General features: G+C 57.9%; 53 protein-coding genes and 1 pseudogene (1 of these 54 cut by a window edge). 26 read left to right on the forward strand and 28 right to left on the reverse strand.

Going from position 1 to position 56,562, the window contains the following annotated elements:
* From H6G07_RS16835 to H6G07_RS16845, 3 genes are all read right to left on the reverse strand, one after another.
* Window positions 1-1,095 carry the beginning of a PAS domain-containing hybrid sensor histidine kinase/response regulator gene (locus H6G07_RS16835; RefSeq protein ID WP_073609420.1) on the reverse strand. The gene continues 4,017 nt to the left of window position 1, outside the view, so only the first 1,095 of its 5,112 coding nucleotides appear in the window; it begins with the start codon at window positions 1,093-1,095; its stop codon lies beyond the left edge, outside the window.
* Between the two features lie 34 nt (window positions 1,096-1,129).
* Window positions 1,130-2,257 carry an ATP-binding protein gene (locus H6G07_RS16840; protein ID WP_073609419.1) on the reverse strand — a complete coding sequence of 376 codons (1,128 nt, stop codon included), beginning with the start codon at window positions 2,255-2,257 and terminating at the stop codon, window positions 1,130-1,132.
* A 144-nt stretch (window positions 2,258-2,401) separates the two neighbouring features.
* Window positions 2,402-6,643: a response regulator gene (locus H6G07_RS16845; RefSeq protein ID WP_190740732.1), complete on the reverse strand. Its 4,242-nt coding sequence runs from the start codon at window positions 6,641-6,643 to the stop codon at window positions 2,402-2,404.
* Window positions 6,644-7,099: 456 nt separating this feature from the next.
* On the opposite strand from H6G07_RS16845, the gene H6G07_RS16850 reads away from it, so the two are divergent.
* Window positions 7,100-9,028, forward strand: coding sequence for a response regulator (locus H6G07_RS16850; RefSeq protein WP_073609417.1), 1,929 nt, complete (start codon window positions 7,100-7,102; stop codon window positions 9,026-9,028).
* A gap of 181 nt (window positions 9,029-9,209) precedes the next feature.
* Here the strand turns inward: H6G07_RS16850 and H6G07_RS16855 are convergent, their stop codons facing one another.
* Window positions 9,210-10,031, reverse strand: coding sequence for an acyl-CoA desaturase (locus tag H6G07_RS16855; protein WP_073609416.1), 822 nt, complete (start codon window positions 10,029-10,031; stop codon window positions 9,210-9,212).
* Window positions 10,032-10,173: 142 nt separating this feature from the next.
* On the opposite strand from H6G07_RS16855, the gene H6G07_RS16860 reads away from it, so the two are divergent.
* Window positions 10,174-11,382 carry a methionine gamma-lyase family protein gene (locus H6G07_RS16860; RefSeq protein WP_073609415.1) on the forward strand — a complete coding sequence of 403 codons (1,209 nt, stop codon included), beginning with the start codon at window positions 10,174-10,176 and terminating at the stop codon, window positions 11,380-11,382.
* Between the two features lie 198 nt (window positions 11,383-11,580).
* Here H6G07_RS16860 and H6G07_RS16865 read toward each other — a convergent pair whose 3' ends face one another.
* From H6G07_RS16865 to H6G07_RS16875, 3 genes are all read right to left on the reverse strand, one after another.
* On the reverse strand, window positions 11,581-12,063 hold the full coding sequence (locus H6G07_RS16865) for a photosystem I reaction center subunit XI (protein ID WP_073609414.1): 483 nt from the start codon (window positions 12,061-12,063) through the stop codon (window positions 11,581-11,583).
* 124 nt (window positions 12,064-12,187) lie between these two features.
* Window positions 12,188-12,313: a photosystem I reaction center subunit IX gene (gene psaJ / locus H6G07_RS16870; RefSeq protein ID WP_073609413.1), complete on the reverse strand. Its 126-nt coding sequence runs from the start codon at window positions 12,311-12,313 to the stop codon at window positions 12,188-12,190.
* A gap of 47 nt (window positions 12,314-12,360) precedes the next feature.
* Complete coding sequence (locus H6G07_RS16875; RefSeq protein WP_073609412.1) at window positions 12,361-12,861, reverse strand: Photosystem I reaction center subunit III; 501 nt, start codon at window positions 12,859-12,861, stop codon at window positions 12,361-12,363.
* A 219-nt stretch (window positions 12,862-13,080) separates the two neighbouring features.
* Between H6G07_RS16875 and tsaD the strand changes: the two genes are divergently transcribed.
* The 3 genes from tsaD (at window position 13,081) to H6G07_RS16890 (ending at window position 15,054) form a co-directional block, all read left to right on the forward strand.
* Window positions 13,081-14,139: a tRNA (adenosine(37)-N6)-threonylcarbamoyltransferase complex transferase subunit TsaD gene (gene tsaD / locus H6G07_RS16880; protein ID WP_073609411.1), complete on the forward strand. Its 1,059-nt coding sequence runs from the start codon at window positions 13,081-13,083 to the stop codon at window positions 14,137-14,139.
* Between the two features lie 77 nt (window positions 14,140-14,216).
* Window positions 14,217-14,636, forward strand: a complete 420-nt coding sequence (locus tag H6G07_RS16885) for a thioredoxin domain-containing protein (protein ID WP_073609410.1) — start codon at window positions 14,217-14,219, stop codon at window positions 14,634-14,636.
* Between the two features lie 103 nt (window positions 14,637-14,739).
* The gene (locus tag H6G07_RS16890; RefSeq protein WP_073609514.1) at window positions 14,740-15,054 is read left to right on the forward strand and encodes a metal-sensing transcriptional repressor; all 315 of its coding nucleotides are present in this window, start codon (window positions 14,740-14,742) and stop codon (window positions 15,052-15,054) included.
* 73 nt (window positions 15,055-15,127) lie between these two features.
* Here the strand turns inward: H6G07_RS16890 and H6G07_RS16895 are convergent, their stop codons facing one another.
* Both H6G07_RS16895 and H6G07_RS16900 read right to left on the reverse strand, forming a co-directional pair.
* Window positions 15,128-15,541: a hypothetical protein gene (locus H6G07_RS16895; protein WP_199312173.1), complete on the reverse strand. Its 414-nt coding sequence runs from the start codon at window positions 15,539-15,541 to the stop codon at window positions 15,128-15,130.
* Between the two features lie 141 nt (window positions 15,542-15,682).
* Window positions 15,683-16,090: pseudogene (locus tag H6G07_RS16900) on the reverse strand (adenylate/guanylate cyclase domain-containing protein).
* 167 nt (window positions 16,091-16,257) lie between these two features.
* On the opposite strand from H6G07_RS16900, the gene H6G07_RS16905 reads away from it, so the two are divergent.
* The 4 genes from H6G07_RS16905 to H6G07_RS16920 all read left to right on the forward strand — a co-directional run bounded on the left by H6G07_RS16905 (window position 16,258) and on the right by H6G07_RS16920 (window position 21,181).
* Complete coding sequence (locus H6G07_RS16905) at window positions 16,258-16,413, forward strand: hypothetical protein (protein WP_171973044.1); 156 nt, start codon at window positions 16,258-16,260, stop codon at window positions 16,411-16,413.
* Window positions 16,414-16,679: 266 nt separating this feature from the next.
* Window positions 16,680-18,647, forward strand: a complete 1,968-nt coding sequence (gene acs, locus H6G07_RS16910; protein WP_073609408.1) for an acetate--CoA ligase — start codon at window positions 16,680-16,682, stop codon at window positions 18,645-18,647.
* 1,255 nt (window positions 18,648-19,902) lie between these two features.
* Entirely contained in the window at window positions 19,903-20,283 is a 381-nt protein-coding gene (locus H6G07_RS16915; protein ID WP_073609407.1) for an AbrB/MazE/SpoVT family DNA-binding domain-containing protein, read from the forward strand.
* A gap of 112 nt (window positions 20,284-20,395) precedes the next feature.
* Window positions 20,396-21,181: a CPBP family intramembrane glutamic endopeptidase gene (locus H6G07_RS16920; protein WP_171973043.1), complete on the forward strand. Its 786-nt coding sequence runs from the start codon at window positions 20,396-20,398 to the stop codon at window positions 21,179-21,181.
* Between the two features lie 29 nt (window positions 21,182-21,210).
* Here H6G07_RS16920 and cbiE read toward each other — a convergent pair whose 3' ends face one another.
* Together cbiE and H6G07_RS16930 are read right to left on the reverse strand one after the other, a co-directional pair.
* Entirely contained in the window at window positions 21,211-22,467 is a 1,257-nt protein-coding gene (cbiE, locus tag H6G07_RS16925) for a precorrin-6y C5,15-methyltransferase (decarboxylating) subunit CbiE (protein ID WP_073609405.1), read from the reverse strand.
* A complete protein-coding gene (locus H6G07_RS16930) occupies window positions 22,464-23,081 on the reverse strand; it encodes a precorrin-8X methylmutase (protein WP_073609404.1) in 618 nt (205 codons plus the stop codon). Before H6G07_RS16930 ends, cbiE begins: the two co-directional genes overlap by 4 nt.
* A gap of 98 nt (window positions 23,082-23,179) precedes the next feature.
* Here H6G07_RS16930 and holA point away from each other — a divergent pair, with 98 nt between their 5' ends.
* From holA to H6G07_RS16960, 6 genes are all read left to right on the forward strand, one after another.
* Entirely contained in the window at window positions 23,180-24,166 is a 987-nt protein-coding gene (gene holA, locus H6G07_RS16935; RefSeq protein ID WP_073609403.1) for a DNA polymerase III subunit delta, read from the forward strand.
* 178 nt (window positions 24,167-24,344) lie between these two features.
* Window positions 24,345-24,857 carry a DUF4168 domain-containing protein gene (locus H6G07_RS16940; RefSeq protein ID WP_190740734.1) on the forward strand — a complete coding sequence of 171 codons (513 nt, stop codon included), beginning with the start codon at window positions 24,345-24,347 and terminating at the stop codon, window positions 24,855-24,857.
* Window positions 24,857-25,903, forward strand: a complete 1,047-nt coding sequence (obgE, locus tag H6G07_RS16945) for a GTPase ObgE (RefSeq protein WP_073609401.1) — start codon at window positions 24,857-24,859, stop codon at window positions 25,901-25,903. The genes H6G07_RS16940 and obgE overlap by 1 nt, the downstream gene beginning before the upstream one ends.
* A gap of 145 nt (window positions 25,904-26,048) precedes the next feature.
* Complete coding sequence (locus tag H6G07_RS16950; protein WP_073609400.1) at window positions 26,049-27,434, forward strand: GAF domain-containing sensor histidine kinase; 1,386 nt, start codon at window positions 26,049-26,051, stop codon at window positions 27,432-27,434.
* Between the two features lie 223 nt (window positions 27,435-27,657).
* Window positions 27,658-28,407, forward strand: coding sequence for a response regulator transcription factor (locus H6G07_RS16955; RefSeq protein WP_073609399.1), 750 nt, complete (start codon window positions 27,658-27,660; stop codon window positions 28,405-28,407).
* A gap of 104 nt (window positions 28,408-28,511) precedes the next feature.
* Window positions 28,512-29,072, forward strand: coding sequence for an FKBP-type peptidyl-prolyl cis-trans isomerase (locus H6G07_RS16960; protein ID WP_073609398.1), 561 nt, complete (start codon window positions 28,512-28,514; stop codon window positions 29,070-29,072).
* A gap of 28 nt (window positions 29,073-29,100) precedes the next feature.
* Here H6G07_RS16960 and H6G07_RS16965 read toward each other — a convergent pair whose 3' ends face one another.
* The 7 genes from H6G07_RS16965 to hemF all read right to left on the reverse strand — a co-directional run bounded on the left by H6G07_RS16965 (window position 29,101) and on the right by hemF (window position 35,125).
* Entirely contained in the window at window positions 29,101-29,970 is an 870-nt protein-coding gene (locus H6G07_RS16965) for an arylamine N-acetyltransferase family protein (RefSeq protein ID WP_073609397.1), read from the reverse strand.
* On the reverse strand, window positions 29,922-30,122 hold the full coding sequence (locus H6G07_RS16970; protein WP_139297092.1) for a hypothetical protein: 201 nt from the start codon (window positions 30,120-30,122) through the stop codon (window positions 29,922-29,924). The genes H6G07_RS16965 and H6G07_RS16970 overlap by 49 nt, the downstream gene beginning before the upstream one ends.
* Before the next feature lie 24 nt (window positions 30,123-30,146).
* Window positions 30,147-30,635, reverse strand: a complete 489-nt coding sequence (locus H6G07_RS16975) for a peptidoglycan-binding domain-containing protein (protein ID WP_073609396.1) — start codon at window positions 30,633-30,635, stop codon at window positions 30,147-30,149.
* A 110-nt stretch (window positions 30,636-30,745) separates the two neighbouring features.
* Window positions 30,746-32,290, reverse strand: coding sequence for an ABC transporter ATP-binding protein (locus tag H6G07_RS16980; RefSeq protein ID WP_073609395.1), 1,545 nt, complete (start codon window positions 32,288-32,290; stop codon window positions 30,746-30,748).
* An 87-nt stretch (window positions 32,291-32,377) separates the two neighbouring features.
* Entirely contained in the window at window positions 32,378-33,487 is a 1,110-nt protein-coding gene (gene cobD / locus H6G07_RS16985) for a threonine-phosphate decarboxylase CobD (RefSeq protein ID WP_199312175.1), read from the reverse strand.
* A gap of 8 nt (window positions 33,488-33,495) precedes the next feature.
* Window positions 33,496-33,786, reverse strand: a complete 291-nt coding sequence (locus tag H6G07_RS16990; RefSeq protein ID WP_073609394.1) for an HU family DNA-binding protein — start codon at window positions 33,784-33,786, stop codon at window positions 33,496-33,498.
* A gap of 298 nt (window positions 33,787-34,084) precedes the next feature.
* Complete coding sequence (gene hemF / locus H6G07_RS16995; protein WP_139297091.1) at window positions 34,085-35,125, reverse strand: oxygen-dependent coproporphyrinogen oxidase; 1,041 nt, start codon at window positions 35,123-35,125, stop codon at window positions 34,085-34,087.
* 377 nt (window positions 35,126-35,502) lie between these two features.
* Between hemF and H6G07_RS17000 the strand changes: the two genes are divergently transcribed.
* The 3 genes from H6G07_RS17000 (at window position 35,503) to rodA (ending at window position 38,554) form a co-directional block, all read left to right on the forward strand.
* Window positions 35,503-36,033: an SRPBCC family protein gene (locus H6G07_RS17000; RefSeq protein WP_139297090.1), complete on the forward strand. Its 531-nt coding sequence runs from the start codon at window positions 35,503-35,505 to the stop codon at window positions 36,031-36,033.
* Between the two features lie 99 nt (window positions 36,034-36,132).
* The gene (locus H6G07_RS17005) at window positions 36,133-37,197 is read left to right on the forward strand and encodes an Mrp/NBP35 family ATP-binding protein (RefSeq protein WP_073609510.1); all 1,065 of its coding nucleotides are present in this window, start codon (window positions 36,133-36,135) and stop codon (window positions 37,195-37,197) included.
* A 97-nt stretch (window positions 37,198-37,294) separates the two neighbouring features.
* A complete protein-coding gene (rodA, locus tag H6G07_RS17010) occupies window positions 37,295-38,554 on the forward strand; it encodes a rod shape-determining protein RodA (RefSeq protein WP_073609392.1) in 1,260 nt (419 codons plus the stop codon).
* Between the two features lie 55 nt (window positions 38,555-38,609).
* Here rodA and H6G07_RS17015 read toward each other — a convergent pair whose 3' ends face one another.
* The 5 genes from H6G07_RS17015 to H6G07_RS17035 all read right to left on the reverse strand — a co-directional run bounded on the left by H6G07_RS17015 (window position 38,610) and on the right by H6G07_RS17035 (window position 44,585).
* Window positions 38,610-40,643 carry a DNA translocase FtsK gene (locus tag H6G07_RS17015; RefSeq protein WP_073609391.1) on the reverse strand — a complete coding sequence of 678 codons (2,034 nt, stop codon included), beginning with the start codon at window positions 40,641-40,643 and terminating at the stop codon, window positions 38,610-38,612.
* Window positions 40,640-42,649 (reverse strand): AAA family ATPase, encoded by a 2,010-nt coding sequence (locus tag H6G07_RS17020; RefSeq protein ID WP_073609390.1) that lies wholly within the window; start codon window positions 42,647-42,649, stop codon window positions 40,640-40,642. The genes H6G07_RS17015 and H6G07_RS17020 overlap by 4 nt, the downstream gene beginning before the upstream one ends.
* 24 nt (window positions 42,650-42,673) lie before the next feature.
* Window positions 42,674-43,537 (reverse strand): hypothetical protein, encoded by an 864-nt coding sequence (locus tag H6G07_RS17025; protein ID WP_084173294.1) that lies wholly within the window; start codon window positions 43,535-43,537, stop codon window positions 42,674-42,676.
* A gap of 381 nt (window positions 43,538-43,918) precedes the next feature.
* A complete protein-coding gene (locus H6G07_RS17030) occupies window positions 43,919-44,302 on the reverse strand; it encodes a type II toxin-antitoxin system VapC family toxin (RefSeq protein ID WP_073609388.1) in 384 nt (127 codons plus the stop codon).
* Window positions 44,295-44,585 (reverse strand): hypothetical protein, encoded by a 291-nt coding sequence (locus tag H6G07_RS17035; protein WP_073609387.1) that lies wholly within the window; start codon window positions 44,583-44,585, stop codon window positions 44,295-44,297. Before H6G07_RS17035 ends, H6G07_RS17030 begins: the two co-directional genes overlap by 8 nt.
* Window positions 44,586-45,365: 780 nt before the next feature.
* On the opposite strand from H6G07_RS17035, the gene H6G07_RS17040 reads away from it, so the two are divergent.
* The gene (locus tag H6G07_RS17040) at window positions 45,366-45,725 is read left to right on the forward strand and encodes a hypothetical protein (protein WP_073609386.1); all 360 of its coding nucleotides are present in this window, start codon (window positions 45,366-45,368) and stop codon (window positions 45,723-45,725) included.
* A gap of 308 nt (window positions 45,726-46,033) precedes the next feature.
* Here the strand turns inward: H6G07_RS17040 and H6G07_RS17045 are convergent, their stop codons facing one another.
* Window positions 46,034-46,306, reverse strand: a complete 273-nt coding sequence (locus tag H6G07_RS17045) for an acylphosphatase (RefSeq protein ID WP_073609385.1) — start codon at window positions 46,304-46,306, stop codon at window positions 46,034-46,036.
* Window positions 46,307-46,354: 48 nt separating this feature from the next.
* Here H6G07_RS17045 and H6G07_RS26725 point away from each other — a divergent pair, with 48 nt between their 5' ends.
* The 3 genes from H6G07_RS26725 to ppk2 all read left to right on the forward strand — a co-directional run bounded on the left by H6G07_RS26725 (window position 46,355) and on the right by ppk2 (window position 50,278).
* Window positions 46,355-46,483 (forward strand): hypothetical protein, encoded by a 129-nt coding sequence (locus H6G07_RS26725; protein ID WP_277882080.1) that lies wholly within the window; start codon window positions 46,355-46,357, stop codon window positions 46,481-46,483.
* A 160-nt stretch (window positions 46,484-46,643) separates the two neighbouring features.
* Entirely contained in the window at window positions 46,644-49,295 is a 2,652-nt protein-coding gene (gene alaS / locus H6G07_RS17050; protein ID WP_073609384.1) for an alanine--tRNA ligase, read from the forward strand.
* Window positions 49,296-49,333: 38 nt separating this feature from the next.
* Window positions 49,334-50,278: a polyphosphate kinase 2 gene (gene ppk2, locus H6G07_RS17055; RefSeq protein WP_073609383.1), complete on the forward strand. Its 945-nt coding sequence runs from the start codon at window positions 49,334-49,336 to the stop codon at window positions 50,276-50,278.
* Between the two features lie 24 nt (window positions 50,279-50,302).
* Here ppk2 and H6G07_RS17060 read toward each other — a convergent pair whose 3' ends face one another.
* Entirely contained in the window at window positions 50,303-51,190 is an 888-nt protein-coding gene (locus tag H6G07_RS17060) for a tetratricopeptide repeat protein (protein WP_073609382.1), read from the reverse strand.
* Between the two features lie 35 nt (window positions 51,191-51,225).
* A complete protein-coding gene (gene queG, locus H6G07_RS17065; protein WP_073609381.1) occupies window positions 51,226-52,206 on the reverse strand; it encodes a tRNA epoxyqueuosine(34) reductase QueG in 981 nt (326 codons plus the stop codon).
* A gap of 259 nt (window positions 52,207-52,465) precedes the next feature.
* Here queG and H6G07_RS17070 point away from each other — a divergent pair, with 259 nt between their 5' ends.
* Both H6G07_RS17070 and H6G07_RS17075 read left to right on the forward strand, forming a co-directional pair.
* Window positions 52,466-53,368: a cell division protein FtsX gene (locus H6G07_RS17070; protein ID WP_073609380.1), complete on the forward strand. Its 903-nt coding sequence runs from the start codon at window positions 52,466-52,468 to the stop codon at window positions 53,366-53,368.
* A 116-nt stretch (window positions 53,369-53,484) separates the two neighbouring features.
* Complete coding sequence (locus H6G07_RS17075; RefSeq protein ID WP_073609379.1) at window positions 53,485-53,847, forward strand: response regulator transcription factor; 363 nt, start codon at window positions 53,485-53,487, stop codon at window positions 53,845-53,847.
* A gap of 68 nt (window positions 53,848-53,915) precedes the next feature.
* Here H6G07_RS17075 and H6G07_RS17080 read toward each other — a convergent pair whose 3' ends face one another.
* Entirely contained in the window at window positions 53,916-54,524 is a 609-nt protein-coding gene (locus H6G07_RS17080; RefSeq protein WP_073609378.1) for a DUF1003 domain-containing protein, read from the reverse strand.
* Window positions 54,525-54,887: 363 nt separating this feature from the next.
* Between H6G07_RS17080 and H6G07_RS17085 the strand changes: the two genes are divergently transcribed.
* Both H6G07_RS17085 and H6G07_RS17090 read left to right on the forward strand, forming a co-directional pair.
* Window positions 54,888-55,529 carry a ParA family protein gene (locus tag H6G07_RS17085; RefSeq protein WP_073609377.1) on the forward strand — a complete coding sequence of 214 codons (642 nt, stop codon included), beginning with the start codon at window positions 54,888-54,890 and terminating at the stop codon, window positions 55,527-55,529.
* On the forward strand, window positions 55,526-56,242 hold the full coding sequence (locus H6G07_RS17090; protein WP_073609376.1) for a hypothetical protein: 717 nt from the start codon (window positions 55,526-55,528) through the stop codon (window positions 56,240-56,242). The genes H6G07_RS17085 and H6G07_RS17090 overlap by 4 nt, the downstream gene beginning before the upstream one ends.
* A 104-nt stretch (window positions 56,243-56,346) precedes the next feature.
* On the opposite strand, the gene H6G07_RS17095 is transcribed toward H6G07_RS17090, so the two are convergent.
* Window positions 56,347-56,562, reverse strand: a complete 216-nt coding sequence (locus tag H6G07_RS17095; protein ID WP_084173292.1) for a DUF2811 domain-containing protein — start codon at window positions 56,560-56,562, stop codon at window positions 56,347-56,349.

A 56,562-nucleotide genomic window follows, 5' to 3' on the forward strand; every position in this document is an offset into this window, starting at 1 on the left:
GGTGCGGGCGATCGCGGTTTGCCACTGGTGCGCCACCGCAGCAGGCAGCAGGTTAGTGACGTTCGCCCCCACTGGGTCTTTGATCACCAGGGGCAGCAGGTCACCGGTAAAGCCGTTGATGGCAAAGTCAAGGTACTGGCCCTGGGCGTTGACCACCACCATCAAGTCGGGCACCGCTGACAAAATTGCTTGGCTCTTAGCCTCGCTCTGCCGCAGCACTAGCTCCGCTAGCCTGGCTTCGGTGCGGTCTTGGCCGGTGCCCCGCAGCTCCACCACTTGGCCCTGGTCGTTATAAACGGCCTCGCCCCGGCCCAACAGGTAGCGCACCGAGCCATCGGGGCGCACCATGCGGTGCTCAACCTCGTAGGGGGTGCCCAGGGCGATCGCCTGCTCGATGGCCGCCTCCAGGGGCAGCCAATCCGCCGGGGGAATCATCTGTCGCCACTGTCCGTAGTCGGGCGCGGGCTGGGCCGGGTCAAGCCCATAGATGCGAAACAGCTCCGCCGACCAGGTGATGGTTTGGCTGGCCAGATCAAACTCCCAGCTACCCAACTGGGCAATGCGCTGGGCCTCGGCCAGGTTGCTGCGACTGCGGTGCAAGGCCCGCTCGGTCTGGGCGCGATCGCTGGCGCTGGCCATGCCCCAATCGAGCTGCACCATCAGCGCCGACATGCGTCTTTGCAGCACATCGAGCTGTCGGTGAGCGTCGTCTAGGGCGACATTGCTCACTTTGATCTGCTGTCCCTGGCGGTAGTGCGTTAGGGCGGCGGCCACCGTAAACACCAGCTCGGCATCGGTGCCAGGGTAGGGCAATCGACGATAGATCAGCTCAGGGCCATCGGGGCTGGGTCGGGTGGCCAGGGGCAGCGCCGGGTCGAGCACCACCACCAGCGCATGGGGAAAGCGATCGCAAAACGACCGCTGCTCCCCAGAGGCCAGCCAGCTAGGGGGGGCGATCGCCACTGCCACCGCGTCGGCGCTCAGCGGGTCTAGGTCGTCTGCCACCGCCACGCGACAGTCGGGAAACTCGGCGGCGAGCAGGGCGGGCACCGGGGCAGGTACATCGGCACAGCAGAACAGCGTGAGCAGACTCATGGAAATTCCGAAAACGAGGGAAATAAAGCCGAAGCTAGCCGTCGCGGCTGGGAGCCGCCGGTAGGGTGAAATAAAAGGTGCTGCCCTGGCCCGGCTGCGACTCCACCCAGATGCGGCCACCGTGGCGCTCGACAATCTTTTGACAGGTGGCCAGGCCAATGCCGCTGCCGGGGTAGCTCTGGGCGTCGTGGAGGCGGTGAAAGGCCTCAAAAATCTGCCCCAGGTGCTCGGCCTCAATGCCAATGCCGTTGTCGTGAATGCTAAATTGCCAGACCTGAGATAGGGGTTCCACCGCCAGCGTAATCTGGGGCACCGCACCGGGCTGCACAAACTTTAGGCCGTTGCTAATCAAGTTTTGAAATAGCTGCATGAGCTGCACTTCATTGCCCATCACGGTGGGCAGATCGCCATAGCGCAGCTGCGCCCGCGACTCGGTCAGGGCCACCTTGAGATTGAGCATCACCTGGTCGAGCAGGGCGTTGCCGTCCACCGGGGCAAAGGTGGGCTGGGCCTGCCCCGCCTGGGCGTAGGCCAGCCAGTCTTGAATCATCTGCTGCATGCGATCGCTGGCCTCCAGAATGCTCTTGAGGTAAGGCTGAGCCGGTGACTGCTGCACCGCGGGGCAGGTGAGCCCAATCAGCTTGGTGTAGCCCAAAATGCTCTGCAACGGCTGCTGCAAATCGTGGGACACCACCGACGCAAACTGCTCTAGCTCTCGGTTAGAGCGCACCAGCTCTTCGTTTTGAGCCACCAGCTGAGCCTGAAGCCGCCGCAGCTCGAGCTGGTGGGCAATGCGGGCCAGCACCTCCGCCTCCTGAAACGGCTTGGTGATGTAGTCGGCTCCGCCAGCGGCAAAGGCCTTGACCTTATCGATCGCATCGTCGAGGGCGCTGATAAAAATCACCGGAATGGCCTGGGTTTGGGGATCGGCCTTCAGCCGCTGGCAGACCTCATAGCCGCTCATCTCCGGCATTTTGATGTCGAGCAAAATCAGGTCGGGGGGGACGGCCTGGGCTGCAGCGATCGCCCACTGGCCGGTCAAAGCCTTGCGCACCCCCAGCTGATGCCGCCCCAGCATCGCCGACAGCAGCCGCAGATTGTCGGGAGTATCGTCAACAATCAAGATGTCGCCCTTGACGACCGCATCGTTAGGGGCAGTCATGGCATCCCTCCCGCCTCGATCTTAGACACCGTGCACCTCCGTTCTTTAATTCGTTTTCGTTTTCGTTCTACCGATTGCCATCTCAGCCCCAGCCTGTCGAGCGCTGCTAGGATCAACCCAGCCGGGGGCAAGCAACGTCTAACCCTATTCAGCGTTCCCCGGTCGGGTCGCCTCGGCCCTCGGGCGCAGACAGTCGAGAATGCGGTCAAACTCAAAGTTTTTGGCCCAGCCCGTCAGGGTTTGAGCCACACTGACCGGAGCGTCGGGCATCTGGCTGAGCAACTCAAGCAGACGATCGTCGGAACCGGCAATAGCCGCCTGGGTGAGGCCTAATTGCCACTCAGGGGGCATGGTTTGTAGCCACAGCCCCAGCTCCACGGTAGCGGGCGGGGTAACGCCTACACCCGTTTCCCTGGCCTGGCTGGGGAAAGGGGGAGCGTCAGCCTCAGCGGCGTAGCGGTAGCGCACCGGCAGATAGGCGGCGATCTTTTGCAGAATCGCCTGCATCTGAAAGGGCTTGCGCACAAAGTCGTCGCACCCGGCGGCTAAGATTTTAGCTCGCTCTTCTTCAAAGGGGCTGGCGGTGAGGGCAATAATCACCGGTTCAGGGTCGAGATGCAGCGCTCGAATCTGCCCTGTGGCAGCGTAGCCGTCGAGACCGGGCATGCGAATATCCATCCAGATCAGGTGGGGGCACCAGCTCTGGGCCTGGTCAACGGCGGCATGGCCATCTGGGGCCGCCTGCACCTCAAACCCAGCGGCGGTGAGCAGGCGCACCAGCAGGTAGCGGTTGGCGGGATGATCTTCAACCACCAGCAGCCGCCAGGGAGGATGACCGGCGGCCAGACCGACAATCGGCGGTTCGTCGAGGGCCGGAAACATCGCCGATCGCTCGATCTGCTGCACGGGCAGCACAAAGGTAAAGGTCGCCCCCTGGTCGAGCTGGGTCTCAAGGGTGAGTTCGCCCCCCATGAGCTGCACAAACTGCTGGCTAATCGGCAGACCCAAGCCGCTGCCCTGGTGCGATGGCCCCAGATTGTTCTCAGACCAGCGCAGCCCCGCCGCACTCTGAATAAACGGCTCGAACAGGCGATTGATGTCCTCTGGGTCAATGCCGGGGCCAGTGTCAATCACGGCAAACTCCAGGGCGATGTTGGTTTCGGAGTCGCTCACCGCGACCTGATCCAGGACGGGCTGGCAGCGCACTCGCAGCGTGACCTGACCAGCCGGGGTAAATTTGATGGCGTTGCCCAGCAGGTTGATCAACACCTGGCGCAGTTTGCCCTCGTCGGTGGCGATGTAGGTGGGGAGGGCCGGGTCGCAGTCAAAGCTCAGACTCAGCCCCTTGGCCTCGGCCTGGAGGGTAAGCATGGCCTCTAGGCTAGATAGCAAGTACGACAGGTCAAAGGTAGTGACATGGAGCGAAATGCGCCCGGCCTCAATTTTTGACATTTCGAGCACGTCGTTGATCAGCGCCAGCAGGTGTTCGCCGCTGCGGCTGATGATGGCGAGGTAGTCCTGGGCCTGGGTTTCGAGCTGGCAGTCGCGGGTGATTAGCTGGGCAAAGCCGATGATGGTGTTGAGGGGGGTGCGCAGCTCGTGGCTCATGTTGGCCAAAAAGATGCTCTTGGCCTGGTTGGCGGCATCGGCAGTTTCGCGGGCCTGGCGCAGGGCATCTTCAGTCTGCTGGCGCTCTAGCTCCGCCGCTGCCCGAGCGGCAAAAATGCGCAAAATTAGCTCGCGGGTGTGGTCATCGACCATGGGCTTGTCGTCGATCACCGCCAGGTGGCCGATCACCTGGGAGGCCGCATCCACCAGGGGAATGCCCAAAAAGCTGATCGCCCCTAGCGCCCTCAGTTCGGCATCGTCGGGGTAGAGCACCTGCACCCGCTGGGGCACATAGATCACCTCGCCCGCCACCACCCGCTCACAGGGGGTGCCCGCTAGGTCATACTCCAGGCGATCGCCCAGTTGACCATGCCGCCAAAAGGCCAGGGTGCGGATTCGCTCTGGGGCTGTTGGCAGATGTTGGGTGACCAAGACATGGCGCACCTGCAAAATATCGGCCAGATAGCGCACCAGCGACTCAAAGAAATCGCTGCCCGTTTTGGCCGCCGTGCCTTCGACAATCAGCCGCAGCGATTCCTCCTGGCGCTTTACCTGGGTGAGGTCTTCGGCCACCCCTACCAAGCGGTAGACCTCACCCTGCTCGTTGCGAATCGGAAAGGCCCGCACCCGCACCCAGGCGGGCTGACCCAGGGGGCGAGCAATGCGAAACTCTTCGTCGTAGCTAAAGTGGGCCAGGGCCTCACGGGCGTGACGGCGCGGCAGGCCTCGGGTGACCCGATCGCGATCGTCGGCATGCACCGCCTCAAGCCAGGCCCGCGGGTTGTGGTAAAGCTCTTCTCGCTGGCGGCCCCAGATACTGTCGTAGGCGGGCGAAACGTAGACAAACTGGCGCTGCTGGGGCTCGTAGATCCAAAAGACGCTGTCGATGTGTTCCGCGAGCTGGCGAAATTTCTCTTCGCTCTGACGCAGGGCGGCCTCAGCCCGCTTACGTTCGGCTTCCAGCCGCATCCGTTCGCTAATATCGCTAGTCGAGCCCACCAGGCGAATGGGCCGCCCCTGCTCATCCCACAGGGCCTGCCCCCGTGAGATCACCCACTTGTAGCTCTCGTCGCGGCAGCGCAGCCGATACTCTACTTCGTAGGTGGGCAAGCGGCGCTGAATCAAATAGGCGTGGTGCATCGCCATGACGCGATCGTAATCGTCGGGGTGAATGCGCGACTCCCAGCGCAGGTCGTCATCGCTTAGCTGTTCGTGGGCGACGGGGTCGGTGTAGCCCAGCAGCGCCCGATAGCGCTCCGAGAAAAACGCCGTCTGGGTGCGAAAGTCAAGGTCGTAGATGCCCGCATTGCTGCCCTGAATGGCGAGCTGCCAGCGCTCTTCACTCTGCTGTAGCTTGACCCTGGCTCGCTGTCGCTGCTGCTCTAGCCGGTCGGTGCTGATCACCTTGCCAATGCTCTGGGCCATCAGCTCAATGATTTCGGTCTCGTGTTGATTAAACCCATGGGGGCGCGGGGTCGTGTCAAAAAAGCACAGGTTGCCATAGACCTCACCTTCCACCCAGATCGGGGTGCCCAGGTATGACTCTAGCCGCAGCGCCTGATACAGAGGGTGTTGGCGCAGCTCTGGCTGGGCACCAATGTGGGTAAAGCCCACGGTACGCTGCTGATGAATCGCCAGGCTGCAAAAGGTGTCGTCAAGGGGGCAGCGCAGGTCGGACTTCAGCCTGGGCAGGGTTGCCTCCATCGCGATCGCCACGTAGTCTTCGCCCTCGATCTTGCCCACCAGCCCACCGGCAAACCCCAGCACCTGACAGCCGGTGTCGAGGTAGTCGTGGAGCAGGGCGTCAAAGCTGTCAAACTGGGTCAAGCTGAGGCGGTGCAGCTGCTTCAGACTCTGGCTAAAGTGGTTGAGCGCCTGGGAATTTTGCAGCAAAATCTGCTCGGCCTGCTTGCGGGCGGTAATGTCGCGGTACTGCCAGAGGTGGCCCTCCAGGCCGCGATCGCCCATTAGGGGCACGTAGTCTCGCTCAAGGGTGCGACCGTCGGCCAGGGCAATTTCTTCGGCCACCACCGGCTGCTGGGCTTGCCGCAGAGCCGCGATGCGCCGAGTGAAGGCAGTGGCATCATTCCACAGGCCGACACTAGCTTGGGCAAAGGCTTGGCCATCGATTCCAATCAGAGCGGCTGGGGGCAGTTCTAGGCGAAACAGGTCGCAGCAGGGCTGGTTGACCATCACCACTTGGCCGCTCAAAGCCTCCAAGATCACCCCCACCTGGAGGTGCTCAATCAAGGTCGATAGCCGGGCCGTCACCTGCTGGAGGCTGGTCTCAACTTGGCTGCGATCGCAGATCTCCTGCTGGAGCTGCTGGTTTTGCACCGTCATGCAGTGCTGCAAGCGGCGAATGGTTAGCTGGTTAGCCACCCGAGCCAGCAGTTCTTCCACCTGAAAGGGCTTGGTCAAATAGTCGGCGGCCCCCACCTCAAAGGCCTTGACCTTGTCGAGCGCTTCATCTAGGGCGCTGAGAAAAATGACTGGGATGGGCTGGGTGGTGGGGTCGGCCTTCAGTCGTTGACACACTGCGTAGCCATCCATCTCGGGCATGCGAATGTCGAGCAGAATCAGGGCGGGCTGGGTGGTGTGCACGGCTCGCAGCGCCATGGCCCCGCTGCGGGCGCACCGCACCCCATAGCCCTGGCCCTTGAGGGTCTTAGAGAGAAACCTGAGGTTTTCTAACGAGTCATCGACGATCAGCAGAGTTTCGCCAGCCGCAACTCGATCGGCGTAGCGCATTGCAGGGTCGGGGCAGGGAAGCGGCATGACTCGAGGCATTAGAGCAAGACCAATGTAGCCAAGATTCCCGATTTAGAGGGGTTTCACCCAAAAATGGGCGAACCACTAGGGCAACGACGGGGAATTTGGTTTGGAGCCTCAAGCCTCTCCCAGGTCAGCTACGCCACCACCGTACCTAACCCGTAGCCATCGGGGAGGGGGGTTAATCCCCCTCCCCGACGACCTGTCTTACCCCAGGGCGGCCCTTGGCGGTCAAGCTAAGCCTCCCTAGGGCAGGGTATAGACAATCGGACGGAACTCCTGCTCCCTTGATTTGACGCTGTCTTGGGAACATATTCATAGTGGATGGCAACTGTGACAACAGCGTGAACACCAGCAGCGGCAAACCGATCAAGCTGGGGCGGGGCGATGATCTAAGACGGAAATTCTGCGATCGCGGCGGGCATTCTAAGCTACGCTATCCCTGCGACGGCTGAAGCCACCATGAAAATTCTTCTAGTCGACGACGACGAGGTCTTAATCGAGCGGCTGACCAGCGATCTAGCCGCCCAGCACTATGTCGTCGACACCACCACCGACGGGCTCTTGGGCTGGGAGTATGCCCGGTCTGCCCCCTACGATCTGATTGTTTTAGACATTGACCTGCCGGGTTTAGACGGGCTATCACTGTGTCGTCGGCTGCGCCAGACGGGCTATGCCGGGGCAATTTTAATGCTAACGGGGCGCGGCAGCAACGATGACAAAGTCGAAGGGCTCAATGCCGGTGCCGACGACTACTTGGTTAAACCCTATACCCTGACCGAGCTGACCGCCCGCCTGCGCGCACTGCTGCGCCGCCCGACGGTGATGAGTAGCCCCACGCTGCACTGGGGCCAGCTCCAGTGCGACCCTAACGCAAATCTGGTGACGGTGGCAGACCAGACAGTGGTGCTTTCCCCCAAGGAGTATGGGCTGCTGGAGCTGCTGCTGCGCCACCCCGATCGCATTTTTAGCAACACGGTGCTGTTAGAACGGCTGTGGAGCGCCGACGAGTCCCCTGGAGAAGAAACCATTCGCACCCACATTAAGCGGCTGCGGCGCAAGCTCAAGCAGGCCGGGGCCGACGACATGATCGAGAACGTCTACGGCATGGGCTATCGTCTCAGGCCTGCCCCACCGGCCACCGAGCCAGAGTTGCCCCAGCCCGCCCCCGCCCCAGAGCAGGCAAAAGCAGAGGCCGCCCGAGCGGCGGCGATCGCCGCCTTTGACCAGTTTCGGCCCATTATTGGCGATCGCATGGCCGCCCTGCGCCGAGCAGTTGCCGCCCTAAACCAACCTCCCCTAACCGAGGAAGTGCGGTCACAGGCCCAGGGGGCCGCCCACAAGCTGGCTGGTTCCCTGGGCCTGTTTGGTTTGACCTCAGGCTCGCACCTAGCCCGCCGCCTCGAAGACTGGCTCACACAGCCCAATGCCGCCCAGCGAGCTGATTTTATTGCCCTAGTCGATCAGCTCGATGCTCAGCTGGCTGCCGGGCCTGGAGAGAGCTTCGAACCCTCCGGTGGGTCAGACGTCGTGCCGCTGACCGTGCCGTCTCGCCCCAGCGATACCCGGCATCGGGTGCTAGCCGTTGACGACGACCCGCTGATTTTGGCTCAGCTCCAGCGCCTGCTGCCCCCCTGGGGTCTCGACGTGGTGATGCTCAGTGACCCCCGCCAGACCTGGGTCGCCCTGGAGGCCAGCCCTCCCGACCTGTTGCTGCTCGATCTGGATATGCCCCACCTAAGGGGCGTAGATCTCTGTCGGCAGCTGCGCCAGCAGGAGCGCTGGCAGACCCTGCCAATTTTGTTTCTCACCGCCTGCCGTGAGCCCACTGCCGTCTACGAACTCTACCAGGCTGGAGCTGACGACTATCTGCCCAAGCCCATTCTGGAGCCGGAGTTGGTCAACCGCTTGTTTCAGCGGCTAGAGCGGGGTCGCCTGCTGCAAACTCTAGCGGGCACTGACCCGCTTACCGGCCTGGCCAACCGCCGTAAGGGCACCATTGAGTTTGAGCTGCTACTGCACCTGGCCCACCGCTACCCGCAGCCCCTCAGCCTGGTGCTACTGCACCTAAGCCCTGATCTAGCCTCAGCAAAGGATTTAATGGTGGCGCTGGCGGCATTGCTGCCGACCCTGACTCGCCGGGGCGATGCGATCGCCCGCTGGAGCAATCAAGAAATTTTGATTGGAGCGCTGGCCCCCACCTGGCCCTCCCCCCAGGAGGCGCTGGGGCCACCCCTAGCCCAGTTCTGGGCCGATAGGCTACGCTCAAGCCCAGACAATCTGGGCCGGCCCCTAGGCCTACAGTTGGGCGCGGCCACCTTTCCCACCGATGGCCATACCCTAGACCGCCTATACCAACAGGCGACTCACCGCCTGGTCTCCCTGGTCTAAACGGGCGGTCTCTGGGGTGGGTCGAAACTGTCTCTTTCGGCCTGAGGTGAGTCATGGCGCTGATGCAAAGGGGCATCGGCGGGTTGTATAGCAGCGAAGGGCTAAAAAGCTGAAATTGCATAAAAAAGGCGGGTCAGCACAACTGCTAACCCGCCTTTTGACTACATTGAAACCCAGTGGTCTAGCCTTCGGCCAAGTTGCCCAGCTTAACCTTTTTAGCCAGGCCCACCTTTTCGAGCAGGCTGATTATCATCCAGGTCATGTCGATTTCCCACCACTCTAGGCCATGGCGAGCCGAATATTGGTAAGCATGATGGTTGTTGTGCCAGCCTTCACCGTAGGTCAACACGGCTACCCACCAGCAGTTGGTGGATTTGTCGTCGGTGTCGTGGCTGCGGTAGCCAAACTTATGGGTGGCGCTGTTCACCAGCCAGGTGCAGTGGTAAACCGCCACTAGCCGCACAAAGATGCCCCACAGCACAAAGGGCCAGCCGCCGATGGCATAGAGCACTACGCCAAGGCCAACTTGCATTAGCAGAAAATACTTTTCGCAGAACATATAGAAGCGATCGTCTTTGATATCGCGGATGAAGCGATCGACTTCGTGGCGAGCGGGCACGTCGCGCAGCATCCAGCCCATGTGGCTCCACCAAAAGCCCTTGTTAGAGTCGTGATGGTCGAGACTCTGGTCAGAGTAGGCGTGGTGGTGGCGGTGCAGGCCAACCCACATAATCGGGCCATGCTGGCAGGCCAGGGTGCCGCAAAAGACAAAGAAATACTCTAGCCACTTGGGCACCGTAAAGCTGCGGTGAGATACCAGCCGGTGCCAACCCAGGGTAATGCCTAGGCAGCCGGTAAACCAGTGGAGCAGCAGCGCTACCCCGATCGCCGCCCAGGAAAAATTAGCGGGCAGAAACGCCAGGGCCGCCATGCTGTGGACAAAAATCATGAAGCCAAGGGTGACCCAATCTCGGGACAAACGCTCGGTAGTTACAGCAGTCATGCAAAAATCTCAGAATTTTGGACAAGCGCCCTAGCAAGAATCCTCGGTAAGAATTTTGCTCAGGCAGAGTAAATGTAGGGGACAATAGTTACCCCTGTTTCTTAACGAAAAAATTTAACCATTGCAACAATCAAACCTGATCATGCCCCCCGACTCGACCCTTCTTCCGATTTTTTATGGAATTGACGCCCAGGTCAAGCAAAATCTAGCGCGAGTATTAGGGGCATTTCGGCAGCATCGGGTGGGAAGTCATCACTTTAACAGTGTGTCGGGCTACGGCCACGACGATCTGGGGCGCGACACCCTCGATCGCGTCTTTGCCGACGTCATGCAGGCAGAGGCTGCCCTGGTGCGATCGCAGTTTGTCTCAGGAACCCACGCGATCGCCTGCGCCCTGTATGGCGCGCTGCGCCCTGGAGATGAAATGTTGGCCGTAGCAGGCACTCCCTACGACACCCTAGAAGAGGTAATTGGTTTACGGAGCAAAGGCCAGGGATCCTTAGCAGAGTTTGGGGTGTCCTATCGAGAGTTACCGTTGACCGCTGACTACACCCTCGACTGGGATGCCCTAGCAACAGCAGTGGGGCCAAAGACCCGACTGGTGCACATCCAGCGATCGTGCGGCTACAGCTGGCGGTCAACTCTCACCATAGCCGAAATCGAAAAAATCGTGGCTACAATAAAAGGCCAGAATTCCACCGTTGTCTGTTTTGTCGATAACTGCTACGGCGAATTTTTGGAAGATCGTGAGCCTACCGCCGTTGGGGCCGATCTGATCGCCGGGTCGCTGATTAAAAACCCCGGCGGCACTATTGCCCCCACAGGCGGCTACGTCGCGGGCCGAGCCGATCTAGTGGCCGCCGCCGCCTGTCGCCTCACCGCCCCTGGCATTGGTGCCAGCGGTGGCTCTAGCCTCAACCTCAATCGTCTGCTCTACCAGGGGTTATTTTTAGCGCCCCAAATGGTCGGTGAAGCCATGAAGGGCAATTATCTGCTGGCGGCTACCTTTGCGGCCCTGGGGTACCCCGTCAACCCGGCCCCCAATGCGCCTCAGCGCGACGTCATTCAGGCGATTCGCCTGGGGTCGCCCGAGAAACTAATCGCCTTTTGTAAGGCCGTACAACAGTGTTCACCTATAGATGCCTACGTGGAACCCGTACCCGGAGCCATGCCCGGCTACGACAGCGAGCTGGTGATGGCGGGGGGCACCTTTATTGACGGCAGCACCTCAGAGCTATCTGCTGACGGCCCCCTGCGGGAGCCCTACGTCGTCTACTGCCAGGGCGGTACCCACTGGACCCACGTAGCCCTAGCTATAGAAGCAGCAGTAGAGGCGATCGGCCCGTTGTAGAACAGCTTTAGCAGCATCGGCCCATTTCGATTGGCTCGACTCCAGAACCAGACTACAAAAATAGATGGGAAGAGCAATTTTCCAATGGTACCGACCCTGGACTAACTGCCATCCCACAAGGCTTTAAAAAACGCTAGGGACGGTGGATTGCAGTCCATCGCCCCTGACGTTTGCAGCATACAAGTAACAGAAGGAGCCTTAGCTATGGCCGCCGCTAACTAAGGTGGTCAGAATAGGCAAATTAGCCGCCAGCAGGTAGGCGAAGGTAGCCCCGCCAATACCGCCGATTAAAAAGCTACCGGCAAACTCGCTCCAGCCTTCGTCTGTTTCGAGGCTAGCGGGAGGGGGGAAGGGGGTAGTGGCTCTAGTAACGGAGTGGTTAAGGCCAGAACCTGAGTAAATCGACAGGCAAGCGGTCAAAATCACCACCAGGCCCGCCGCGCTCAGCAGCCCAGCTAGGCCAGGGATTTCAGAATCACGCAGGGGGCCGAGGAGGGCAAAGGGGCCATAGAGGAAATAGCCATGGGCCATGCCAATTTCTAAGCCGCGCCGCTGGGGGGAAAGCCCTTTGCGGTAGGCGGGCAGATTGCCAATAAAAGCCTTGGAAAACGCAGAGGAATTAATCGGCGTTTCTAGGTTGCCGATTTGTGGATCCCCAGCGGGCTGAATGAGGTCTGTCATGGGGGAAGTTTCTCCAACTCAAACAAGATCACAGCAAATAGATAAAGACGGTTTTTAGATGCCGTAGGTCTCCAAAAACCATCTTCAGATTGTGCTCGCAAGGCAGCCCTCGCGAGGTCTTTCCCTAGGGATGCAGCAGCAAATCGGGAAAGAAGCGATTGAATTCAATCAAAATACCGGCGGTAACCACCATCCACACGGTGGCCAACACCGGGGCGGATGACAGGTACCGAAGCAGGCCGTTGTTCATGGTCTAATTCTCCTGGGTCGTTTTCTGGAAATAAGTGAAAGATTGACCTAGCGAGGAGATACGGTGATCTCTTCGTTTTTAGCAAACATGGCCCCGCTAGCAATGTCTTTGAAGGCAGTTAGCGGCCAGGCAAACCCAGTCAACATGCACTTGATGGCCAGGGGCACATCGATGATGATCTCCTTGTCTTCAGGATTCTTCTCACCACGTACCGTGATTAGGTAGGCGCGGCCTACCCAGCCAATCCACCCAGCGATGTAGAGAAACAACAGGCTAGGAATCAAAAACTCGCCAGCATGGGCCAGATCGCCGTCTACTACCAGGTGGGGCAGGCCGTCGCTGCCGCACAGCAAGGTAGAGCTACCATAAAAGTCGAACCGAGCTTTGGCCGATTCGGTCTTGGCACCAGCGGCTCGCTTTAGAAAGGCCTCGTTTTGACCACAGGGGGTAAGGCCGGCTACGTTGTCGCCAGCCAGGCTAGCGGAAGCCGGGGAAGCAAACCCAAACCAGAGAAACACTACAAGCGCTACAGCAAAAAACCGTCGCATAAACTGTTCCTTTTAATTAACCGAAGAAACTAGGGCGATTTGAACGCAAAGTTAAGTTTTTTGAACAAAAATTCACCCAACTTGGTCGCCATAATACCTCGCGGTCGAACCCCCGTAAAGCTAAGATCGGTGGGGTGTTTACATCTCTACAAATTACGACGCGCCTTACTCTAATCAGCTTTCGCGGCTTACTCTAGTTCTCCTCTGACGACAACCCCCATGGCGACGATTTTAGCGATAGAAACTAGCTGTGATGAAACAGCGGCGGCAGTGGTGCGCGATCGCACCGTTCTCAGCAACGTCGTTGCCTCGCAGATTGCCATTCACCAGCCCTATGGCGGCATTGTGCCCGAAGTGGCCTCGCGGCATCACGTCACCACCCTGGGGGAGAGCATCGGCGCGGCCCTAGAGCAGGCTGGGCTGGGCTGGGCCGCCATCGATGGGGTCGCCGCCACCTGCACTCCCGGTCTGGTGGGAGCCCTGCTGGTGGGGCTCACGGCGGGCAAAACCCTGGCCATGGTGCATCGCAAGCCCTTTTTAGGAATCCACCACCTAGAGGGGCATATCTACGCCAACTATTTGGCCAGCCCTGATCTAGAGCCCCCCTACCTGTGCCTGCTGGTGTCGGGGGGGCACACCAGCCTGATCTACGTCAAAGGCTGCGGCCAGTATCAGACCCTAGGCCAAACCCGCGACGACGCCGCTGGGGAAGCCTTTGATAAGGTAGCGCGCCTGATGGGGCTAGACTATCCCGGCGGCCCCATCCTTGACCAGCTAGCCCAGAGCGGCAATCCTCGGGCGTTTCCGCTGCCGGAGGGCAATATTTCGCTCCCTGAGGGGGGGGTTCACCCCTACGACTCCAGCTTTAGCGGGCTGAAAACGGCGATGCTGCGCCTGGTAGAAAAACTCAGGGCAGAGGGGGTCGATCCGTTACCGGTGGCTGATCTAGCCGCCAGTTTTCAGACCACGGTAGCCCGCAGTCTGACCCGCCGGGTGGTGGCCTGTGCCCAGGCCTACGGCCTCACCACGGTGGCGGTAGGGGGTGGGGTTGCCGCCAACAGCGGTCTGCGCCAGCACCTCCAGCAGGCGGCGATCGATCACGGTCTGCGCGTGCTGTTTCCGCCCCTCAGTCTCTGCACCGACAATGCCGCGATGATTGGCTGCGCTGCCGCCGACCATTTCAACCAGGGGCACTATTCAGGCTTTGATCTCGGTGCCCAGTCGCGCCTCGACCTGGCGCGGGTGATGGAGCTTTACGCGCCTATGGCTGTAGCTTGACGCTACACTGGGGTTCAGCGGCGGGTGGTGGGGCGATCGCCCCACCACCCGCCTAAGGGTTGTGTTGGTTAAGCGCTATGGTTTCACTGCACCGCGATCGTTTTTGGCCTCAGCCCATGCTAAATGTCTCCTGGTTAGGAGGGTTAGCGCTGGGTGTCCTACTGCTAGTCGGGTGTGGGCCTAAGCCTGCCCAAACGGTTACCGATGTGACCAGCTACGAGGGCCAGCTAGCCCAGCACTTGGCTGATACCGGCAGCGTTATGTACGGGGCTTACTGGTGCCCCCACTGCGCCGACCAGAAGGCGATGTTTGGCGATGCTATGGAGCAGGTGCCCTACATAGAGTGTGCCGCCGATGGCGACAACCCGCAGCCAGAGTTGTGTGAGCAAAAGGGCATTGAGGGATATCCCACTTGGGAAATTGAGGGTCAGCTCTACCCAGGCGTTAAGTCTTTAGACGACTTGGCCAGCTTGTCAGGGTTTTCGCCGCCCCAGTAGGGCGATGTTAAGCAAGCGCTAACGCTAAGCCAGCCACCTCCGTTCGTGTGTTATTCATTCTCAAATTCCATTGCATAACCCTAGCCCCACCCCCCACTCTCACCTGCACGAGGTCGAGCCTACCGGCGACACCAAGGCCCATCCCCACGTCCATGACCCGGAGTCGCTGCGGCGGATTGTCAACCGACTGGCCCGCATTGAGGGTCACATTCGCGGCATTAAGACTATGGTGCAGGAGAGTCGCTCCTGCCCAGATGTGCTGGTGCAGGTGGCGGCGGTGCGCGGTGCGCTCGATCGCGTCGCCCGCATCATTCTCGATGAGCACCTGACCGAGTGCATTGGTCGCGCGGCTGAAGACGGCAACATTGAAGAAGAAATCGCCGAGCTTAAGGCCGCACTAGATCGGTTTTTGCCTTAGCTCAAGGCGTAAGGTGCAGGGGTTAAGCTCAGAATCGCAAGCATTCATCCAAACCCTGCACCCCCCAACTCTCTTAGGCCGGAATAAATCGACTGTGCTCGCGCAGCAGGCGGCGCTCAAACTGGCGCACCCAATGGCTAAAGCGATCGCTCTCCTGGGCCGTAGCGAACACCAGGGGTTTGCGCGTCAGCAGGGCCACGTACTCCTCTTTGGTGCGCACCACAAAGGCGGTTTGCTGGTCTAGCTCAATGCAGATGTGGGAGAACCCCTCTAGCTTCAGCGACGCCATCAGCAGCGATTTGAGCCCTAGGGCCTGAAATACTAGCTGCACCCAACCTGTGCTTTCGTTATCGGCGGTGATGAAATACTCGCGGGGCAAACCGCTGAAGTCAAAAATCGCCACTCCGACAATATTCTCCAGCATTGCGTCTTGGGCGGAGAGCGGGGGCGCGGGCTGCGCCGGTACAGATGCCTTAGCCGTAGTCATAGACCCATCACGTGGTGGCACAGGATACTGAAGCAACAAGCCATAGTGACACAGTAGGTATCGCTGGCTACCTAATAGAGAACTCCCTTGGCTTAGCATACCCGGCCAGCCAGCACAAATCATGGTTTAGTTGACCAGTACTTAGAGTGGCTTAGCCGCGATCGCCAAGCTTTTTTGCCGCAGAAGGTAGATGCGCATGGGCCCTTTGCCCTTGACCCAGACCTCACCCCTCAGGTCAAAGTCGTAGGTGTCTTTGAGGCAATTGTAGGTCGCCTCGGTCACTTGCATCCGATCCGCTACCCCAAACGACTCCATGGGGCTGGCGGTATTGACGGTGTCGCCTCAGAGGTCGTAGATAAACTTTTTGGTGCCAATCACCCCCGCCACCACGGGATCAGTGTTAATGCCAATGCGCAGGCGAAAGGACTGGCCGATGCGATCGCTAGACTCCTGGCCATGGCAACAATTAAGTAGCCCACCGCCACCGCCAAAACATCTAGTCACCGACGTCCTAAACGACTGATCAACACCAATTGAGCCATAGATAATCCTGCGTTAAAGATGTGATCACCTGCTCAGCAAACTTGAGCGACCCGATCTCGACACGAGTCGGTTTCGCAGCAGTGATGGTTACTCTGATCAAATCAGTGGCAGCTTGAAAATTGGCTTCTCTACATCAAAGCTTGGGGTTATCTGGATACGGTGAGCCTAGCGGCATGACCTCTGCAGCTATCGCCCTTGGGTTTAATCTTCGCGATAACGGCGATAAATTCCGCCCTATTTTAGCCACGCAAGCTCCAGAAACAGGGGACAGAGATGCACTTAAACCGGTCACAAAACAGTTTTTGCCCAAAGCTGAACCGTTGACGTAGGACATTTAGGCAATCGAAAAGAGGTGGTTGGAGAAGCCCCCATCTCCTAAGGGTTAGCGTTCTTTGGACTTAGGTTCTGATTTTTGTCTAAACATTGCGGCAGATGACCATTTTTTCCCTTAGACAAGCGGCCCAAAAAACATTACGGAAACCGTAAAGGCTGTGCAAAGGGCCACTAAAAATCGTATGGTTTTCAAGGGACGCCGCTCCTCTACAGCGGCTTTCGTCTAACGTTATTTGTGTTCGCAAGAGACTCAGCATTGTCTATGGCTTCCCCCACCATCGAATCGATTCTCCACGAAAACCGCCTGTTTTCGCCCGCCGATGGGTTTGTTCAAAACGCATCGATCAAGAGCTTTGACGAGTATCGCGCCCTGGCCGAACGGGCGGCGGCAGACCCGGCTCAGTTTTGGGCAGAACTCGCCAGCCAGGAGCTGCACTGGTTTAAGACTTGGGATAGGGTGCTCGACTGGCAGCCACCCTTTGCCAAATGGTTTGTGGGGGGCAAAATCAATATTTCCTACAACTGTTTAGATCGCCACCTCACCACCTGGCGACGCAACAAAGCCGCCCTGATCTGGGAGGGGGAGCCGGGCGACAGCCGCACCCTGACCTACGCCCAGCTACACCGGGAGGTGTGCCAGGTGGCCAACGTGCTCAAGGGGTTAGGGGTGAAAAAGGGCGATCGCGTCGGCATCTATATGCCCATGGTGCCCGAGGCGGCGATCGCCATGCTGGCCTGCGCCCGTATTGGCGCGCCCCACACGGTCATCTTTGGCGGCTTTAGCGCCGAAGCGCTCAAAGATCGCCTCAACGATGCCGAGGCCAAGGTAGTGATCACTGCCGACGGCGGCTTTCGCAAAGACAAGATTGTGCCGCTCAAAGCTGCGGTCGATCAGGCGCTAGCCAACAGTGGGGTGCCCAGCGTGTCTAGCGTACTGGTGGTACAGCGCACCAAGGCCGAGATGACCATGGTGGAAGGCCGCGATCACTGGTGGCATGAGCTCCAGGCCACGGCCTCGGCCCACTGCCCCGCCGAAGAAATGGACGCCGAAGATCTGCTGTTCATTCTCTACACCAGCGGTACGACGGGCAAGCCCAAGGGGGTGGTGCACACCACCGGAGGCTACAACCTCTACACCCACACCACGTTTAAATGGACCTTTGACATCAAAGACACCGACGTCTACTGGTGCACCGCCGACGTGGGGTGGATTACGGGCCATAGCTACATTGTCTACGGCCCGCTGTCGAACGGGGCGACGACGGTGATGTACGAAGGGGTGCCCCGGCCCTCCAACCCCGGCTGCTTTTGGGATGTGATTGAAAAGTATGGCGTCACCATTTTCTATACCGCTCCCACCGCCATTCGCGCCTTTATTAAGATGGGCGACGAGCTGCCCAAGGCGCGAGATCTATCGTCGCTGCGGCTGCTGGGCACCGTAGGCGAACCCATCAACCCCGAAGCCTGGATGTGGTATCACCAGGTAATCGGCGGCGAGCGCTGCCCAATTGTCGATACCTGGTGGCAGACGGAGACCGGCGGCTTTATGATTACGCCGCTGCCGGGGGCGATCGCCACCAAGCCCGGTTCGGCGACCCTGCCCTTCCCCGGCATTTTGGCCGATGTGGTCGATCTCGACGGCCACCCCGTGCCCGCTGGCGAGGGCGGCTACCTGGTGATCAAGCATCCCTGGCCGAGCATGATGCGCACGGTCTACGGTGACGACGATCGCTACCGCCGTACCTACTGGGAACACATTGCTCCAGTAGATGGCCAATATCTATACTTTGCGGGCGACGGTGCCCGTAAGGATGCCGACGGCTACTTTTGGGTCATGGGTCGGGTGGATGACGTGATCAACGTATCGGGCCATCGCCTGGGCACCATGGAGGTCGAGTCGGCGCTGGTTTCCCATCCGGCGGTGGCCGAGGCCGCCGTGGTGGGCCGCAAAGATGACCTCAAGGGCGAAGATATCTTTGCCTTTGTGATTTTAGAAGGCCACTATAGCGCCAGCGACGAGCTGAAACAGGAACTCAAACAGCACGTGGTGAATGAAATTGGTGCGATCGCCCGACCCGGCGAAATTAGATTTGCCGATGCCCTACCCAAAACGCGATCGGGCAAAATCATCCGTCGCTTTTTGCGCAATTTGGCCAGTGGTGAGGCGATCGCAGGCGATGCTTCCACCATGGAAGATCAAAGCGTGCTCGATCAGCTTCGCCAGGGTTAACACTCAGCCTCGGCACCTTTCATCAGGCCCAGCATTTCCCTGAGTAAAGGCGCGCCATTGCCATGCCTTCTGCGGGCATGGTGCGCCTTGCTCGCGCCAGTTTGTTTATCGGATTAATTGGATAACCTAGTACCTAGCCAAGGCAGCTTCCTTGGGAGAAAAAGCGGAATACTTACTCTGTCCCAACAACTCCAGCTAGGGTATTAATGCCTCTATCTAGAGACAGATTCGTGGCGACCTGCGCTAATTTTGGGCTGCTTACTTATAGAATTTGTGCTTCAAAGGGATCTGATAGCAGGTAGGGATGATGATGGGCGATCGCGACACCGTATTTTTACGGTCAGCAGGTGGTTAGAAAACTGCTCACAACTCAGATTAAACAGCCCGATCAGGTTTTTCCAGCCTGCCCATAACATGGCTTTAGCCTTTGCAGCAAACCTGTAGTGAGAGCTTGGCTAGGCTGATAGCCTGTAGCTAACACAGCTCTGGCATCGCCACTCACTTCTAACCCACAGGTGACCGCAGTTCTAACCCTCTAAGCAGGGGAGAATTTACGGGGCTAAGGGGTTTGATCAGGCTGGCCAATATTTTACGGCTAGCTTCAAAAGGCTTACCCTGGATACCAAAAGGTTGAGCGCCCTCCTAAATTACTCTTTTTAAAAGGCATTGAGTCTGCCCCCCTTCCTAAGGAGGGTCAGGAGGGGATCAGCCGTAACGAACATTACGGCTGATCCTCTTCCAACTGCCTCTTAGGTTCCTGAACTGCCTGCAATGGTCAACTGTCCTGAGCGCTATTCCTGCCTTTCCTAAAACGGGAAAGGCAGGAATAGTCTCTGCCTGGGCATTTAGCAAACCTAGCTCCGATAACAATGAGGTGAGCGAGTAGCGGAGAGAAGCGGGGATATCATTGGTCGTGAATCAAAAGCAATCGAGATGAACTGAAATAGTCATCCTATCCTCGAGGTAGTCTGCCCACTGAGCAATGGCAGAGTCTTAAACCCTGACTTTTTTGAAGCGGTTCTGTGCCTGTGATAGATAATGGGCACCGAATAAATCAGTAAAAGCCTATCCAAATCGTTTATTTTTTAGGTGACAAACTCTAATAACTTTGACTATAATTAGTTGTGCGAATAGGCAGATTTATTTGCTATTATTCTTTTGCTATTGCGCAATGGTCGCTGCCCTTACTCCAAAGGGTTGACCCACTGCTTTCCAGCATTCGACTTTACATATTACCCAAGGATTTTCCCTGACAATGGCAGAAAAACCCAGTCCCCTGACCGGCAAAGCATTGCTTCAAAAGGTTAAAGACCTATCTAACCTAACCAAGCGCGAAACCGCCAAAGAATGCGGTTACTACACTCTGACCAAAGACAATCAGGTACGGGTCAATTTATCTGGATTTTACGATGCGCTGCTAGAGGCTAAAGGCATCAACCTTGATCCTGAAAGCAGCAAAGATGGACGCGGTCGTGAACCCACCTATCGGGTGAGCGTCCATAAGAATGGTCAGATCGTTATTGGTGCTACCTACACCCAAGAAATGGGTCTGAAGTCTGGCGATGAATTTGAAATTAAGCTGGGCTATAAGCACATTCATCTGAAGCAGCTTGACGCTGACTCCGACGAAGAATAGTACTGGCTTACTAAAAAACTCTGCTGGTGAATATGCCTGCGATCGCGCATCTAATTGTTTTTTTTTAAGCTGGATCACGTTAGGTATTCCAGTTTGCTTATTGGTTGCGCGTGTGGCGCGCGTGCCGCTCACCTACCCCGTTGCCCCGCAGCACAAGCTGCCCCTGCTGCTGCCGTTATATCTGCTGGCCCCCATAGCGGTGGAGAGCCATCGTCGTCTCGCCGCTAGCACCTGGTCAGCCTACGGCATCGCTTGGGATTGGCCTTTTGCTAGGGCCGCCGCTGCCGGGTTTGGGGTGGCGGCGGGAGGCGTAGCCCTGCTCGTGGCATTACAGGTGGGGCTAGGCTGGCGGCGGTGGCACCCCCCTGGCCAACCCGTTGACCCAGGAGGGGCGGCGCTTTCCCCGACGGGGCAAGCGAGCGTCAGCACCGACGATCAAACCCGATCTAGTCCTTCGCCAGGGGTGGTGCTGCTTGCAGTACTGCCCCTGGCGCTATTTGTAGGCTGGATTGAAGAACTGGTATTTCGTGGGGTTTTGGTGAATGGGCTAGGACAGGCGCTGCCGGTGGGGCTGATGGCGATCGCCGTCTGCCTGATTTTTGCCGTTTCTCACCTGGTGTGGGATGGCCCCGCCGGAGCGCCCCAGTTGCCGGGGCTGGCGGTGATGGGGGCGGTGCTGCTGCTGGCTCGCTGGGCGGGGGGCGGCAGCCTAGGCTTGGCCTGGGGGCTACATGCTGGGTGGGTGTTTGCGATCGCCGCCATCGATGCCCTAGCCCTGCTAAAGCCCGGCAAAGATGGCCCAATTTGGCTAGTGGGGCTGCCCGATCAGCCGCTGACCGGGGTGCTGCCCCTGGGATTGCTGGTGCTCACAGGGGTAGGGGTTTGGGCCCTGAGGTAGGCAAACGGCGGTTGAATCGCCTGAGGGAATTAGGGACGGTTCAGGGTGATGATGGTGATAGGGGTGAGCGGTTGCCAACGGGTCAGCGCCCCAACTTGAACTCCCTGCTGCACCTGAACTTGACGCAGCTCTACCGGCCAAGGAGAGCGATCGTCTGCGGTGCCGCTGGCCCAGGCCAGGGCCGTGCTGGTATGCTCTAGGGTCGCCAAGGCTAGAACAATGCGGCCCTGGGGCCGGAGGCGCTGGGCACCTAGGTCAAGAATTTCAACCAGGTGGCCGCCGCTGCCGCCAATAAAAATCCGATCGGGGTCGGGCAAGGCCGCCAAGGCCTCAGGGGCAGTCCCATAGATCGGGTGCAGGTTGGCGTTACCCAGACGGCGCTGGTTTTGCTGAATTAAGCCATGACCAGCAGCGGTTTTCTCAATGGCATAGATCTGGGCTGTGGGGCAGAGGCGGTTGATTTCAACGCTGACAGAGCCAGTACCAGCTCCAACATCCCAAATAGTCTGCCCTGGTCTCGGGTCTAGGTCAGCCAAAATTTGAATGCGGATGTCGCGCTTGGTGATTAGGCCGGGGCGATCGCTAAAGGTGGCAAAGGCGCGATCGGGCAGGCCAATCAGCGGCAGGTTCTCTGGGTCGAGCCCTACCTCGCGCTGCCGCTGGAGCACTACTACATTGAGCGCCGCAAAGGACTTTCCCGCCGTAGTTTCGGGCGTCAAACGGTGGATGGTTTCAGTGTCATCCCCCAGATTTTCACAGATCGTGAGGCTATAGCTATAGGACAACCCCAGCGTGAGAATAAGCTGACCTAGAACGGTCGGATTGTGGGTCGGGTCGGTGAGTACTGCAATCAGCGCATCCCCTCGCCGTAGGGCAGTCGTAAGTTCTTCGGTCGATCGACCGTGGGCGCTGATCAGCGTTGCCCCCTGCCAGGGGAGTTTGAGCCGACTAAAGGCTAGCTGCACCGCACTCAGATGGGGGTGAAAGGTCAGACTCTCGGCGGGCAAATGGTCTAACAGCAGCCGCCCTAGGCCAAAAAAGAGTGGATCGCCAGAGGCCAAAACTACGGCAATACCGGGTTTAGCGGTGTCTAGCCATCGGCGGAGGCGATCGAGGGTAGCCTTTAGATCGCCCAAGACCCAGGTTTCTGCCAACCCGTCAGGAAAGTAGCTGAGATGTCGGGGGCTGCCCACCAGCACTGTCGCTTGGTCAATGAGTTGCAGCAGTTTGGGCGACAGCCCCTCTCGCCCATCCAACCCTACTCCCACCACTTGAATTGAGGTCATAGCTGCTGCTCCCAGGCCAGCACCAGCAGGGCGTTGAGAATGGCCGCAGCGACAGGTGACCCACCCTTGCGTCCCTCCACCCGAATTTGCGGCACCGAGATCTGGGCTAGACGCTGCTTGGAGTCCTCTACCGCCACGAAGCCGACCGGAGCCCCGATGACTAAGGCAGGATGGGCTTGGTCTGAGGCCATGCGATCGCACAGCGCCATCAGCGCCGTTGGCGCATTGCCAATCGCCACCAGCGCGTTAGGCTGCTCCTCTAAACACCGCAGCAGCCCGGTTTCTGTGCGAGTGCGGCCCTCCTCTGGCGGTTCTCCCACCGTCACGGCTGTCAGCAGCGGATTTTGGAACGTGCGCTCAACCATGCCCGCCACTCCCTGGCGCACCATCGTCACATCTACAATGATCGGGCCGCCTTTGGAGAGATGGTGGATTGCCGTTGCGATCGCCCCCTCACTAAACCTCACCAGTTCCTTAAACTCAAAATCGGCAGTGCTGTGAATGACCCGCCGCACCACCGCATACTCCGCCGGAGTGAACAGGTGATCGCCCACCTCGCGATCGATCAGCGCAAAACTTTCTTCTAAAATAGGGCTCTGCCACAGCTGCGCCATAAAATCCCTAAACCGTCCCTAACCGTAACAACATCCCAAGCCAAGCCGCCCCATCATCCCACACCCCTACTCCCCTACCTTCCCTACCCCCACTCCCCATGCCCGCCTACTACTTCTGGGGCGACGACGACTTTGCCCTGCAAAAGGCCGTCCAAGCCCTGCGCCAGCGTACCCTCAACGAGGCCTGGGCCAGCTTTAATTACGATGTGGTGCCACCGGAGGCGGCCAGTGGCCCCGCCCAGGCTCTTAACCAGGCCATGACGCCTCCCTTTGGCGAGGGTCAGCGGCTGGTGTGGCTAGCCAATACCAGCCTGGGGCAACGCTGCCCAGACCCTGTCCTGGCCGAATTTGAGCGCACTCTGCCCCAGATCCCTAACACCTCAGTGCTGCTGCTCACCAGCGCGGCTAAGCCCGACGGTCGGGCCAAATTTACCAAACTGTTTAAAACCTGGGGTGAGATCCGCGAGTTTGCTACCATTCCCCCCTGGAAAACCGACCAGATTCATCAGCAGGTCGCCGCCGTGGCCAAGGAGCGGGGCATAAACCTGGAGGCTGGCACCCTCGATTTGCTGACCGAAGCAGTGGGTAACGACACCTGCCAGCTCCACCTAGAGCTAGAAAAGCTAGCGCTGTATTGGGGGGCCAACCCCCAACCCATTCCCCCCGCCGTGGCCGCCGAGCTAGTGACGGTGTCAACCCAGACCAGCCTCAAGCTAGCCCAGGCTCTCAAGCAGGGCGACACGCCCACCGCCCTGGGGCTGGTCAGCGATCTGCTCGATCGCAACGAGCCCGCCCTGCGCATTGTGGCCACTCTAGTTAGCCAGTTTCGGCTGTGGCTGTGGCTCAAGGCCCTGGCCGGGGTGGCCAGCGACGCCGAGGTGGCGGCGGCGGCGGAGATCGCAAACCCCAAGCGAATTTACTTCTTAAAACAGGAGGTGCGATCGCTGAGTCTCACCCAATTGCAACGGAGTCTGCCTTTGCTACTAGAATTAGAGTCTGATTTAAAGCAGGGCCGAGATGAACGCGCTACTCTACACACAAAAGTGATAGAACTTTGTCGGGTGTTTAAGCCCGGTGGTACCTAGCCTCAAAGCTGGAACTCGCAGGGACGCTGTCCCGTCTGGGCTGTGAGATTCGAGCGATCGCGCCAAGGGTGGCGTTTACCCAAAAAGGGCCTTGCTTTAGGAGCCTTCTTTTTTGTTGGAGCACAGGGCCATTCTGGTTGATACCAGCACAGGAGCTATAAACATAATGATTCACTTATTGACTTACCCTTTATCTGCTCACCGTCGCACTGCTTTGGCAGCGGCGATCGCTAGCCTGACCGTACTAGCCAGTGGCGCGGGCGTTTCTATTCCCACGGCCACGGGCAATGTCACCCTGGGAGCCGCGGCCCAGGCCCAAAACAGTTCGGTTTCCTCTGAGGAAGTAACGGCCTACGCCGCTTCAATTCTTGAGATGGAGGCCCCGCGCAACGAGGCCTTGAGCCAAATCAAGACCTTGCTAACCGGCACCAGTCACGACATTAGCAGCATTGATATGTCCTGCACTGGCACCGCCAACCTCAACCAGTTGCCCCGCAACCTACGTGGCGACATCCGCACGATCATCGTCAACTACTGCAACCGGGCTAGCGAAATTGTGCAGTCCCACGGGCTACCAGGGCGACTGTTCAACCGGATCACGGCCACCTATCCCCAAGATCAGGCTTTGGCTGAGCAAATTCGGGCAGCAATGATCCAGCTTCAGCAACAATCTGTCAACGGCGCCGAATAATGCAGTTTATCGACCAAGCTGAAGTTGAGGTCATTGCCGGCGACGGCGGTGATGGCGCTGTCGCCTTTCGGCGTGAAAAGTACGTTCCCGCTGGCGGGCCAGCGGGGGGCAACGGTGGCCCCGGTGGTTCAATCTATCTGCGGGCTACTCAGCAGCTCCAAACCCTGCTCGATTTTCGCTACGCCCACCGCTTTAAGGCGGACGATGGTCAGCGGGGCGGCAACAAAAACATGACCGGTGCTGCAGGGGTCGATCTATACCTCGACGTTCCCTGTGGCACTGCCATCTATGATGTCACCACCGATCATCTAATGGGCGATTTAGTCGAGCCTGGCCAGCTGCTCTGCGTAGCTCAGGGGGGCAAGGGAGGGCTGGGGAACCGCCACTTTCTCAGCAACCGCAACCGCGCCCCAGAGCACGCCCTACCTGGACTGCCTGGCGAAGAGCGGCGGCTGCGCCTAGAACTCAAGCTGCTAGCCGAGGTCGGCATCGTTGGTCTGCCCAATGCGGGCAAGTCAACCCTAATTTCAGCCCTCTCAGCGGCGCGGCCTAAAATTGCCGACTACCCGTTTACCACCCTGATCCCCAATTTGGGGGTGGTGCGCCGGCCTTCAGGCGACGGCACCGTATTCGCCGACATTCCTGGCCTCATTGAGGGGGCACACCAGGGGCTAGGGCTAGGCCACGAGTTTTTGCGCCACATCGAGCGCACCCGACTGCTGCTGCACGTGGTCGACGCCACCGCCGAGCAGCCGGTCGAGAACTTCAACACTATCCAGCAGGAGCTTGCCGCCTACGGTCGCGACCTAAGCGATCGCCCTCAGGTTTTAGCCCTCAACAAAGTCGATGCCCTCACCCCCGAAGATTTGGCCGAACTCATCCATCAGTTCGAAACGCTGGTGCCGGGGCCGGTGTATGGCATTTCGGCGGTGGCTGGTACGGGCTTAGGCCCCATGCTTCAGCAGGTTTGGGATCTGCTCGACCAAGCCAAAGCAGCGGCGGCGGCAGAGGCGGCGGCGACGGTCTTCGCCATACCCCAAGACTGAGCGCGATCGCAATTCAGCCCCTACGCCCGTACCCCAAGCCCCCTAACGGTACGCAAAGATACCGTTCTGCCCCGATCTACCGTTACTTCGGCCATCCCCTGCGGGCATGCTAAGCCTGTGTTTCAACAAGGGTTAGGCTTTGGCCATGAGCGTTTCTGTGTTTTCAGTAGTGCCTGAGGGGAATGTGGCAAATAAATCGGCCATGTCCCCCCAGACCTGGCCCTGTTGTTCGCTTCAAAGGCTGTCTTGGGCGGAGCGTCAGCAGCGGCGCAGCCAGGCGATCGCCGCCCTTGGCCTCAGCTTGTCCAGCAGCATCCCCGCCTGGGAAGAGGCCGTTCAGATGGCAGCTCGCTTCCTCGGCGTACCCATTGCTGTAATTACCCTGGCCGACAGCCAGACCGAGTACGTGCGGGCTGCCTACGGCCTGTCATCGCTTGGCCTAGGCAACCCCCTATCGCAGCAGCGCCAGATTCCCCTTACCGAGGGGTTAGGGGCCTATCTACTCGATAGCGAGCAGCCCCTAGTGGTGACCGACACCCTAGAAAACCCCGTCTTGGCCCAGAGTAATCTGGTCATGACCTACGGCGTCAGGGCCTACGGCGGAGTCCCGCTGATGACTAGCCAGGGCATCTGCATTGGCACCCTGGCCGTGATGGATGTGCAGCCGCGATCGTTCACTGCCCAAGAGCTAGGGTTTCTAGCCATGGCCGCCCGTTGGGGCATGGGCGAGTACGAATGCCATCGGGCCACTCTCAGCGCGCCTCAGGTACCGTTAGCCTCTTTAGTCGGTGAGGTGCGTCTCAACCTGATTAGCCAACTCACCCAGGAATTGCGCAGCCCCCTGACCACGGTACTCGGCATGACCACCATGCTCAGCCGGGAAATCTATGGCCCTCTGACCCCAAAACAGCGCGAGTACACCGACATTGTGCACCGCAGTAGCCAGATTCTAATGGCTCTGGTCGAAGAACTCGTCGACCTCAACCCCCCAGAGGCAGAACGCGTTGATCTAGTGCCGACCACCGTTGATATTGAAGCCCTGGGCCAGCAGGTGCTAGACACCCTCGCCCCCCTCGCCGACGCCAGCGCCCAAACCCTCAACCTCTCCATAGAACCCGGCGCAAATCACTGGATTTTAGACCAGCGCGTGGTCAAGCAAATTCTGTATCACCTAGTCTTCAGCATCATGCAGGTCGCCGGAGACAATGGCAACCTGCGTATTCATGCCTGTCGGCGGGACAACAATCTAGCCTTGGCTTTGTGGCTATCCAACCCTTGGCTGGGGGAAGGGTTGCCCCACGAGGTGTTGACCGTGCTCCAGGCTTCGCCAGTGCCCTGTCAACCTCCCCACTCTTTGCTCGGGCTCTTGCTGGGCCAGCACCTCGTACAGCGCCACGGCGGACAGCTAACCATTCAGGGAAGTGAAGATAGCGACTGTCGGCTGATGGTGCTGCTACCAGGATTAGAGGGCACCAAAGCACGGTTGGAATTGGGCCATTCAGCCGAAGTTGAAGCCACCTGTCAACGTTAGGCAGGATCAAGTTTACGCAAGCTTAACCAGAAGCCGATGTTTCCTTAAGCTAAGTCCGACAGGATAGCGGAGTGGTGCAGACGCCGATCCGCTAGCTGGGCGGCGAGCAAACGCTACGGTTGACGATCGCTCCCTGGGTCACAAGCTAATCTCTAGGGGAGGCAATCGACCGTGGTGGGCCGTCTGCCTGCGTCTGTCCACGCTCCGTTAGGCTGGCTGTGCTGTGCAAAAAAATCTCCCTGGTCGATCGCCATCGGCGACGGTTCAAGAGCGCATTTTAATCATTGACGACGAAGATCTGATCCGTGAAACCGTAGCCCTGGCGCTGACAGAGCAGGGCTATCAGGTGGTCACCGCCGAGTCGGGCCACCGCGCCCTAGAGCTGATGTTTCCGGCGGCTGGGGATGGCCTCACTGGTCTAGACATTGATTTAGCCATTGTTGACCTGATGCTGCCCGGCGTTAATGGGCTAGATATTTGCCGCATGATGCGCCATCACAATCTAGCCATGCCCATTATGATTTTGAGCGCCAAGGGCACTGAGATGGATCGGGTAGTGGGTCTAGAGGTAGGGGCTGACGACTACTTGCCCAAGCCCTTTGGCATGCGCGAACTGATTGCCCGCTGCCGCGCCCTGCTGCGGCGGCACCAGTGGTCAACGTCACAGCCCGACAGTGCTGTTTTGACCTATCGAGATATCGTGCTCCACGCCACGGAGTTTAGGGTGCTGGTGGCGGGGCAAGAGGTGAATCTCTCGCCTAAGGAGTTTCGCATTTTAGAGCTGTTTATGCAGAGCCCTAACCGGGTCTGGTCGCGGGAAGAGCTGATTCAGACGGTGTGGGGGGCCGATTTTGTGGGCGATCGCAAAACCGTAGATGTACACATTCGCTGGCTGCGCGAAAAAATTGAGCACGACCCGGCGCACCCGCAATATGTGACGACGCTGCGGGGGTTTGGGTATCGGTTTGGCTAAGAGAGTGAGTGGGGGTAGGGTGTGAGGGTGTGAGGGGATGGATTCCCTGAGGGTGGCGCAAGGCGATATGATCGGTAGGGATCAAGCTGCAAGGGAGATATGCCGTGCGAGAAATTTTGATTAGCCTAGGAATTTTGGCGGCCTGCTGCGTGGTGCTGCTGGTGGCTCAATTTACCAGTCCTCAGCCTGAGGCTATGGCCGCAAATTTGGATGCCCCTCAGGTCGCCGAAGCGGTCATCGCTGAGCCCGTTGTCCAACTTGCCCAAGCTGCCGCTGACCTAATTCCCGCCGATGAGGATGCCTCGACTATGACACCCGAAGAGACTTTAGTAACTACTGACTCTGGCCTACAGTACGTTGACGTGGTTGAAGGCACGGGGGCCATGCCTCAACCAGGGCAGCGGGTTACGGTGCACTACACCGGCACCCTCGAAGACGGGACTAAGTTTGACAGTTCCCGCGATCGCGGTCGCCCCTTTACCTTTCAAATTGGGGTGGGCCAGGTGATCAAAGGCTGGGATGAAGGGGTTGGCACCATGCGAGTGGGCGGCCAGCGCAAGCTAGTCATTCCCTCGGAGTTGGGCTACGGCAGCCGGGGAGCTGGGGGGGTGATTCCACCCAATGCCACCCTGCTCTTTGATGTAGAACTGCTGCGTATCGGTTAGATTCAGCGCAAATTCACCTAAGCAAGCCCTAGGAAGCCACAAAGCGTTCTAGGGCTTGCTTTAGATCTAGGGTTTCAGGCACTCGCAGCCCAAATTCATCGCTCAACACATCATAAAGTTCGGTGGCGGTGGTCAACAGACGCTGCTCAGATCTGCCGTCAAGGTGGCGCGTGGTCAACTGATTGTTGAGCAGGGCAGAGCGGCAGCCATCCCCAGGGCGAGCCGCGATCAGCGCATTGACAAACAGCGATTGGGGATGGGTGGATACATACCAATTGCTCACTTCGTAGTCGCAACGCTGCTGCGCTTGCAGGTCAAAGCAGTACAGCGGTTTCCACACCTGGTTAAGCTGGGCCTTTAAGCAGTAGGTCTGTCCGTCCAGCGTCAGGCGGTAGGGTTCATGGGAGGTAGATTGCGATCGATCTGGCACTAGCGCCAGCGGTTCCGTCATCGTTAAACCGCCAAAGCCTACGTCGGCTAGGTAAGACGCTTCGTCAATATCCACTTTCAGCAGCATGTGGCTGCGGGGCGTGACGGTGCCCTCCGGCAGATTCCACCGCACGCGAGCGGCCAGGTTCGTCACCTGAAAGCCCAGGGCCACGAGCACCGATCGCAGCAGCAGATTTTGCTCAAAACAGTAGCCGCCCCGCTGGTCGTAGATCAGCTTTTGCTGGAGATCTACCAACGCTAGGGAGACGGGTCGGTGAAAAAATGAGCTGAGATTCTCGAAGGCAATGGTGCTGGTGTGACCCCGGTGAATAGCTTTGAGGGTGTCTAGGGTAGGCGCAAGCGTGCCATTCTGGCTGGCCTGACCCAATGCACCACAGCCGATGCGCTCAAAATAAGCCTCTAGATCGAGCGCCGCTGACTCTGTGTTGTTGAGAGAATCCTGCGCCATAGCTGTCGCTCCCAAACTAGCTTAAAAACTTTTGCCTCATCATCCAACGGCTTGGCATTGGTCAGCGTCAGGCGATCACCCAGGACTGCTATAGGAATGCCGCTGCTCAGGCCAAAGTTATACACCAGCGCATCGCCTACGAGCTTGGGCATAGGGACAGTCGTAAGATGACAGTCCTATGGCCGTCGGCCAGAGTCCTTGGAGCGCTGGAAGTCTCGCAGAGCGCGCTGGGTTTTAGGCCCGGCTACCCCGTCTACTGGGCCGGGGTCATAGCCGCGCTTGGCCAACTGCTGCTGCACCTGACGAGTACCCTCGGCCAGGCTTTCGTCTAGCTCTTCAATCAGCTCTAGGGCTTTGTCGCCGGGGTGGGCGGTGTGGGTCAGATCGAGCAGTTCGCGCAGCCTTGCCTTGAGGTTTTCGTTTACCGAGGCGTAGACCCGCGTGGCGCTGCCCAGGCCAATGGCGTGGTCGATAAAGTGGTCGGCTTCGTTGATCCAAAAGTCGAGGCGACCATCGTCTTCGGCTAGGGCAAGCAGCTCGTCAAGGCGCTGGCTTTCGGCATCGCTCAGGCTGGGGCGCGCCGCCAAGCGGCAGTATTCTTGCACCAGCGCCAAACAGTCGGCGTCGGCAATGCCGGGAATTTGCTGCGTTAACGATTCACCCATGGTCTGACTCGCCTGTGTCGGTACGGTATCAACAAAGCATGCAACAAAGCTAGATCTGTAGTTTACCCGCTGCTAGACCGGCCCTACGAGGGGGGAAACCCCTAAGGACGCTAGTGGCCAGCCATCTTGTGGCCGATGTCGGCGATGTTAGCCTGCTCGACCGCGCTCTCGTAGACAAGCTGCCCTTCGCTGATCACCAAAATGCGATCGCTCAGGGCCAGCAACTCGTCGAGATCTTCGCTCACCAGCAGCACCGCCACGCCCCGGTTGCGGGCCTCTACCAGGGCGTTGTGAATCTGGTCTACGGCCTGAAAATCGAGGCCAAAGCAGGGATTGGCGGCAATCAGCAGGTTGATATCGGGGGACGATAGTTCCCGCGCCAGCACCGCCCGCTGCACGTTGCCCCCCGACAGGTTTTGAATCGGGGTATCGGGGGAGGGAGTCTTGACCGAAAATGCCGCGATCAGCCCCTGAGCGGCCTCGCGGATGGCCCCAAGCATGAGCCACAGACGAGCGCGGGCTTGGGGAGGGCGATCGAAGGTGCGCAGGGCCATATTCTCGGCTACGGACATACCGGGCACGCAGGCGTTGCGCAGGGGTTCTTCGGGCAGGGTGCAGACGCCGTGGCTAACCATTTCGCTCCGGGTAGCCCGGTAGGGGTCGCCGTTGACCTCAATGTGGCCGTGGGTGGGCGATCGCTGCCCCGCCAGCACCTCCACCAGCTCGCGCTGACCATTGCCCGAGACCCCGGCAATGCCGACAATCTCGCCGCTGTGTACCGTCAGGTCGAGGGGGCCAAAGGCGGGTAGGCCATTGTCTTTGAGCGCCCCCAGGCCATGCACCGTCAGCACAGGGTGGTGCTCTGCGATTGGGGCTTTATCGACCGACTTAGTGACCCGTTCGGCCCCCAGCATCATCCGGGCCATATCGGCCACGGTCAAGTCGGCTACGGCTCCGTGGCCCGCCAGACGGCCCTTGCGCAGCACGGTCACCTCGTCGGTAAAGGCCAGCACCTCGCGAAACTTGTGGGTGATCAGCAGCACGCTGAGGTGGCCGGCCTGCACCTCCTGGCGCAGCAGCCCCAGCACCTCGTCGGCCTCGTCGGGGGTGAGCACCGAGGTGGGCTCGTCGAGAATGAGAATGCGGCTTTGCAGGTAGAGCTGCTTGAGAATTTCGAGCTTTTGCTTTTGCCCTGCCGCTAGCTGACCCACAGGCAGGTCAAGGTCAACCTGGAAGGGCGATCGCTCCATGAAGGTGCGCAGGGCGGCATATTCGCGGTTCCAGTTGATGATTTGGGTGCGATCGTAGCGGCTGAGCACCAGGTTTTCGGCCACGGTCATGGCGGGCACCGAGGTGAAGTGCTGATACACCATGCCAATGCCGCAGCCGTGGGCATCCTTGGGGCTTTTAATCGAGTAGATTTCGTTGTCTACCAAAATTTGCCCGGCGGTGGGCGCATAAAAGCCCATGATGCACTTCACCAGGGTGCTCTTACCGGCTCCGTTTTCTCCCAGCAGTCCGTGGAAGGTACCGGGCTTGAGGGTGAGAGTGACATCGTCGAGGGCCACCAGGCTGCCAAACCGCTTAGTCATATTCACCACCTTGAGTTCAGGGGGTAGGTTGAGGTGCAGCAGGGGCCGGGCAACGGTGGTCATAGACAGCTCAGGAATCTCAACAGAAATCGCTAAGGGTAAAACTATCTAGGACTCAAGGACTTAGCCTGAGACCCAGCATTGGGGGCATCATACCGCCACAGCTAGCCCCAGGGCTGTGAGCAAACGCTCATTTTCGCCAGCGGTGCGCACCGCCACCCGAAAGTAGTCTGCCCCCAGCGCAGGGAAACTGAGACAATCGCGAATCAACACCTGGTGACTGCGCAGCATAGCCTCTTGCAGTACCGGAGCTGGGGTTGTGGTGTGCACGAGCAGGTAGTTGGCGGCCCCTGCCAGGGGCCGCAGCCCAGGGATGGCCTGCAACCCTTCGAACAGGGCGGTACGGGCAGGGGGAAGCCAATCCCAGGTGCGGTTTTGGAAAGTTTTATCTTGCACCGACGCGATCGCCGCCGCCGCCGCCAGGGCATTTACCGGCCAGGGGTCGCGCCAGTGCTGCCAGCGGCGCAGGCGGTCGGGGTGGCCCAGGGCATAGCCAATGCGCAGACCCGGCAGAGTATAAAACTTAGTTAGCGACCTGAGCACTACCAGATTCGGGTAGCGATCGAGTTCGACAATTAACGACTGCTGCCGATCCGGCGGCACAAAATCCATAAAGGCTTCATCCACAATCACGGTGTCAGCGCGATCGAGCAGAGGCTTGAGGTTATCTATGCTAAATAAACGGCCAGTGGGGTTGTGGGGATTGTTGATTATGACACCTGCCACCTCGGCATCGGGCCAGGAGATAGCCTTTTGCAAGGTACCGTCCTCCCCCATCTCTAGGGAAAGTGGCCAGGGCTGAATCGGAACCCCGAAGGCAGCCAAGGCTCGCCCATAGTCACCAAAAGCCGGAGTCAGCAGGTGGCAGCCCGCTGCAGGCCCCTCGGCCAGGTCACGGGCTGCCCAGGTGAGCAGTTCAGCCGCCCCGTTACCTGGCAGCACCCAGTCGGCGGGCACCTGGTGGTGACTGGCCAGGGCGCGGCGTAGGGCGGCATAGTCGGGGTCGGGGTAGTGGCGCAACTGCCCCAAAGCCTCTGTCAGGGCCAGAGCCACCGACTCAGGCGGCCCTAGAGGGTTGATGCTGGCCGAAAAGTCAACGAGAGAAGCGGGGGAACAGTTGGCGACAGCCGCCGCCCAGACCAGATTTCCCCCGTGAACGGGTCGAATTGAAGCTGTGGGAGCAGAGGGGATGAAGGTCAAGGGAGTGGTTACTTGGCCACTTTCTCTTTGAACAGTTTGCCAGCGGAAAACGCAGGTACCTTGGTCGCCGGAATCACCATGGTGTCGCCGGTTTTGGGGTTGCGCCCTTCCCGCTCTTTGCGTTCGCGGCGCTCAAAGGAGCCAAACCCTACTAGGGTGACTTTTTCGCCTGTAGCAACGGCTTCCATAATGGCGTCAATGGTGGCCGTAATCACCGAGTCCACGTCTTTCTTGGTCATAGACTTATCGCCGGCAGAGGCTTTCTCAGCCACCTTATCAACGAGTTCAGCTTTGTTCATAACTGTCTCCTATGGGCAAAGAACACTGGGATAGCAGCCGCAATTGGACGATAGACCCAGAGCACGTACAACGGCTCCGGTAGCCAAAACGGCTGAAACCCCTGTCAATTCAGAATTTCACTGCCCCATTCTAAGGGCATCCCTAGAAAAGTGGATCGCCAAAACCTTTAATTTATGTGGATTCCGGGGTTTTTTAAGAAATCTAAACAACTCAAAGCCCTAGGCCACGGCTGTTGAGCGACCCAGGGCAGCGGTCAAAAACCTTGTCTGTCAAGGGATACGGGGGTTGGGCCAGAGCTTAGCTCGCGGGGCTGCCCGACCAGTTAACCCAGTCCTGGGGCTTGAGAAAGACGTCGTACAGGCGCGCCTCGGGGCTTTCTGCCTCAGGGGTATAGCCATACTCCCACCGCACCAGCGGGGGCAGCGACATCAAAATTGACTCGGTGCGCCCGTTGGTTTGCAGACCAAAGATCGTGCCCCGGTCATACACCAGATTGAACTCGACATAGCGGCCCCGGCGGTAGAGTTGAAACTGTCGCTGGTGGTCACTGTACGCCTCACTGTGGCGACGCTCAACAATAGGCACATAGGCGGGCAGAAAGGCGTTGCCGCAGTCGCGGGAAAAATTAAACAGAGCATCCCAGCTGCGGGGGGGCAGTTCGCCAATACCCTGGCTAGTCTGGTCGGCAGCTTTGCCCGCGTCGGGGCCTCGATAGAGCAGGCCCTGACCATCCTGGTAGTCAAAGAAAATGCCGCCTACGCCCCGGGTCTCGCCCCGGTGCTTGAGGTAGAAGTACTCGTCGCACCAGGGCTTGAAGACCTGGTAGTAGTTGGGGTTGTGGCGATCGCAGGTCTGCTTCAAGGTCTGGTGAAAGTGCACCACATCTTCGTCAAAAGGGTAGTAGGGCGTGAGGTCGATGCCACCGCCAAACCACCACACCGGGCCGGCCTCAAAGTAGCGATAGTTGAGGTGCACCGTGGGAATAAATGGGTTGCGCGGGTGCAGCACCATCGAGGTGCCGGTGGCATAAAAGCGGTGGCCCGCCGCCTCGGGGCGCTGCACCAAAATCGACGGCGGCAGGTGGTCGCCCCACACTTCAGAAAAATTTACGCCGCCCTGCTCAAAGATCTTGCCCTGCTTGATCACGCGCGATCGCCCGCCGCCGCCCTCGGGTCGCTCCCAGGCGTCTTGCTGAAATTGGGCACCGCCATCGAGGGCCTCTAGCTGGTCACAAATGCTGTCTTGCAACTGCTTTAGCATGGCGCTGACGCGATCGCGAGAATCTGCCGGAGGTGCAGTGGTAGCAGCAGCGGGCTTAGATACAGGAGTGGTGGTCATGGGCGTGGAGAAAACAATATGTTATGTCGGCACCGGGTCGAATATGTCACACTGTGGAATGGCCTAAACAGGACTTAGCGGATCCATTCTTCTCCTGCTGCCTGCTTTTTGACCGATGGCCGTCTAGAGCAACTTGGCCTTAGGCAACACCATTCACGGTACCCAGTTTTCACACGCTACCGTGAAACCCGACCCAACACCAACCTCATCCGCCAGGTTGAGAAAAATGTTTAGAAACGCAACGTTCTGTAACGACAGTTCCGCCTAGCCCAGCTTTTTTGCCCCCGTAACGCCCACCATGATCGTCTCGCCAGCCCCCTTAATCCGTTATGGCCCCCAGGCTCAAGCCTGGCAGGCTAGCGATGGAGGGTGTCGCCATGTTTAGCGTCGAGCGTTTTCCCCGTCCGTTTTTGACCCTCTTGCATCTCATCCATCGCTGGGTGCAGGTGCAGCAGCAGCTAGAAAAGTCTTACCTGATTGTGAGCACCGCCTCGGTTGAAACCCTCTGGCAGACGATCATGAACCTGGCAGACGTCTCCTGGCACCCGCTACTGACCAGCACCAACGCGCCCCAGGGGCTCAAGCCTAAGCCGGGGCTGATTTACCGAGCCTTCACCAAAATTTGCCCCATTCCCGTGAAGATTTTCGTGGAACGGGTGCAGCCTCATGAGTTGATTAGCGTGCGAGTACTGCCCATTCCCGGACTGGAAGAGCGGGTCACCTACCACCTCAAATCCACCGTGCGGGGCACTCAGATTTCTTACTCGGTTACCCTGCGGGGGTGGCTGTCGCCCCTGGCCTGGTCGCTGCTGCGTCCCTACGCCGCCAAGGTGGCCTCGGCCCTGGCCGAAGCCGCTGAGCACCCCGATCTGCTCAGTGGATCTAACTCTCAATTTCAGGTTTGGTAGCCCCGTTTGCCCTAAGCACTTGTGCTCAAGGGGCGACCGGGCAGATTAAGATAGGGGATGGTTTTCGTTCCTATTCGCTGGCCCACCTTCCTCAACTCCATGAGCCTAACCCTCTCCGAAGCCTCTGTTTTAGACGTGCTGCGCCCGGTGCAAGACCCAGAGCTGCAAAAAAGCCTGGTCGATCTCAATATGATCCGCAATGTGGCGATCGCAGACGGCACTGTGAGCTTCACCCTGGTGCTGACTACCCCCGCCTGCCCCCTGCGCGAGTTCATCGTTGAAGACTGCCAGAAGGCGGTGCGCACCCTCCCCGGAGTTGAGACAGTCAACGTCGATGTCACCGCCGAGACGCCCCAGCAAAAGGCCCTGCCCGATCGCACTGGCATTGGCGGCGTCAAAAATATCATTGCGGTTTCTAGCGGCAAGGGCGGCGTGGGCAAGAGCACCGTGGCCGTGAACCTGGCGGTTTCTCTGGCGCAGATGGGCTCAAAGGTCGGTCTGATCGACGCCGATATCTATGGCCCTAACGCGCCGATCATGATGGGTCTGACCGAGGCCCAGGTGGTGGTCAAACAAGGGGAAGTGCTAGAGCCCGCCTTTAACCACGGCGTCAAAATGGTGTCGATGGGCTTTTTGATCGATCGCGACCAGCCGGTGATCTGGCGCGGCCCCATGCTCAACGGCATTATTCGCCAGTTTCTCTACCAGGTGGAGTGGGGCGAGCTAGATTATTTAATTGTCGATTTGCCCCCCGGCACGGGCGATGCCCAGCTCACCCTGGCCCAGGCGGTGCCCATGGCCGGAGCGGTGATTGTCTCTACCCCCCAGTCGGTGGCGATTTCTGACGCGCGGCGGGGGCTGAAGATGTTTCAGCAGCTCCAGGTGCCGGTGCTGGGCATTGTCGAAAACATGAGCGTGTTTATTCCCCCCGATGCGCCGGAGAAGCGCTACGACATCTTTGGCTCCGGTGGTGGCGAGCTGCTGTCTAAGGAACTGGGGCTGCCGGTGCTGGGCTGCATTCCTCTCGAAATGGCGGTGCGCGAGGGCGGCGATGCGGGCATTCCCATTGTGGTACAGCACCCTGATTCTGAATCGGCCAAGGCGCTGCGGGCGATGGCGCAGCAGGTGGCGGCTCGGGTATCGGTGGCGGCGTTAACTTCTTAGTCGGCGGAATTTGGGTTTCGGGATTTAGGGGCAAGCCCAAATCCCGAAACCCTTCCTCCTTGTCATAATCGATCGAGTGAACTGGTAGGCAACGGCAATGTTTTTAACCGACGCGCAAAAGCAGTGGCGATCGCTGGCGGCGGGCTGGCAGGGTATTGATTGGGTGCTGCTGGCTCTGCCTGTGGCGCTCACCGCCTTTGGGTCGGTGGTCATTCACAGCATTCAGCGCAACACCGATGACGGCCACTATGGCTTAAACCATGTCGTGCTGGGACTAATTGGCCTGGCCATTGCCCTGTGGGTGTCCCGCAGCCGCTATGAACACTTGCGCAACTGGCAGTGGATTATCTACGGCATCGTCAATGTGCTGCTGGTGGCGGTGATGTTTATCGGTACCGTGGGCGGGGGTGCCCAGAGTTGGATTGCCGTCGGCAGCTTCTACGTGCAGCCCTCTGAGTTTGCCAAGCTGAGCATCATTATTACTCTGGCGGCGATGCTCAGCCGCCGCGATGCCTCTACGCTTTGGGGGGTCGGCAGTGCGATCGCCGTAATTATTCTGCCGTGGCTGCTGGTCTTCATTCAGCCTGACCTCGGGACTTCGCTGGTGTTTGGGGCCATTACCCTGGCGATGCTCTACTGGGCCAACTGCAACCCCGGCTGGCTGGTGCTGTTTATCTCGCCCCTGGTGGCAGCGATCATGTTTCACATGCTGCTGCCCGGCTGGCTGGTGTGGAGCCTGGCCATGGGTTTGATTGCCTGGTTTACGCTGCCCTGGCGCTGGTTTAGCACCGTGGTGGCCACGGCGATTAACCTGGTGTCGGGCAAACTGGGGGATGTGGTTTGGGGTCTTTTAGAAGACTACCAAAAGGATCGCCTGGTACTGTTTCTCGACCCCGACAAAGACCCGCTGGGGGGCGGTTACCACCTGATTCAGTCGCGGATTGCCATCGGGGCGGGCAAGCTCTGGGGCCAGGGGCTGGGCCAAGGCACCCAAACCCAGCTCAACTTTATTCCTGAGCAGCACACTGACTTTATTTTTTCGGCGGTGGGTGAGGAGTGGGGCTTTGTGGGGTCAATGGTGGTGATTCTTGCCTACTGGCTGATCTGCTTTCGCCTGGTGATTATTGCCCAAAACGCCAAGGACGACTTTGGCTCGCTGCTGGTAGTTGGCGTGCTGGCGATGATTGTGTTTCAGGTGGTGGTCAATATTGGCATGACCATGGGCCTGGCACCGATTACAGGGATTCCGCTGCCGTGGCTGAGCTACGGGCGATCGGCGTTGCTGACGAATTTTATTGCCCTGGGCATGGTGGAGTCGGTGGCGAACTTCCGCCATCGGTTGAAGTTTACGGATTAGGCTCTGGCACTGCATTAGTTATCTCTAGTGGAAGCCTAACCTCGTCATGGCCATTCTACAGATTAATTTCTGGAGCAAAAAGGCTCTGTAATCGCAACAATTGACCGCCACTTAAATAAAGCAAGTCGCCCTTACCCAGTAGGTTGACGGCTTCTCCCTGCTTACCGCCCAAGATAATCAAAGAATCTGCTTCGCTGGCTGTTTTCAGCGCTACCCGACCTGGCAGGTTGGAGCGAATCAGCGGAGTAACAACTTGGGCATCTGGGCGTTGGGTGGCGATGATTAAATGAATACCTGCGGCGCGGGCCATTGCGCCTAGCCGTTTAATACTTTGCTCAATGGCTGAGCGGCTTTCTTTCTCCGCCATGAAATCAGCGTATTCATCAAATATGCAAACAATGCGAGGCAACGGACTACTCGACTGCTGGTTGTAGCGAGTGAGGTCAGCACAGCGGTTTTTTTCAAAACGGCGGTAGCGCTGATCCATCTCGTTCATTAAAGAATTCATCAGGGCGATCGCCCCTTCAGTATCTTTGACAATTGGCTGTAACAGCCAGGGAATATCTTCAAACTCGGGGAAGGTAACTCGCTTTGGATCTACCAGGGCAATCTGTAAATGCTTTGGAGGATGACGCTTGAGTAAGCTAAGCAAGAGCGATCGCAAAAATTCACTTTTGCCGCTACCAGTTGTACCGCCCACTAAAAAATGGCAGGTATTAGGATCAGATAGATCTGCTTCGACTAGATCACCCTCCAAATTAACACCAATGGCTATCCGTACCGGATCGGTCGGTGGCAAGGTCTGGATCTGAATATATTGCTTAAATAGAGCCGATTGCCGATCTGGACGAGGTAAATCGACGCTGACATAACCAGCCTGGGGAGCAATCATCGGCGAGGCCATTAGACCCAGCTGCACGCGTAAATCGTCGGTTAGTCGCAGAATAGAATTGACTTTTACCCCTAGCTGAGGCTTTAGTTTCACCCGCAGAAAGGCTGGTGCTAGAGCAATCCCTTGTAAATCAACGCCGACGCCAAAAGACTCCAACGTACGAACAAGCTGGTTTGCAATTGCCTCCACTTCTGAGGAAGACGTGTTTTGGGGTGTCAAAGGCCGGTCTGTAGAGTTCGTTGTTTGGTTAGGTGCTGTAGATTGCTTGGTGCTCTCACTGGTCGTTGGTTTCTGACCTGCCAAGGCCATTGATGTTGAAGCAGAGTTTGAGCTGAAATAGGTCTGGCACTTTTTGCGTTGAGGGCACATATCACACAGAGCCGCTTGTAGCGCTGCGGGCGGTGGCTCCCCCTGGTTTGGCTGCCAGGCGAGCCAATCGCGAATCTGTAGCAGCTTTTGGGGAATCAGCTGATGTACTGTGTTTTCTAGCTGTGCCCAGGAATAGACCTGCTCTTGCCAGTCAGGCAGCACGCTATAGACGGCAGAATCGATCGGAACACCAATCTTCTCCCGCAGCATGTAGCTGTAAAGAGCCACCTGGGCTAGCTGTGCTGACGGATCTGGAGACTGATAGGTCTTATACTCCACTACACAAAGACGGTGGTGGGTAAAGTCGTACACTAGGCTATCGAATCGCCCCTTCACTAACTGGTGACTGCCATCAGGCAGAGTGAATTCGTGTTTGACACTGAGTTCTTGGGCTAAAAAGGTTTTTTGCATCACCTCGTCAGCCTTGCAAAAGCGCCGATTGCTCACCAGCAGATCTGCCCAACGTTGAATTAGCCCTTTGAGGCCTTGCCAAAGTTGATGTAGAGCCTGAGCTTTTTCTGGCTTCTCGGCAATGGCCTGCTGTAGATAGGGAAAAAAGATGGACTGGTAGAGCCGTTGTTGAAACACTTGCGCGATCGCATCAGCCTTTAGCAATTCAGACTCAGCCATCAGCAGGAATTGAAATTCTGGCTCCGTACGCAGTTGGCGCACAAATTGGTCTGAGAGTTGGTGGAAGGCAGAACCAATACCCAATACTTTTTCAGCGGGAAGAAACATGGTCATGCCGCCGGAGTGATGCCCCAGATAGAGCAACCGAGGGCATTCAAAGGCAAGGCGGACTTTACTAACGCTGAGGGAAGAAGTCATTGAGGCACATAGCAAATTAACTGCCCTTGACGACTGGCGTGGGGGTCTAAGACTTGCAGCCGATTTTTCTGACAGAGGGTTTGAATCACCTGGTCGATCTCCTGCTCGCCAAAACTGGAGAACTGCTGTTGAGTATTCTCAATCAGCACCATCAACCCAACAAAGGATTGCGTGGCCATAAGGTTAATTATGTAGTCTGCCACAGCTTGAGTCTGGGATTCTTGGGTCTTACCTCCAGATATTTTGCCTGCAAACACAAGCTGTAAGTCCTGCAATAGGGGGCACTGTTCTAGCACTTTCGCCTCTCGTACCAGTGCCTGTAGGTCTTTGAGATGAGGCGTTTGGTCGCCTACGACTAGCTCCCCACCGCGAGCCGCACTGGCTAACTGATGATAGGTCTCTAAATACTGCACCGAGAGCAAATCAGGTTTGAAATGGGCATAGGAAGCTTTGCCGTTAAAAACCTGCTGATAGATTTGAGTGCCCTTTGCCCTTCCCTGACCTACGCTTCCGGCTCGGATCAGGTACAGGCGATCGCAGGCAGCCCGATCCACTACCCTTTGACACGCCTTCATCACATGAAAGAAGGTCATCATATTGGGGTCTTCATTCCAGACAATGCCTGTGAAGGCTCGTTTGTGCTGATGGGATAGGGAGTAGGAGGCAAACTTACCGGGTAAGAATTGAGTCGCGACCTGAGGTACCTCCAGTACTTCTAACACCTGCCCCAGCCGCCAAATCAGCTCAGGAGAGGTGAGCTGACTAATCCGAGTCACCCGCTGTTGTGCTGATTGAAACTCCTTATCCCAAATCAGCTTGAAGTTTGGTTTTGTCGGAGTTGGTTTTGGTTGTACTGGCGTTGGCTCACCCGGCTTAGGAATATCTGGTAGGCGGCCGTGCTGCTTGTAATGTGTAATTAGCTGTTGCCCCAGCTTAAGCGCATTGCGCGGCAACGTTCTATTACCCTGAAACGAATGCTCTAACCAATTACAAGATAGGGGAGCGATCGCATCTTTGGGTTTGGGTTTAACCTGAGCATGGAGGGGAGCCATACGCGTGGCCCAAAGCGCTGCGGCTTGATCTAAATTAATAGGTTTAAGTTGAAGAACTTGATCAACTCGCGCCAAATCTGCCGGTTGAATGAATTTACGATTTTCCTGCCAAGTGCCCTTGACGAGGCTGATAAGCACTAAGAAGTTACGTAGCTTTTCGTTATGAATGGTAGAGTTCAGGTTGAAAAGACTCTGCAAGTCGATTTTGCCGCTTTCTAGTTGAGGGATACTATCCAGATTGTCAAAACAGAGCACAATCGGCTGCGTAGAATTAGCAATGCGACCAATGTTATTCAACAGCTTTTGGGCAGCATCCTCAGAATCGATTGGCTTTTTGACCCGTAGGGCTTTAAAATCTTCCGCATCCAAATTGTCGCCCTTCAACCAGGCATAGGCCAAAGTTCGTAAATCAGGGTTAGTTGCCAAGTCGTAAAGTACACCAAAGAACTCTTTTCCGTTGTAGATACCTACTGGATAACTGGCCTGTAAGTTCTGGACAAAGCGTCCTCGCTCCCCGAGCACCCAATTAGTGAAACTCTGCTTTTGGAGGCTGGTTAGACCCTTAAGCCAGAGTAAAAGCTGCGACTCTGATGCTCCCTCTGGCACATGAATTAGGCTATCAATGGTATTGCGTAGCGTGTGCCGCCAGAGGTAGTCGCTATCAGGCCAAGGCCCAATATAGGCAAAAAAAGCTTTGTTGTTGAGCTGACGCTTCAGTCGGCCTAGCAAGTAACTTTTACCTGCGCCAGAGTCTCCGGTGAGCAAGAGAGTACGGGTGGCATGGTCTTTGCCAATCTGGCTAATAGTTTGGTCAACCGCCGTTAGAACTGGGCCATGAATACCCTCGACTTCTAGAGCTATATCGGGATTTTCTTGCCAAAAGTTACCGGGCCTAAATGTGTTGGGGTCAAACGGATTGAGATGATGCTGAATGAGTTGTTGAAGCGAAGTCACTGGCTTTTACCGTCCCTACACATTTCACTTGGTCACACTGATGTAAAACAAAGCCCCGCCAATGTTCTGAGGAATCCCCGCAGCAACTTCAGTCTCGCTATAGTTGGAAACATCTTGCAGGGTGCTGAGCTCAATCAAATCCTGGCTCTGTAGGTCATATAGCAACCGATCTAAGGCTTCCCGGCTGTGAGAGGTTTGTAGCTTCTCTCGGAGATGAAAAATGGGTAAAAAGTTGTCAGCATCCAATTGCTGATCGAGCTGGCGAATAGCATCCAAAACTGCATCTGGTGTCAGGCTAGAATCTTTATTGGATGCTGATTTCGTATTGGGCAACTCCTGGAAAGTAGCGACTGCTGCTCCCTTCTGTCCCAAGAACTGGCGTAGAAAGGTGAGGTAGTCACCCAATATTGAGAATGTTAGGTTGGCCTCACCACTAGGTATACAGTCACTCAACAAATACTGAATGCCTTTAGGAGTTAGCCACACATCTTTAATTTGGCTCTTGCTAACGGTAATTAGCCCTCGCTCTTTAAGCTGATTGAGCAATTGTTGGCGATCGCCTGCTGGAACTTTGTTAGCCGTACTTGGTATAACAGCTTTGGTTGTCGCCACTTTTAGTAGCGCTAACTCATTGGGGCCAACGAGTATGGGCAGCGTACTAGCATCCGACTTTAATAACGTTTTACCAGCGGCCGTTGTCTGATATCGATAAATTTCTTCGATATACTCTACAAAGCCCTTACTACAAAGGCTGATACAGGCTTTGTTGCGCTCTGGTGTCGGGTTTTTACTTTTGCCTAGTTTAATCTGGCTGATCGGAGTGCGGTAATCAGGAGAATATTTCAACAACCGCAACAAAAACTTTAGCTCTGACGATTTCAACTCCATAGGAATAGTATTTAATAAACGTAACAATAAGTAACTTAGATGTAGCTTTGAAGCATGGTTTGTCAAGAGAGATCCCTGGTTAAGGGTTCTTATGTCTCTAGCTTAATGATGGTTCCCATCTCCCAAGACGCTCTTCACAAAAGCTACAAGATTGCGGCATCAAAGATACCTGCCCCCTTCGCTAGCCTTCAGCACCACGAATTCAGCAGCAATCCAAGCAATGTTCTAAAGCTGTTCCGCAACCGTTTTCGCCAAACACATCTACAGAGGACGGGTGCCTTTGCCCTTTAGCCAATATCTCAGTCAAGCCTCAGGCACCATCCCCTGGCCAGACATCCTCTACATCAAGATTCAAACGCCTCTACATCAGGAGGCCCCGTCTCATCGAATGACCTGAATCTCAATACCAATATTGAGCTTGGCCCAAGCTTTATCTGCGGTTACCACCAAGCACTGAGTTTGCAACCCCAAAGCCAAACAGGCCCGATCGCCCAGAGACAGCCCCAAATGCTTAGTCACAGCCCGCAAATAGCCTGCAACCAGCCCCTGCTCCTCATCGAACGGCACCACCGTCAAATTCAAAGCCGCCAAAATCTCCTGAATCTCACCTTCAGGCATGCCCTGGTCAGTCAGCTTTGCCACCAACTCGCTAGCATTCACCGCGCTAACCAGCGACCGTGACAGCAGCTCCGCCACAACATCTTGCCCCAGCTCCTGATTGACCAGCGCCAACAGAGCTGACGCATCTAAGACAACCCTACTCACGCTCGGCCTCAGCTCGGCGATCGGCAATCAGTTCATCCACTAGAGATCGTCCCTCGGGGACATATCTTCGAACCATGGCCTGAATCTTGGCGATGGTGCTTTGCCCAGCACTCTCTGCTTCATCCACAGCTAAAACCTGGGCGGGTAGAGATGCAATGGGCTCAGACTGGGGAGCCAAAAGCACAATTACCTGAACATCTACACCTTCAGGGCATTCTGGGGCAACCAGCTCAATTTTGCCGCCAGCACCGACTCGAACCGTTTGTTGTAGCGCTTTCAGCATGCTTCGCTCTAGAAAAACCCATTTCTAAGATACCGAATGCCTACAGCTCGTGGGCACCAGTTACCCCCAGCATTAGGGGTCAGGTGCACTGGGTACTGCGATAGATAACTGTTATGGCTTAATAAGGTACATGACTGGCTCCTTAGATTCTTTGCTCTGCGACCTCTCACAGCCCTATTGTGCAGCGCTCCATCATTAGTGAGTTACCGCGCAATGGCTCTGTCAGCCCCAACACCTTTAATGCAGCACCGCAACTCTCTACTGCCGGGGCTGCATACTTTAGTGTGTAGCCGCAATCCTTTAGTGCAAAGCCGCAACATCTTAAGTTGCAGCGCGGCAATGCTGCTGCGATCGCGCAACCCTTCAAGTAGTCAATACACAGTACTTCTGTCATAGAGCAACTTCGAATAGTCGCCTGCTGCACGCTTACCTGCTCAATACACAGTGCTGCTGTCATAGCAGCAAATCAATCATTTCGGCCCTGCATCACGACTGTTGTGCCACACTTAGCTTCGACCTGCTGCAACATTCATCCGGGCTTTATCAAAACCGCTGGTGTGGGGTCACAATCTTTCAAATTGAGGCCGCGATCGCCCCTTTGCACCGGGCAATCTTGGCAATAGACGAGACAACTCGACGCTGCGCCCCAACCGTCGTCTCCCATCGCCTGCCCTGAAACCTTTCGTCGCTCCCCCAAACCTCCGTCACCATTCCTGAACCTTCTTCAGGCAGGCTATTTGATCGTGCCCGTATACAAACCATTACCCAAGGTGTATCACCATGCCCGTTGTCAACATCGCCCGTCGTCTGCCCGTTAAAACCATCAGCAACGACATCGACTCCCTCAACGGCCTCGGCACCGTCGAAGGCTATCTTCCCGTTCGCACCGATGCGTCGCCCGAAGCCCTCAAGGCTAATTTTGACGCCATGCTGGCCATGCAGCAAAAAGAAACCGAGCTGCAAGTGATGGTCAAAGCCGCCGCCGATGCCGCTCGCCAGGCCGAATGGGAGTTTCATAACTCCATTTTGGGCATGAAAGAAGCTGTGCGGGCGCAGTTTGGCCCCGACAGCAACGCCGCCCAGGCGATCGGCTACAAGAAAAAGTCAGAGCGCAAGCGCCCTCGTCGCCGCAGCGCCTAGCGATGCGTCCGTGTCGCCGCCGCGAACGTTAACAAAATACCCTCCTAGAGACCTGTGGCCCAGCCACGGGTCTTTTTTGCTCGCTAGTCACCTCTGGGCGCACTGCCTAGCAACATCGGTTGAGAGCATAGCGGGGCATGCGTAACTTCTGAAAAACTTTCTCTCCTGGTGGCAGTGCCCACCCTACGGTGGCTACGGTCACCTGCTCACCATTGGTGTGACCCTTGATCTGGCTCCCGTTGCCGACATTCCGCTGCTGTGGCTGGAGCTACGGGCTATCGGCGCTGCCAAACATTTAGACACAGCGGCTAGCGCTCAATGGTGAACCCATCGAAATGAGCTGATCCTACATAAGGTTCAGTCTCTACTCCGATAACTCGGGCACCCACTGGTCCTTGATGTGCCCAGTGCAGTAGAGCCTTGAGCTGGTCGCTCGTACCCATTGCCACAATTTCAACGGTGGCATCTGGCTGGTTGCGTACAAAGCCCTTAACCTTTAGCTGTTGGGCTGTCTGGCAAGTGTGATAGCGAAACCCAACTCCCTGCACAGTCCCATGAATCACCGCTCGAATTTGTTCCATAGTCCCTGGTCTGTAGGTTGATCACGCCAAGATTTTCCCATAGCGCGTTTGCTCTACTCCGTATCCCTCACGCCCTGGCGATCGCAACCGCTGTCTCGAAACGCGCCTCAGCCCACCCGACTGAGGGCCACCGATATCGAGATTGATGCGATCGCGCCCTTCTGCACAAATATCTGACCCAGTTAGCTTCGCAATCTGCAATCATCGGTCAAAATAGAAGTTTGGGATATTTGTAAGCTCCCAGGGTCGTGCATCGCTTTGCGGATGCACCCTACGGTTGCTTCCCTGACTCACCTACCCATCCACCCCCTTACCCATCCACCCCTTCCCCCGTTCCATGGCAAAGTCCCCCACCTCTTCCACTACGATGACCGGCGCAGAGATTCGCCAGACGTTTCTGGAGTTTTATGCGGCGCGGGGGCACGCCATTAAACTGAGCGCATCCCTGGTGCCCGAAGACCCCACGGTGCTGCTCACCATCGCAGGCATGCTGCCCTTTAAGCCGATCTTCCTCGGCCAGCGTCCGGCGGATGTCGATCGCGCCACCACCTCGCAAAAGTGCATTCGCACCAACGACATTGAGAACGTGGGCCGCACGGCGCGTCACCACACCTTCTTTGAGATGCTGGGCAACTTCAGCTTTGGCGACTACTTCAAGGAGCAGGCGATCGCCTGGGCCTGGGAACTGTCTACCGAAGTGTTCAAACTGCCCGCCGATCGCCTGATAGTGAGCGTCTTTCGCGAAGACGACGACGCCTTTGCCATCTGGCGCGACCAGATCGGCATCCCCGCCCACCGCATTCAGCGCATGGATGAGGCCGACAACTTCTGGACCTCTGGCCCTACTGGCCCCTGCGGCCCCTGCTCAGAGATCTACTACGACTTCCATCCCGAGCTGGGCGACGACAAAATTGACCTCGAAGACGACTCGCGGTTCATCGAGTTCTACAACCTGGTGTTTATGCAGTACAACCGGGACGCCGAGGGCAACCTGACGCCGCTGCAAAACCAAAACATTGACACCGGCCTGGGCCTAGAGCGCATGGCGCAGATTTTGCAACAGGTGCCCAACAACTACGAAACCGACCTGATCTTGCCGATCATCGACGCGGCAGCGGGGCTGGCCGGTTTGGACTACGGGAAATCTGACGAGAAAACCAAGGTCTCCCTCAAAGTAATCGGCGACCACGTGCGGGCTGTCGTCCACATGATCGCCGACGGCATTACCGCCTCTAATGTGGGTCGAGGCTACATTCTGCGACGGCTGATTCGTCGGGTGGTGCGCCACGGGCGGCTGATTGGCATTGAGGGCGCGTTCATTAGCAAGGTGGCGGAAAGCGCCATTCAGCTAGCGGAGGAACCTTTCCCCAATACGCGGCAGCGCGAAGTCCAGATCAAAGCCGAACTCGATCGCGAAGAATCCCGCTTTCTCGAAACCCTGGAGCGGGGCGAAAAGCTGCTGGCTGACATTCTCAAGCGCGAGGGCCAGTCGAAGACCCAGCAAATTTCGGGCACCGATGCCTTCGTGCTCTATGACACCTACGGCTTCCCCCTAGAGCTGACCCAAGAGATTGCCGAAGAGCAAGGGCTGACGGTAGACGCCGACGGGTTTGAAACGGCGATGGAGGAACAGCGCCAGCGATCGAAGGATGCTCATGAAACCATTGACCTGACGGTGCAGGGCAGCTTGGATTCCTTAGCCGAACACATTCACTCGACGGAGTTTTTGGGCTACAAAGACACCACCAGCGCCAGCAAAGTAGAAGCACTACTGGTCGGCGGGAAGTCGGTGGATCGCATTGAGGCTGGGCAGGAAGGGCAGGTGGTGCTGAACCAGACGCCGTTCTACGCGGAGTCGGGCGGTCAGGTGGGCGATCGCGGCTACCTCTCCGGCGACGACTTACTGATCCGCGTCCACGACGTCAAAAAAGACGGCGATTTCTTTGTTCACTTTGGCCGGGTCGAGCGGGGTGCGCTAGCCGTGGGCGACCAAGTCACAGCCCAGATCGATCGCGCTTGCCGTCGTCGAGCCCAGGCCAACCACACCGCCACGCACCTACTGCAAGCGGCGCTGAAAAAGCTGGTCGACCCCGATATTTCCCAGGCCGGTTCTCTAGTGGCCTTCGATCGCCTGCGGTTTGACTTCAACTGCCCCCGTGCCCTAACCGCTGACGAAGTGCAGCAGGTTGAAGAACAGGTGAATAGCTGGATCGCCGAGGGCCACCATGGGGAGATCACCGTGATGGCGCTGGAAGAGGCCAAGGCCAAGGGCGCGATCGCCATGTTTGGCGAAAAATACAGCGCCGAGGTGCGGGTGATCGACTTCCCCGGCGTGTCGATGGAGCTGTGCGGCGGCACCCACGTCAGCAACACCGCTGAAATCGGCCTGTTCAAAATCATCTCTGAGGCCGGGGTGGCCTCCGGCACCCGCCGCATTGAGGCCGTCGCTGGCCCCGCCGTGCTGGAGTACCTCAACGTGCGCGATGCCGTAGTGCGGGATCTGAGCGATCGATTTAAGGCTAAGCCTGAGGAGTTGAGCGATCGCGTCACCACCCTGCAAACCGACCTTAAGACTGCTCAGAAAGAGCTAGAGGCGCTGAAGTCTGAGCTGGCGGTGCTGAAGTCCGATCAGCTGCTGGCCAATGCCGAAGCCGTGGGTTCCCTCAAAGTGATTGTGGCCGAGCTGGAAGGCGTCAGTGCCGAAGCGCTGAAAACCGCCGCCGAGCGCCTGCTACAAAAGCTAGGGGCTGGAGCCGTGGTGCTGGGCTCCGTTCCTGAACCTGAAAAAGTCAGCCTAGTCGCCGCGTTTAGCCCAGAAGTGATAGAGCAAAAGCTGCAAGCGGGCAAGTTCATTGGCGGCATTGCCAAGCTCACTGGCGGCGGCGGTGGCGGGCGGCCCAACCTGGCCCAGGCGGGTGGACGCGACGCCAGCAAGCTGCCCGAGGCGTTGGCGAGTGCTAAGGCGCAGCTGCTAGAGACGTTGGTCTAGCGCTAAGCTCGTAGCGGCAGTCTATTAGGGCAACACCCATGGGCGATCGCAAAGCCTCAGCCGACCTCGGAACCACCGAGGACTCTGACTCCTTCAAAAAAACGAAAAAAGACAAAAAGAAGGCAAAGAAGCAGCGTAAAAAAGATCGGGCGAAAGGCCTGGAGCCCCCTGTCTTTCACCATCTGTCTGAGGCAGAGGGCAGCTCTAAGCTAACCAGCAAATTCTATGAGAAGGAGCTGGCTCGCCTTCAAGTAGAGCTGGTAAAAATGCAGTACTGGGTGAAGCAGACTGGCACCCGGATCGTAGTTTTGTTTGAGGGTCGCGACGCGGCGGGCAAGGGCGGCACCATCAAGCGCCTCACCGAGCCGCTCAACCCGCGCGGCTGCCGAGTGGTGGCGTTGGGGACGCCGAGCGATCGCGAAAAAACCGAGTGGTACTTTCAGCGCTACGTGGCCCACCTGCCCGCCGCTGGTGAAATTGTCTGCTTTGACCGCAGCTGGTACAACCGGGCCGGGGTCGAGCGGGTGATGGGCTTCTGCACTAATGAGCAGTATGACGAGTTTATGCACACCTGCCCTGAGTTTGAGCGCATGCTGGTGCGATCGGGCATCATTCTGCTGAAGTATTGGTTTTCGGTGAGCGATGACGAGCAAGAGCGGCGGTTTCAGTCGCGGATTACTGACCCGGCCCGTCGCTGGAAGCTCAGCCCGATGGATCTGGAGTCGCGCGATCGCTGGGTGGAGTATTCTCAGGCCAAAGACGCCATGTTTGCCCACACCAACATTCCCGAAGCGCCTTGGTTCACCGTCGAAGCCGACGACAAAAAGCGGGCGCGGCTCAACTGCATCAGCCACATTCTCAGCAAGATCGACTATGTCGATATGACCCCTGCTCCCCTGGAGCTGACCCCGCGCCGCAGTGCTCCAAAGGACTATGAGCGGCCCCCGATCAACGAGCAGTTTTTTGTGCCCCAGCGCTACTGAGCGATCGGTAATCGCCGTTAAGGGCTACAGTTCGGCGATCAGGGCTTTGATGTCGGGCACCTCAAAGAAGGCGCTGGTGGAGGCGATCAGGCGATCGCCCCAGAGGTTGGTTTTCAAAAATTCGACATCGGCATAGCGGCTGTCCTGCTCTAGGGCTTCGGTGCCCAGGCGCAGGGCCTCCTGACAGGCGGCGCTACTGGCTCTGACCACCGCCACTCCGCAGTTTTCCTGGGCGTGCAGGGCTGCTGCGATCGCCAGCTTTGGTTCGGGCTCGTTGGCCGCTAGCTCCAGGCTAGAGCGCCAGTATTCCACAGCCCGCTGGGCCTCGCCCTGCTCGTAGAGCACCAGGCCAATGTTGTTTACCGAGGGCCAAAAGTCGGGTTCCGCCGCCACCGACTGCTCAAACCGGGCGATCGCCTGGGGATATTGGCCCAGTTTGAAGTAGGTGTTGCCCAGGTCAAACAGTGCACTGGGGTTGTTGGGCTCAATCTGTAGCCCCTGCTCTAGGAAGCTGGAAGCCAGCTGAGGATTGTCTTGTTGAAGGTAGGCCGAGCCCAGGGCAAACAGTACCCGCGCATTGTCGGGCAAGAGAGTGCGGGCCTTTTCTAGGAGCGGTAGCGCCTTATCAACCTCGCTGTTTTGCAGGTAGAGACCGCCCAGCAGGGCTAAGACCTGGCCATCGTTGGGGGCGAGCTGCGCCGCGAGCTGCGCCAGGGCCAGCGCTCGCCCAAACTGCTGAAATTCTGCTAGCTGCTGAGCCTCGTTGGCAAGGAACAACCCCTGCTCGGTCATCAGGTCATAGTCAAGGGGCAGCACATAGGGGGTCAACGCCTGGGATTGGGCTGGCAGGGCAGCGCCAAGCAATCCACAGAGGGTGAGCAGGGGCAAGAGAGAGCGTTTTAGCACGGGCATTCGCAGGTAGCAGAACTATATAGAGTGTACGTTGGTTACGGGTTAGCGCTATGGTCACCCGACCACTTCTGAGCGGCTCGGGCATTGCGCCGCCACATGGCCGGTTTGATGCGCCGCAGGGCCGAAGCCTGAAATCGACTGTCCCAGTCCGCTTCTGATAGGTTAGCTAAGTCGTCTAGGTTTGGGGTTAGGTTCCCAGGCCGAGGCTGAAAGTCATCGACGGTGGTGGGCTGGGCAAAGCGCTGGTTCCAAGGGCAGACATCTTGACAAATGTCGCAGCCCGCCACCCAGTTTTGCAGGTGGGGCGCGATCGCCTCCGGCAGCGCCGCGTCCCGATTCTCGATGGTGTGGTAGGCAATGCAGCGGTTAGCGTCCACCACGTAGGGCTGGGTAATCGCTCCGGTGGGGCAGGCCTCTAGGCAGCGGGTGCAGGTGCCGCAGTGGCTAGTCTGGGGCGCGTCTGGGGCCAGGCTTAGAGTGGTAATCAACTCTCCCAGAAACACCCAGGAGCCATACTGGCGGGTGATCAAGTTGCCGTTCTTAGCTATCCACCCCAGGCCCGCCTGCTGCGCCCATGCCTTATCTTGCACCGGGCCAGTGTCAGCGTAGTAGCGCACCTGAACCGTTCCCTCACCAGCGGTCGTCAGCCAGTCAGATAGAGCCTTGAGGCGCTTGTGCAGCACCCGGTGGTAGTCGCGGCCCCAGGCGTAGCGCGAGATTTTGCCGTGGCTCGGGTCGTCGGAATGGCGGTGGGGGGTGTAGTAGTTGAGGGCCACGCAGATCAGCGATCGCGCCCCCGGCAGCACCTGGCGAATGTCTTGCCGTCGGGGGTTTGCCATCCAGTCCATGTCGGCTTGGTGGCCCTGGTTGAGCCAGGTTTGCAGGTGGCCCACGGCAGCGGTTTCAGCCGGGCTCGGCTCAGGCTCCACCGCCGCAATACCCACCCGGTGAAACCCCAGGGCTAGAGCCTGGTCAATCACCACCTGGCGATCGGGCAAACCAGCCGCTTGAGCCATTTACAGGTTCATCCTCAAAATCCTAGAGTCCTCTAATCTTAGCGACTGACTGGCCTTTCTCAGGACGGCCTACGACTCAGCCCCAAGTCACTTAACCCAGGCCACCTAGGTTGCGAATCACGAATGCCCCTTGACAAGGTTAGGAACAGAGCATAGTTTGTACCATGCTGTAGTTAGCATTGGCATCGGGTGCTGCCCTCTATATCTGTTATTGTCGGTTCAATTACCGTCAGCCCAACTCACCCAGGCAAGGGCGTTTATGTTTAAGCTTCTCACCAAGTTCGACTACCTGCTGCGCGAAACCTTTCTGGGGCTGCGGCGCGGCGGCTGGATGAACTGGGCGGCCATCAGCACCATCACCGTGCTGCTGTTCTTATTTGGCATTAGCCTGCAATCGACCTGGCAGCTAGAGCGGCTGCTCAACCAGTTTGGTAGCCAGCTTGAGGTATCGGCCTATTTAGAAAGCGGTTTTCAGGCCAGCGATCTACAGCCGATAGTCGAGGGCTTCCCCAACGTAGTGGCGGTCACCCCGGTAACCAAAGAGGCGGCTTGGGAGTCTCTGGTGGTCGACCTAGGCCTGTCTGACATTACAGGGGCCACTGACCAGCTCAAGGGCAATCCCCTGGTTGACGAGCTCAAGGTCAAAGCCAAGGATTCTGAATCGGTACCGGCGATCGCCACTCAGCTCCAAAGCCTCGAAGGTATCGACGAGGTGCGCTACGTCGATGAAGCCGTCACCCGCCTGGCCCAGCTCAACGACGGCCTCAAGTGGACGAGCCTGTTTGTGATCACGATTCTCACCCTCACCGCCACCGCCGTCATCACCACCACCATTCGCCTGATTGTGCTGGCTCGCAAGCGCGAGATCGAGGTCATGCAGCTAGTCGGAGCGACCCGCGTTTGGATCTATCTACCCTTCATTTTGCAGGGGGCAACTTTTGGTCTGGCCGGGGCCACCGTAGCCTGGGGGCTATTGTTTGCCATTCAGCGCTTTTTAACTGAGTTGGCCACCCAACAGGCTGATTTCATTCAATTTGTGGTGCAGGGGCTGAGGCTAACCCCTCAGCAGCTCATTCTGCTGCCTGCGTCACTGCTGGGCCTGGGTACCCTAGTGGGGCTAATGGGCAGCTTGCTGGCAGTGCGCAAGTTTTCGCTGCGATAGCTATGCCCTAGACCCTCTACAAAGCCGTCCCCAAATAAAGTGTTAGAGTCTGCCCAAATTGGCCATAATAGCTACGGAGCAATGGGCGGTCTGCATACCGTCAGCGAGGCATCGGTATGAGTACAGTGCTAATTGTGGATGACAGCTCGACCCTGCGAGAAATGATCGCCGGGCTGCTGATTAAGGCGGGCCTAACCGTAGTGGAAGCCAAGGACGGCGTCGAAGCCCAGGAGATGATTCAGGCGACGCCTCCCGATCTGGTGGTGCTCGACATTGTCATGCCCAATATGAACGGCTACGAACTCTGCCGCTGGATCAAAAACACCGCCGCTACTCAAAATATTCCCGTCATTATTTGCTCTAGCAAGGCCGAAGAGTTCGACCGCTACTGGGGCATGAAGCAGGGGGCCGATGCCTATATCACCAAGCCCTTTCGCCCCGCCGATATGATTAGTACTGTCAGGCAGCTGCTGCGCTAGGGTTCAGCGATTGAGAGTTTCACCCAAGCTATAGGGAGTCACCCCTGGCTAGCGTGAACCACTGACAGTTACGCATCCTCAGCGGATATTTCTTCTTCAAGATTTTCTTTTAGCGCCTCCAGCACCGCCAGGGGATCGGTGGAGAGTTGCATCATGGCTGCCTCGTGGTCGTAGCGCTGGGCAATATCGGGCAGATCTTCGCGCAGCTCTTCTAGCAGGGCAATGATCTTGGCGATTTTCTTCTCTGATAGCAGGTTGAGCTGAAGCATGAGCTGGGTGCGCTGTTCGGCAAAGCTTTCCTGGCGGTTTTGGCGAATCAGCACCCCGGTTGAGATCAGTAGCGCCGCTGCGTCTAACCCCTGATCTGCCCAGCTAAAGGTAGGTAGCTGAAAAGGCAGCAGGCTGGTGTGATTCAGCGCGTCGCCACCGAGCCAAAAGCCTAGACTCAGCAGCAGCAGGTACAAGAACCCAGGCCGACTAAACCACGACGCCACTGCCTCTAACATTCGCTCGGTGGCCGAGGCCTTCTCGGCTTCCTGGCGGTGAAGCGTAATAATAGCCTCGATGTTCTCGGCAATGGGGTCAGGCAGCGGAGCCGTCAAAATGCGCTGCTGGGGACGACGGCTAAACCAGGTCTTTGACGATGGAGTGGCAGCCGGCTCGGTGGAATTAGCCATGGGAAACAGGATAAACGGTAAGAGCAATCAGCGTTCTATCTCGGCAGAGCGATTTTGGGGCCACAGCCGACTATGGCATGATGCTATCGCCAGGGGGCTGCCAGGGGCTGATCTCAACCGGGGTGGCTGTATTTTATCAGGGGGTCGGGGGATGGGCGGAGGTAGGCAACGAGGTTTTTAGAGAATGGGGCAAATCTGGATATGCTGTTCGAGCAAGCTTGCAGTACTATTCCGTAGGTTGGCGCGTTGGCGCGGCTTGGCGAAACGAGCATAGCAGCGTTTGCTCTGGCTGATCTATCCTCAAAAATCTGGGTAGACAGCTTGCTAGAGGCTTTGGTCGCATCTCCTGAGGAGGAACTTTAATTGGCTAGCCCGATTGTGTTAGCGGTGTTTAACGGCAAGGGAGGGGTGGGCAAAACCACCACCGCCGTTAATTTGGCAGCGGTGTTTGCGGAGACGCGATCGGTGCTGCTAGTCGATGCTGACCCCCAGGGGTCGGCCCTGTGGTGGACGGGCCGCAGCCCGACGGAACTGGGCTTTGAGGTGAAGTCAGAACTTAACCCAGCTCGGTTAAAACGGCTCAGACAGGAGCACACCCATGACCTGATCGTAGTGGATACTCCGCCAGCACTGGGGTCAGCGACTCTGGCGGCGGTGATTCCAGCGGCGGATTATTTGCTGCTGCCTACACCACCGGCCCCCATGGATCTGGCCGTGCTAATTACTACAGTGAATGAAGCGGTATCGCCCAGCGGGGTATCCCATCGAGTATTGTTGACGAAGGTGGATTCCCGCAGCGTCGGCGAAGCCATTGAAGCCCAGAACACCCTGCTGGAGCTAAAAATTCCCGCCTGTAATGCGTTTATTCGTGCCTACAAAGCTCACGAGCGGGCCGCATTAGAGGGGCTGCCGGTGCTCAAGTGGCGCGGCAAAAACAGCCAGGAGGCCCGTTCTGACTACTGCCGAGTTGCCGAAGAACTACAGCGAGACTGGACCCAGCCATGACGAAAAAAAGCCTCTCCGATCTGCTCAAAGAAGAAGTGAATAAGGCTGACACCCCAGACCCTGCGATCGCCCCCCAAGCTGAAGCTGACGAAGCGCCCGCTGCACCCAAGGCTACGCCGAGCCGCCGAGCTTCCCGCTCTGGCTCCTCTCGCCGCACTGCTGGCAAAACGACGCCCGCCCCCAAGGCTAAAGCGGAGGTTGCTGCGGCTAAGCCCCAGGCCAAGGCGGAGGTTGCAGCCGCTAAGCCCGAGGCCGAAGCAGAGGCTCCGATCGCCCCCGATGTTGACCTAGCCCAGCGGGTGAGTGCCCTCGAAAAAGACCTGGCCACCGCCGAGAAAGACAAGGCCCAGATGGAGAAAACCATTGCCGGGCTGCAAAAAGATCTCGAAACCCAACAGGGTCGGCTATTTGAGCTAAAGGATAGTCTCGCTCAGGCGGAGGCAGCCACCAAGACCAAGGCTGACGCTTTGACCAAGACCCAGGCCGACTTGGAAGAGGCCAAGAAAACCATTCTGAAGCTGGCCGAGACCCCGGCCCCCGCTGCGGCTCCGGCTCCAGCAACGCGTCGCATCTCTGGGGCAGACATTACGCCCCGTCGCCCCATGGAAGCCAAGGATAGGCCCACCTACCATCGGGGGGTGCCGGAGTATACCATTCAAACAGGGCAGCCCAACCCGATGCTGACCGATGCCGACATTGGCTGGGTTGATTAGGGCCAGCAGTCTTAGGGTTTGAGGGATGACGTTTAGGGTTGCCCCTCAAACCCAGGGCGCAGGCGATCGCAGTCCAGGCGGCGGGCAGCGGGCCTGACTTGTCGCTAGACCGTGTAGTCAAACAAAGCATCGAGGTAGATGCGGTTGACGTCGCGATCGCATTTACTATCCTGCATTAAAAACAGGGATAGGGCCGCGCAGAAGACGCGGTGCTGATTCCAGGCGGGGTTGCCATCTAGGTAGACCTGAAGCGCGTTGTAGAGGTCTTCGGGCACTTCGGCCATCAGGCTAACCTTGGGAGTGCTCATGTTAAGGGTCAT

The sequence above is a fragment of the Phormidium tenue FACHB-1052 genome (assembly GCF_014696675.1).
Taxonomy (GTDB): domain Bacteria; phylum Cyanobacteriota; class Cyanobacteriia; order Phormidesmidales; family Phormidesmidaceae; genus Nodosilinea; species Nodosilinea tenuis_A.

Bases quoted from the DNA above. Each gene is read 5' to 3' on its own strand.
- H6G07_RS17060 (WP_073609382.1), bottom strand. From the start codon at position 51,190: ATGCCCGTGCTAAAACGCTCTCTCTTGCCCCTGCTCACCCTCTGTGGA.
- H6G07_RS16860 (WP_073609415.1), top strand. From the start codon at position 10,174: ATGCCCCCCGACTCGACCCTTCTTCCGATTTTTTATGGAATTGACGCC.
- holA (WP_073609403.1), top strand. From the start codon at position 23,180: ATGCCCGCCTACTACTTCTGGGGCGACGACGACTTTGCCCTGCAAAAG.
- tsaD (WP_073609411.1), top strand. From the start codon at position 13,081: ATGGCGACGATTTTAGCGATAGAAACTAGCTGTGATGAAACAGCGGCG.
- H6G07_RS16980 (WP_073609395.1), bottom strand. From the start codon at position 32,290: ATGACCACCGTTGCCCGGCCCCTGCTGCACCTCAACCTACCCCCTGAA.
- cbiE (WP_073609405.1), bottom strand. From the start codon at position 22,467: ATGACCTCAATTCAAGTGGTGGGAGTAGGGTTGGATGGGCGAGAGGGG.
- H6G07_RS16950 (WP_073609400.1), top strand. From the start codon at position 26,049: ATGAGCGTTTCTGTGTTTTCAGTAGTGCCTGAGGGGAATGTGGCAAAT.
- H6G07_RS17025 (WP_084173294.1), bottom strand. From the start codon at position 43,537: ATGGAGTTGAAATCGTCAGAGCTAAAGTTTTTGTTGCGGTTGTTGAAA.
- H6G07_RS16975 (WP_073609396.1), bottom strand. From the start codon at position 30,635: ATGGGTGAATCGTTAACGCAGCAAATTCCCGGCATTGCCGACGCCGAC.
- H6G07_RS16885 (WP_073609410.1), top strand. From the start codon at position 14,217: ATGGTTTCACTGCACCGCGATCGTTTTTGGCCTCAGCCCATGCTAAAT.
- H6G07_RS17095 (WP_084173292.1), bottom strand. From the start codon at position 56,562: ATGACCCTTAACATGAGCACTCCCAAGGTTAGCCTGATGGCCGAAGTG.
- queG (WP_073609381.1), bottom strand. From the start codon at position 52,206: ATGGCTCAAGCGGCTGGTTTGCCCGATCGCCAGGTGGTGATTGACCAG.
- H6G07_RS16905 (WP_171973044.1), top strand. From the start codon at position 16,258: ATGACCTCTGCAGCTATCGCCCTTGGGTTTAATCTTCGCGATAACGGC.
- H6G07_RS17000 (WP_139297090.1), top strand. From the start codon at position 35,503: ATGTTTAGCGTCGAGCGTTTTCCCCGTCCGTTTTTGACCCTCTTGCAT.
- H6G07_RS16965 (WP_073609397.1), bottom strand. From the start codon at position 29,970: ATGGCGCAGGATTCTCTCAACAACACAGAGTCAGCGGCGCTCGATCTA.
- H6G07_RS17090 (WP_073609376.1), top strand. From the start codon at position 55,526: ATGACGAAAAAAAGCCTCTCCGATCTGCTCAAAGAAGAAGTGAATAAG.
- H6G07_RS16895 (WP_199312173.1), bottom strand. From the start codon at position 15,541: ATGACTACGGCTAAGGCATCTGTACCGGCGCAGCCCGCGCCCCCGCTC.
- H6G07_RS16855 (WP_073609416.1), bottom strand. From the start codon at position 10,031: ATGACTGCTGTAACTACCGAGCGTTTGTCCCGAGATTGGGTCACCCTT.
- obgE (WP_073609401.1), top strand. From the start codon at position 24,857: ATGCAGTTTATCGACCAAGCTGAAGTTGAGGTCATTGCCGGCGACGGC.
- alaS (WP_073609384.1), top strand. From the start codon at position 46,644: ATGGCAAAGTCCCCCACCTCTTCCACTACGATGACCGGCGCAGAGATT.
- rodA (WP_073609392.1), top strand. From the start codon at position 37,295: ATGTTTTTAACCGACGCGCAAAAGCAGTGGCGATCGCTGGCGGCGGGC.
- H6G07_RS16850 (WP_073609417.1), top strand. From the start codon at position 7,100: ATGAAAATTCTTCTAGTCGACGACGACGAGGTCTTAATCGAGCGGCTG.
- H6G07_RS17035 (WP_073609387.1), bottom strand. From the start codon at position 44,585: ATGCTGAAAGCGCTACAACAAACGGTTCGAGTCGGTGCTGGCGGCAAA.
- H6G07_RS17005 (WP_073609510.1), top strand. From the start codon at position 36,133: ATGAGCCTAACCCTCTCCGAAGCCTCTGTTTTAGACGTGCTGCGCCCG.
- H6G07_RS16875 (WP_073609412.1), bottom strand. From the start codon at position 12,861: ATGCGACGGTTTTTTGCTGTAGCGCTTGTAGTGTTTCTCTGGTTTGGG.
- H6G07_RS16845 (WP_190740732.1), bottom strand. From the start codon at position 6,643: ATGCCGCTTCCCTGCCCCGACCCTGCAATGCGCTACGCCGATCGAGTT.
- H6G07_RS17070 (WP_073609380.1), top strand. From the start codon at position 52,466: ATGTTTAAGCTTCTCACCAAGTTCGACTACCTGCTGCGCGAAACCTTT.
- ppk2 (WP_073609383.1), top strand. From the start codon at position 49,334: ATGGGCGATCGCAAAGCCTCAGCCGACCTCGGAACCACCGAGGACTCT.
- hemF (WP_139297091.1), bottom strand. From the start codon at position 35,125: ATGACCACCACTCCTGTATCTAAGCCCGCTGCTGCTACCACTGCACCT.
- H6G07_RS16930 (WP_073609404.1), bottom strand. From the start codon at position 23,081: ATGGCGCAGCTGTGGCAGAGCCCTATTTTAGAAGAAAGTTTTGCGCTG.
- H6G07_RS17015 (WP_073609391.1), bottom strand. From the start codon at position 40,643: ATGACTTCTTCCCTCAGCGTTAGTAAAGTCCGCCTTGCCTTTGAATGC.
- H6G07_RS17040 (WP_073609386.1), top strand. From the start codon at position 45,366: ATGCCCGTTGTCAACATCGCCCGTCGTCTGCCCGTTAAAACCATCAGC.
- H6G07_RS17080 (WP_073609378.1), bottom strand. From the start codon at position 54,524: ATGGCTAATTCCACCGAGCCGGCTGCCACTCCATCGTCAAAGACCTGG.
- H6G07_RS16970 (WP_139297092.1), bottom strand. From the start codon at position 30,122: ATGCCCAAGCTCGTAGGCGATGCGCTGGTGTATAACTTTGGCCTGAGC.
- acs (WP_073609408.1), top strand. From the start codon at position 16,680: ATGGCTTCCCCCACCATCGAATCGATTCTCCACGAAAACCGCCTGTTT.
- H6G07_RS16865 (WP_073609414.1), bottom strand. From the start codon at position 12,063: ATGACAGACCTCATTCAGCCCGCTGGGGATCCACAAATCGGCAACCTA.
- H6G07_RS16990 (WP_073609394.1), bottom strand. From the start codon at position 33,786: ATGAACAAAGCTGAACTCGTTGATAAGGTGGCTGAGAAAGCCTCTGCC.
- H6G07_RS17045 (WP_073609385.1), bottom strand. From the start codon at position 46,306: ATGGAACAAATTCGAGCGGTGATTCATGGGACTGTGCAGGGAGTTGGG.
- psaJ (WP_073609413.1), bottom strand. From the start codon at position 12,313: ATGAACAACGGCCTGCTTCGGTACCTGTCATCCGCCCCGGTGTTGGCC.
- H6G07_RS17075 (WP_073609379.1), top strand. From the start codon at position 53,485: ATGAGTACAGTGCTAATTGTGGATGACAGCTCGACCCTGCGAGAAATG.
- H6G07_RS16915 (WP_073609407.1), top strand. From the start codon at position 19,903: ATGGCAGAAAAACCCAGTCCCCTGACCGGCAAAGCATTGCTTCAAAAG.
- H6G07_RS16840 (WP_073609419.1), bottom strand. From the start codon at position 2,257: ATGACTGCCCCTAACGATGCGGTCGTCAAGGGCGACATCTTGATTGTT.